Raw genomic sequence first — 57,671 nt, 5'->3', positions numbered from 1 at the left:
TTATGACCTTCCCTTTCTTCCCTGCTTGGAATTACGGTTTGCGCCCTTCATCGGCTCTTCACCTGCCGCAAATTCAGAAGAAAATTCAGCTTCAGCCTGATTTTTCTTTGGCGTTTTAGAAGCCTTTTCTGCCCCGTCAAAACTTACCTTTCTTTTCATTGCACACCCTCCTTTTATTTATGACTTACTATTAGATTGAGTTAAGAATCGGGGATATTATTCACACAAATTTTAAATGGTATGTAAACGTCAACAAATGAACATAACTAATGTAATTTTCATGACTAACTGTAGACAAACTATTGTTCTCCGTAAAGAAGGATAGATTTTTTCTTTTAGGCCATTCTAAACGTAACAAGTTAAATAATCATAAAAATGAGCCGAATTCATTCAAACACGGTCGTTTTATTTACTAACGTGTGTGGAGGTACCCTATGAAAAAAAGAAAAAAAGTCCAAAAAGAATCCCCTTTTATTCATGAAACGATGCCTCATCAAATGAATGCACCAAGTTTTGAGGGGACAGGCATTAAAATGCAGCCACCTTTTGAAAATTCTTATGGTGTGATTATTGGAGATAGCAAGTACAGATCGGAAAATTCGCCGCTTGAGAATTGGTCAGTGGAAACCGATCCTGAAATAATGGCTGGCGACGAATGGATCCATCCAACAAATGATATCGGCTGGAATACCCAAGAAAACAGAGAGCTGTTAGAAAACCAAAGAGCCCCTTTTGGTTATCCAAGCATGCATCCAACAAAGGATGTAAGCAGAGATGTGGATTAACTGATGTCATACTATGATTAATCCAAGTCTAAATAAAAAATCGCCCGCAAAGGGGCGTTTTTTTTTATCCAATAATAATTCTTTCTTTCGGATAATTATAATTTACTCGTTTTTCTTTACCACCAATCATAAATAGAAACGATATGATCCCTACTCTACCAATAAACATCAATACAATGATAACCCATTTGCCAAAGCTTGATAACTCTGAAGTAATCCCCATTGACAATCCAGTCGTTCCAAAAGCTGAACAAACCTCAAAGATGATTTCTAATAATGTAAAGTTCTCCGTCAAGCTTAAAATCATCACAGCACTAAAACAAATAAAGATTCCCATCATGGATACAGCTAATGATTTATGGATATCTTCATCATGAATCTCCCTTTTAAAAATCTTGATCGAATTCGTTCCTTTTGCAAAATGATATAAGAACAACAGATTGAGGGCAAAGGTAGTTGTTCTTATTCCTCCACCCACAGAACTTGGGGACGCTCCTATAAACATGAGCGCGCTTAACAGCAGAAGGGTCGGAGAAGTAAATTCATCGACATTCATGGTTGCCAAACCGCCGCTTCGCGTAGAAACAGATTGAAACAGTGCGTAAAAGAAACTTTGATGCCATTCTTTATCTGAAAAAAAATGTTGTCTTTCTAAGATCAAGATGGCTATAGTACCCCCAACGATTAGAAATAAGAAAGTAAGGGTCGTTAGCTTCGTAAACAAGGAAAAACGAAAATGGTTCATTTTTGCCTTATCAAAAATAAACCTTTTAACTTCAATGAGTACTGGGAACCCTATAGCCCCAAGTATAATTAAAATCATATGAATGAATTGGATAAAGTAATCATTTGCATACGGCTTTAAAGATGCTCCAGTAATATCAAAGCCTCCGTTGGTCGTTGCACTTACAGAGCTAAACAACCCATGAAGGAAAGCCTCTTGCCAAGTTGGAAAGTATTTTAAAAAATAAGTTCCTAAAATGATGGCTCCTGATAACTCAATAACAAAAATAATGATTAAGATTTGACGTAGTAAATCCACTAACCCTGAAAAGGTCGGCTGATTTTGATCCATCATAATAAGCCTGCGCTCTTTAAAACCAATTTTTTTCCCAAAGATCAGCCACAAAAAAGTTCCTAGCGTCATGATGCCTATGCCGCCAAGTTGAAGGACAAACATCAAAATAAAAATTCCAGGGATACTGAAAGTTTGTGAAACATCTATAACGGTTAAGCCCGTCACACTTACAGCACTTACTGCAATAAAAAGCGCATCCAACCAGGGTAATTCAACACCTGGCTTTAAAGCTACTGGCATTTTTAATAAAATTGTAGACAGTGTGACAGCCAGGAAATAATAAATCACGATAATCCTTGCAGGGGTTAACGTATTCATGATTTCCTTCCATTGATTCATCATAACAAAAATTCCTTTCCATTCTCTAACAGTAAATCTACCTTATTTTAAAGAATAGAGATCAGTTTGTCCATGTCTGTCCCGGGCTTTATAATAAATATTGATAGAAAATACATATTTAGGAGGCAGCCTATGCTTCTACCCGATTTAGCCAACAAAATTGTATCTGAAGTCAGAAAACTTTTAGATGAGGATATAATCGTTGTAGATAATAGTGGGATGATAATGGCAAGTACTGATCCCTCAAGAATTGGACATTTCCATGAAGGAGCTTATATCGTTTCTCAACAAAAAGAAAAACTTGTGATAGCCAGTGAAGACGAAAAAACAATGGAAGGAGTAAAAGCAGGTATAAACCTTCCAATATTCTTTAACCAAGATGTTGTAGGTGTGATTGGCATAACTGGAGCACCTGAAAAGGTTTCCCCATATGGTGAGCTACTAAAGAAAATGACAGAGCTATTAATTCAAGAAAGTTATTTATCGGAGCGCGTAGAATGGCAATACCGTGCCATAGAAACTTTTGTGTTTGATTGGATTCAACAAAGAGAATGGAATAAAACCTTTCTTGACCGATCTAGTTTGCTTGGGATCGATTTAACGATTGGGCGTCAGGCAGCCCTTGCCCATATTGAAGATAACAGAAATTTGGATCGTCATATTTGGCAAACGATCTTAAGCTGGAATGAAGATTTTATGGATGACTTAATCGTTCGTTGGGGAAATGATCGCATTTTATTTTTAATGGGAACAAAAAAATCAGAGAGTAAAAGACGTCTGCGAGCTCGCCTTGACTCCTTTAAAAAAATGATGAGCAGTAAATTTAATATGACCGTTTCCATCGGCATTGGTCAAAAGGTCCCTCCACACCTTTTAAAAAAATCATACGATCAGGCAGAAAGAGCTTTAAAAGTTGCAAGGAGAAATAAAGGCATTTCATTTGATGATGAATTAACACTAGAAATGCTATTCGATGACATCCGTACAGAGACAAAAAAGGAATTTATCGATAGAACCATTACGGAGCTTATGAAAGACCAAGAGCTCATTCAAACAATACGAGCCTTGTTTCAGCACAATTTATCGCTAAAAAAAACAGCGGATCGCCTCCACATTCATATCAACACACTCCACTACCGCTTAAAAAAAATCGAAGAAATAAGTGGTTTAAACCCTAGGGGCATTAACGATTTAGTAACCTTATACTTAGCGCTTATTTTTTTAGATGAACATACAAATAAATAGGAGAAATACTAGTTTTTTTTGGATAAAGCTATATAGATAGTTTTATCTATTTTTTTTATAATTTATGAAAAGGATTTTTGAAAGCGTTTTAAATAAATCCTATATGATTTGAATGGGGGATCAAAATGTTAGCTACAGAAGTAAAACAAAAGCTAATATCTATAGTTGGAGAAGAAAATTTCAGCGATTCTCAAGTGGAACGCTTAGCTTACTCTTACGATGCAACACCGAATTTCCAGTCAATGCCTGACGCTGTCGTAAGCCCAAGAAACACAAAAGAAGTTTCGGAAATTCTAAAGGTTTGTAATGAAAATAAGGTTCCGATTGTACCAAGAGGCTCCGGAACGAATCTCTGTGCGGGCACATGCCCAACTGAAGGTGGCATCGTTTTAATTTTTAAACATATGAACAAGATACTCGAAATAGATGAAGAAAACTTAACTGTAACCGTACAGCCAGGTGTTGTCACACTAGACATGATCTCAGCTGTCGAAGCAAAAGGCCTATTTTATCCTCCGGATCCAAGTTCCATGAAAATCTCAACCATTGGAGGAAACCTAAATGAAAATTCCGGTGGTCTTCGCGGATTGAAATATGGAGTTACAAGAGATTATGTGATGGCTTTAGAAGTTGTTCTGCCTAATGGGGATATCATCAGTACAGGTGGAAAGCTTGCAAAGGATGTTGCCGGCTATGATTTAACACGTTTATTCGTAGGATCTGAAGGCACGTTAGGCGTGATTACGGAAGCTACATTAAAGCTTATTCCAATGCCGGAAACGAAAAAAACCATGCTTGCCCTTTATCAGGATTTAGATGCAGCTGCACGTTCTGTATCTAAAATCATTGCGAACAAAATTATCCCGACTACTCTTGAATTTCTAGATCAGCCTACGCTCGAAGTGGTTGAAGCACATGCGCAAATCGGCCTTCCAACTGATGTAAAAGCTGTACTTTTGATCGAGCAAGACGGAACTCCAGATGCTGTGGATAGAGATATAGCTTTAATGGCTGAAATCTGTAAAGAACAGAATGCTGTGTCTGTACAAGTTGCTCAGTCAGAAGCGGAAGCAGATGCACTTCGTACTGCACGCCGCTCAGCACTTTCAGCATTAGCCCGCTTAAAACCAACCACGATTTTGGAGGATGCTACAGTTCCTCGATCTGAGATTGCTAAGATGGTTTCTGCGATTAATGAAATAGCCGAAAAATATCAGGTAAAAATATGTACATTTGGTCATGCCGGTGACGGGAATCTACACCCGACTTGCCCAACGGACTCCCGCGATCATGACGAAATGGAACGTGTTGAAGCGGCTTTTGCGGAAATTTTTGAAAAAGCGATTGAACTTGGAGGAACAATTACGGGCGAGCACGGGGTTGGAATCATGAAAGCCCCATACTTAGAATGGAAGCTTGGTAAAGAAGGCATCGCTGCCATGAAAGCAATCAAGCAAGCATTTGATCCAAACAACATCATGAATCCTGGAAAAGTCTTTGCAAAAGATACAAGAAAACGCGTGGTGATGACAAAATGACAGCAACAGTGCAAGAACGAAAAGTCATTCAGCAGCAGTTTCAGGAGCGCATGAATGAAGACGAGCTTCTGAATTGTATGCGCTGCGGGTTTTGTTTACCTTCCTGCCCAACGTATATTGAATCTGGATTAAAAGAATCCCACTCTCCTCGTGGTCGGATTGCCCTAATGAAAGCTGTAGTAGATGGATTAATTGAGCCGGATGAAGATGTAGAGCGTTCTCTTAGTCTTTGTCTCGGCTGCCGCGCCTGTGAGCCTGTATGTCCTTCCGGAGTAAAATACGGACATTTACTGGAAGAAGCACGGGATATTATAAATCAAAATAAAAAGTTTTCTGCTCCAGTAAAAGCAATTCGTAAAATAGTATTTGATGGACTTTTCCCTCATCAGGACAGGATGAGAACAGTGACAGGTTTACTTGGATTTTATCAGCGCTCTGGACTTCAGAAGGTCGTTCGCAAGGTCGGTTTTATGAAGCTGTTCCCTGAAAGTTTGGCAACGATGGAAAAAGTCCTCCCGAAAGTTCCGACAATGAAGGAAATGAAAAATCGTCCAGAATATCTTGCCCCGGAAGCACCAAAAACAAAACGGGTGGCGTTTTTTAGCGGCTGTCTCATGGATACCATGTTCCTTGAGACGAATAATGCTACAACAAAATTGCTTCAAATTGCTGGCTGTGAGATTGTCATTCCAAAATCACAGGCATGCTGTGGCGCATTACACGGACATAGTGGTGAAAAAGAAAGTGCGAAAGAATTGGCAAAGCGAAACATTCAAGCCTTTGAAGATTTAGAAGTGGATTATATCATAACAAATGCAGGCGGCTGCGGAGCTTTCTTGATTGAGTATGATCATCTTTTAAAAGATGATCCCCAGTGGCGTGACCGTGCAAAGACATTTGTGGGCAAGCTAAAAGATATTTCACAAATCTTGGTTGAATTAGAATTCCATAAGAAGCAAGCACTTAAGCTGCCTTATCAAATCGTTACGTATCAAGACTCCTGTCACTTGCGCAATGTCATGAAAACATCTTCTGCTCCGCGGATTTTATTGCAATCTATTGAAGGTGTAGATTTTAGGGAAATGAAGGATGCTGACAGATGCTGTGGATCTGCAGGGATTTACAATATCGTTGAATCGGAAATGTCCATGCAAATATTGGATTATAAAATGAAACAAACAAAAGCAACTCATGCTGACACAGTCGTAACGGCAAATCCCGGCTGCTTATTACAAATGAAGCTAGGAATTGAAAGAGAAGGCATGAGTGACAAGGTCCGAGCTGTTCATATTGTTGATTTACTGTTGGAAGCTGTTCAAAAATAAATGCGAAAGGGGTTTTAGCGTAAAGCTTGAACCCTTTTTACGTTTGAACTGACAGCTTTTTTTTTCGATCACTCCCAATGTACCAAAAACTGAAATCACACATATTTTTTCTTTCAAAAACAGGTGTTATTACCATAAACTTAGTATCTCTTATCCATTATAATTTTATCTAACACCCACATACTAAACTTACAGGGAAATAATCTTAATAATATGTACAGAGAATTCACCTGTAAACTTTATAAAGGAGAGATACTACAATGGCTAGAAGCAGTAATAAATTGCTTGTTCCTGGGATTGAACAAGCTTTAGAACAATATAAATATGAAATCGCTCAGGAATTTGGTGTTTCTCTAGGTTCTGACACAGCTTCGCGTTCAAATGGATCAGTTGGCGGAGAAATTACAAAACGTCTTGTTCAGCAAGCACAATCTCAACTTAAAGGACAACAATAATTGAATAAAATGGAAATGGGGCAGAATTATTATTTCTGCCCCTTATTGTTTTTCTTCATAAAACCCAATCCTTTGGTAAAAACTGAATGAGCTCTATTATTTAATCATCTTCTTTTACTTCTTGCTTACCTTTTTTAATCTGCTGATTCTTGCGTTTTTCCCATTTTAAGCTTGGGCCCTTGAGATCGAGATGTCCTTTCCCAAAAGACTGATATTCTAGAGCATCATTCTTTTTACTAGAGCCATAAACATCGTATTTTCTTTCATTTTGCTTTCTATGATCTAAGTTATGATAATTTTTTTGTTGTTTATGTTTTTCTCGTTGTTCTCGTTGATTTTGTTTTTTCTTTTGTCCATACTGTTGTCTTTTTTCTTCTTTTTTCTCTTTTCCTTCAAAAGAAGAAAACGGACGATTCTTTTCTCTATATTCAGAATATTTATCTAATCGAGGTGTGTAATAGGGTCTCTTATTATTTCCTTTTTGTTCTTCTTTCGATTGTACCCTAACTCTAGGTTGAACCTGCTTTTCTTTTGGATCGGAATCATCTTCGGATTTCGCACTATTCCCCTTTTGGAACGATTTTTCTCTTTCAACGATACCAGTTGTTAAATCTTCAATGGTTCGATTTTTTATCGGGTTTTCATTTTGGATTGAGTCTACCTCAGTGCGATCATTTTTAGGAGAAGGTTGTATGGTCTTTTCTTTTTTATCAACCGGTATAACTTGCCTATTACTTTCTTGCTGTGTAGGATTTTGCTTAACCTTCTTCTCCGTTAGTATTTGCTTTTTATATTTTCCGACTGATATACCGTGCTCTTTTGCTTCTTTTCTTTCTTCTTCAGTCGTTTCTAGCACCATTAGTGTCTTATTAGCTTCTAAACGTGTATTGTTTTTTACTTGCTGTTCGAGTTGATCCGTTGTTTTTTTCTTGTGTTCTTTCTTCAGTACAGTGGTTGAAACGATTATTTCCTTAGTCTTTTTCATATACCCTTGCTGTTTAATTTCGGTCATAATGTTCCGATACACTGTATCAAAACTTTTATTTTTCCAATGGGAAATTCCTTTAATGACTTCCTTTCCCTCTTTATTCAACCCGTGCAACTCAACTACTTTCAAGTCATCATCCATACCTAACTCGATGCTTGGGTTCACATCGATTGTCATGTATGCATAAACATCATTCTGAAATAATCCAGGTAAAAACGTAAACATTAATAGCATAATAGCAGCAATACATGCAACTGCGGCCTTCTTGGTTGTCATAGTAAAAAAGGAATTATTATACGCCGGTGCTAAAGGTATTTCTTCACCAATTGAATAGTTTTTCTTTTCTCTTTTTGTTTTTAGAAATTCACCTTCAGGGGTTAGTAGCGTGACAAATTCATTGTCAATTTCTAAAATAATGCCTTTTTTCATTCATCTAACACCCCTTTTATATAATCCTTCAAATATGTATAAGGGCCACTTATGATAATAGCAATAGCTATAATATATTTTCTGTTTCTCTCTATTGTTTTTCTGCTTACGGAAACTTTTTCCTCTAGTGTTTTGATCGGAAGTCTCTTTTTTTCATATAATATTTTCATTAAATCTGGATCTTGAGCTAGTGTGTTAGCTATCAAAATGGCGCTTTTTCGAGCATCTGAATGCTTCGGTGATAGCTCGACTAAGTCCGAAAATTTAACGTCGAATTCTTTAAGCTCCTCTTGATATAAAAGAATTTCTTCTCTTCTTTTTTGAGCGTCTATCTCTTTATGGTATTCCTGCAAGGATTTTTCAGACTCCAGAAAGGACTGTGTTTGATCTTCATCGTCATCATTCTGTAAATCCATTAGGATTACCTGCTTTCGAGACTGGCTTCTTAAATAATCGATTACCCTTCTTCTAATGAGTGTTTCCGCAAAGGCTAACAAGGAACTTCCCTTTTCCGTACTATATTTATCGATCGCTTCATTAAATGCAATAAGGCCAATACTAAACTCATCATCCGAATCATTGATATATCTTTTACATACAGATGACACAGTTTTTGCTATAAACGGTTTAAAAGATACGATGAGCTCTTCTCTTAACTGGACATCACCAGATTGAATTTTTGTGATGGAATCCTCAAGCGACCTCTTCTTTTTAAAAATCCCAAAAAGCAAACTTAGCATTAGCCTCACCTACCAAACATGTTGCAATACTATCATTTTAAAGGTAGGCTCTTGAAAAGACAGTAGCAAAAGTACTATCTTTCCAAGAGGCTAACGTCTGAAAGGACTTATTTGTCCTCTTTTTTTTCTAATTCCACCTTTTTATCCATTACTTTTTCCTTAGCGCGTTCAGCTTTCTCAGGCTTATGAGGTGCTTTCATTTCTGGCTTTTTCGGAGCATGTGGCATGTGAACTTTTTCTACTCTCTTTAATTCTCGTTGTTCTTTTTTTGCAAATTTCTCCTGGTGTTTTGCCTTGTGTTGCTCTATTTTCGAAATTTTGTCTTGGTGTTTTGCCTTGTGTTGATTTTCTCGTTGTTCTTTTTTGGCTAATTTTTCTTCATGTTTTGTTTTATGTTTATTTTCTCTCTCTTCTTTTTTCGTTTCTTTTTCTACTTCTTTATGTTCGTGCTTAGGTGAAATTGGTTTCGTCACTTGAACTGGTACATTTTGTTGGTCAGTCTTTTGCGTTTCCTCTGTTTGAGCACTATTTTCTGTAACCGCGTTTTCATTTTGATTAGTTGTCTCTGTTACTTTTCCTTCAGTAGATTCAATCGCTTGATCTGTTTTTGTTTTTTCTGTACTAATCTTTTCGGCTTTCTTAGCCACTTTCTTTTCTAATTTCTCTAGCTGCTTGGCAATTTTTTCGTAGGTTTTCTCAATGTTTCTTTCAAGTGCTGCTTTTGCAACTGGATTCTTTACTTTTTCCAATGCAGCAGTTAGAGCAATAATATTGTATCTCATCGATTTTTCTATTTCGTCTAATGTAGTTTTGTCTGTTTCCAATTCATCAGTTGTTCCATTCGTTGCTCCTTCAGCAGCTCCGTCCAGTTTTACTTCTTCAGTTGTTGCGTTCGTTGTTCCTTCAGCAGCTCCATCCGGTTTCACTTCTTCAGTTGTTGAATTCGTTGTTCCTTCAGCAGCTCCATCCGGTTTCACTTCTTCAGTGGCTCCCACTTTCGAATCCTCTGACGTTTTTCCTGCTGAATTTTCATCGTCTACTAAATCCCCAACAACTTCCATATCCTTCATTGCTTTCTTAATTGCTTCTATAGCAAGATCCTCTTTTCCTTCTGCAAGAAGAGCCTCAGCTTCAGCCATTCGTTCTGTTGCAAATTTAGAAAGAAGTTCTGCCTCCTTCACATCGTCAAATGTTAAGGACAATTTGATTTTCTCAAGCACCATTTTAGTAAAATAGAAGAAATCTCCTGGCAACAAGGAAGGTTTCAAGGCTTCAACTGCTTCTACATTTTCTTCTTTGTCTTCTTTTGAGATGTCCGTGCTTTTTTCAGATGTTACTTGATTTGTTTGATCATATGTAAGATTCTGAAGGTCTACCGTTTCAACTTTTTCCTTTGTATTTTCCTCCGCTCTTGCGATGAAAGGTGTGGAAAAAGTAAACGTTCCTGCTAGCATGACAGCTAAAGAACTTTTTGCTAATACGTTAAGATTTTTTACATTTTTTGCTACTTCTGATTTCATTGACACTCACCTCTAAAATTGTTTAGAAAGATCTTTCAACAAAGCGTACGTTTCGAGCTCCTATTTTAGAGGGGTAGATTTTTGTCGAAATCATTAACGATTCTTTTTACCTAACAAAACTTATGCAGATTTAGATTCCTTTTTCTCAGTATGCATCATCTTTGAAAACGACAATAGGAATGTAATTACTAATAATAAGGATAATCCTCCAAACAATAGCACCATATTTTTAAAGCCAATTGTATCAAGGAAGAAGCCTGCACTGACAAGTATGATTTGGAAAAGCACTCGATCCATCATTCCTCGGAAAGAGAAGAATCTTCCGTGGTATTCTTTTTCAATCATGGTTTGAAACATAGTAGCCGCAACTGGGAAAAAAGCACCTGCAGCTATGCCGAAAAGACCAAAAGAAAGAATCGACGGGATTTTCATATCTCCAAAGAAAAGAGAAACATGGGAAACGGCAATAGCAAAAGAACAAGCTAATAAAATTTTTACAGGATTTTTTTGAAAGGAAACCCTCTTGATTATAAAAGCCCCAATCATAAAGGAAATTCCTTCCGTTGTATACAGCCAGCCTTTGATAGTTGGATCACCCTGAAGTTCACTGATCTTTAAAACCATTAGGTTGAAGCTGCCGATAAACATCGTAGGAATAAGCATCAGGATTAATCCCATCCATACTGGTGTTGCTGATTTGATAATGGGCCATACTTCTTTGAAACCTGCATTCTTTTTCTTGCTCTTTTCCTTAGTTTTGGTCGTGTCGATTTCCTCATCAATTGTAAGCATCAAAGTACAAACAAATAGGACGATATAAGTAATCATCGTTAAAAAATAAATCATAAAAAGAGAAAGATATAAGAGCAAAATGCCTGCCAGAGCCGTTCCAATAATCCTTGCAATCGTACCAACATTCATGTGCACACCATTCAAGGTAATTAGTTCATGATCCTTTGCAATCAGAGGTATGGAAGCTTGTAAGGCAGGAAAATAAAAAGCTGCCGATAAACCTATGGCCACCATATAAACGGACATCCAAATAACGTCTTGCGTCCAGATTGCGATAAACATAGCGAAAACAGATAAGATGCGTAAAAGGCCTGAATAAATCATGACCTTCTTTTTCGGTGTTTGATCAATGATTCTTCCGGCCATGGGACCAACTAATACTCCAACGAACATTCCAACAAATAAAATAAGCGATTTATGAAAATCGGAAGGTACGAGTTTTTGCAAAAATTCTAAATTCCCAATAATTCCAAACCATAATCCCAAATTGGCAATAAATTCTCCTGTCATAAGAATCCATACATTTTTATTACGTAGCATGAAGTCACAGCCTTTACTAATATTTCGTAATACTAAATATATTACTCCACCTTGTAAAAGCTGTCTACTGCCGTCAGAATTTTATAAAAAATATTGCGAATGGGCATTTTTCAAGGAATTCTAATGATCCATTAGACCTTCTTCTTGGGACTTTTCATCTTTTGCTTTTGAAAATAAAAAGCCTGCTATTACGATGGCAATCAAGACTGCCCAAAAGACCATTTTCCATGTTTTAGATTCAGGAAATTGTTCATCCAATACTGCAATAGAAGGATGTGCAAGAGTAAACACAGCCAATTTTACCCCAACCCAACCGACAATATAAAATGCTGCTGTTTCAAGTGATGGCTTTTTATGCAACAGCTTCACAAATAGATTGGCAGCAAAACGCATGATGACAAGTCCAATGATCCCGCCAAGGAACATAACCATAAATTGTCCTCCATCAATACCACCAATCATAAACCACCCAGTCTTTGGCAACGTAATGGCCAATGCTACGGCAGCAAGCATAGAATCGACAGCAAAAGCAATATCCGCCAATTCGACTTTTAATACAGTCATCCAGAAGCCTGAACCAGCATGAACTTTTGGTTCGTACAATTCTTCTTTATGTGTATATTTTTTATACAGGTGATGAGATGAAATAAATAAAAGATAAGCAGCCCCTACTGCCTGAACTTGCCATACACCAACCAAGAAGGATATTAAAAACAAGCTTATAAAACGGAAAACAAAGGCACCTAATAAACCGTAAAATAAAGCCTTTTTCTGCTGTTCCTTCGGCAAGTGCTTGACCATAACCGCCAGGACAACAGCGTTATCTGCCGCTAAAATTCCCTCTAAACCAACAAGGACAAGAAGTACCCAGCCGTATTCTAATAGAATTGATACATCCATTGTTTTCGACCTCCATTTATATTTTAGTGTTCTTCTTTTTTCACCCCAAGCTACAGTCAAAAATTTGGAACATTTTTAGTCTATTTTGGCAAATAAAAAAGACCCTTGCGCTAAAGGCAAAGGTCTTGCTGAGCATAGTTCATATGCCAACAAAGCCGATGGGGAAAATCCCATGACATGACGACTTTGTTTTAGGGCGAACCCTAACGCTACTCCCCTTTGAATCAAGAACGTTATATTTTTCATTCCTATTATATGAATTCCATTTGTCATTCAACACTTATTTTTTAAAAGATCAGCTCTCTTGATTGGATTTTTTGATAAGCTCTCGATAATGCTTCAAAAACTTGACCCAGTTCACACCTTTATGGGAATAATACTCCTTCAATAAGGCTACAAAATCTCTGTATTTGCCTTTATAAGGGTACCACTGAATTTCTGTTTTCTTTCTCCCATCATCGACTACGATTGCTTTTTCGTGACAGAACATTCGCAAGCCTTGTTCACCATGATATCTCCCGATTCCGCTTTGCTTTGTCCCACCAAACGGAAGATGATGATTGGCGACAGATATTAGGACATCATTGATGACGACAGCACCTGAAACTAATTGAGAAGCGATGCTATAGGCTTTATCAAGATCGCTTGACCATACGCTTGCATTCAACCCATATTCGCTGTCATTTGCTAGTTCAATCGCTTCTTCGACTGTATTAAATGGGATGATTGGCAAAACAGGGCCAAATGTTTCTTCTTGAATGACTCTCATATCTCTTGTAACACCTGAAAGAACCATTAACGGAAGAAACATACTATCTTCCTTCCATTCATGAGGCGGTACTCCAGTTTCCAACTTAGCCCCTTGCTTTAAAGCATCTTCTATATGGGCTCTAACTATTTCTTTTTGTGTAGAGAATGTCATAGATCCCACATCATCGTTTAGGCCATAACCTTGCTTTAACTTCGCTACTTCTTCCTTCAAAAGAGAAAGAAGGGGTTCGTACACTTCTTTTTCCACATATAATCTTTCCACGCTCATACAAACTTGACCGCTATTTGTAAACGCACCCCAAACTGCAGCTTTGGCAGCCCGTTTCAAATTGGCGTCTTTTAGAACAATCATCGGGTCCTTACCGCCTAGCTCAAGCGTAATGGGGATCAGATGCTTTGCAGCCACTTGACCTATGATTTTTCCTGTTTGAACCGAGCCAGTGAAAAAAATATAATCCGGTTTTTGCTCAGTCAGTGCGGCACCAAGCTCCTTTCCTCCATGAGCGAATTGAATCACTCCTTCAGGAAAATTGGCTTTCTTAAAAAGCTCCTCCATCACAACCCCAACATATGGCGTAACCTCCGAGGGCTTAGCAATCACTGTATTTCCGCCAATTAATGCACTTAAAATCGGAACCATTGAAAGCTGAAACGGATAATTCCAAGGAGAAATCACGAGCACCGTACCACGGGGCATATATTCCACATATGATTTTTTACCAATGAATAATAGCGGGGTCGAAACTTTTTGTCTTCCTAATGTTTTGGTTGCTGTATTTTCTAAATGCTTTAGAAAATCAAGCGTCGGCATCAAATCAGCCACTAATGCTTCTGTTTTTACCTTCCCGGTGTCTACAGAAATTTTTTCAGCAAGCTCCTCCAGTTCTTCTAGCATTACCCTTTTTAATACTGTAAAATAGCTCAATCTTTCTTCAACCTTTAATTTCGACCAATCCCTAAATGCTTTCTTCGCTCTTTCATACATAAAAGGAATTTCATAAACAGACGTTTCAGGAATGCTTGCTATATGCTTACTGGTTTTGGGGAAATGTACGACACATTTTTCTTCCTGCATGATTATCTCACCCCTTATCGAATTTCTACATGAAATCTTTTGATTTGCTTATTTTTCAAATAAAAAGAAACCATAGATGAGATACTCTTCTTTAAGTCAGGACAATGAATTCCCGCTTTTGAGAGGTCTTGAACTGCAAGACTGCAATCAAAATCCCCTCTCCACGTAAAATAGTCCAGTGCCTCAGTCTCAACACCAAGCTTTTTTCTTAAAGGAACAATCGTAAGAAAGGTCCTACATAAGCCTAAAGGGATTCTTCCCTTTGGCTTCTTCTTGTACAATTCTCGAACAAACATCTCATAAATTTCTTCAGCAGTGTAAGGATTAGGATCTGTCAGATGATAGGTTTTCCCTTCTGCTCCCTCATATAATGCCAGAAATGCAGTCGCTTGTATAATAAAATCAACCGGTACAAGATTGATTTTGGCATACCCTTTCCCTATATAAGGATAAAAAGGAAGAAAAGCAAGCCGATCAAGAAAATTCAAGATAAAATAAGGTCCGTCAAATTTTATTGTTTCTCCTGTCTTTGAATGACCTCTTACAATCCCAGGACGGATAATCGTAATGGGAACCTCTTTTTTCAGGCTATCCACCAATACTTCCGCCTCAAATTTCGTTTCCTCATAATAATTTTTAAAGCTTACAGGTCGAATTAACTCTGTTTCAAGTAGTTTCCCTTCTCTTTTTCCGGCAACATAAGCGGTACTAAAATACGTATAACGCTTCAAATTAGGCAAGGTTTTTACCCAATCGTTCACATTTTTGGTTCCCTTAACATTAACTTCATACGCTATTTTTTGCGGTACCGCTAAATCGTAAATGGCAGCAAGATGAAAGACGTGAGTAATTTCTTGCTTTATTTTTTCCTGTTCCTTTTGGATCCCCAATTCTTCTTGCGTAATATCCCCTTCCAAAATAACAAAATGGTCCTTTGTAATATTCGATTCCTTACAAATTCTTTCCATTTCTTCGTTTGCAGAATCAAGCTGAGGTGGGAGTACAAGCATATAGGCTTTCTTAAAATTTCCCCCGCTTCTAATTAGTTCTCTTATGAGCTGGTTGCAAATAAAACCTGGAAAGCCGGTAAAAAAATAAACATGATTCATTTTTATTTTCCTTTCGGTGGAATAATTGATATTACATGACTATTCTTGAAAATCAAAAAAAATCCTCCTTTCACGGAGGATTTAGAGTGTAGACAAAGTATATTTCATGCACTTTCAGACTGATTGAAAACGCTTGTCAGTCGAGGAACGAACCCGTGCGAGGAGCGGAGTTACCATAGACGGTAAAGAGCACCGGAGGAGGGTTCGTGACGAAGAATGCGAGCGTTTGTCAACAGTCTGAATCCTCCATTCACGGAGGATTATTAAAAAAATACTAGTAATTCCACTCTTCTCTAAACTGCTTAACCCATTTTAAGACGTCTGGTATATCCCATTTTTCCAAGTAAAGCAGCATACCTTCAATGATTACTTCCTTTTCCTTGCCTTCGTTTGCAATCTGCTCTTCAATTGTCTTAATCGCAGTTGTAAGGAAATCTTTTTTATCATTTGGAAGCCTAATTTTAGTAGATATATGATGAAGTTCTTTTATCAATTGTGCTATTCGATCTTCCTTAGAACGGAGTTTAAATTCGCCCATCGTAATGAATTGATGAAAATCGTTGGTTGAAAGATAATGTTCTTTTTTACTCAAACAACCTTGAACGATATCATCCAATCTGCTGAGTAAAAATTGTGCCAACCGGTATAGATCTTGCTCTTTCACGTCAATCATCATTAAGAAAATGTATTCTTTGATTATGCCTGAAAAAATAACAGCACAGTCAAATGAATAAGGAATAACACCCTCTCCGTATAGTGAAACGATTTTTTCTTCAAAAAACTTCAGAGATTTCCCTCTCATTTCCAGCATATATGTGCCCATCTCTTTATTTTTATTAATCGTATGGTCCATCATATGCTTTTGGATAAAATCTCGGTATTTGAAAAAATTATTTAATTGTAAATAAATTTGTCTTTCAAATTTCTCTCTTTTAGTAAGAGTCGGATCATGCTCAACTTCTATAATGGCTTCTCTATATGATTCAAAACTATGTTTGAAAATGGAGAGGAACAATTCATCCTTGGATTGAAAATACGTGTAAAGTGAGCCTTTTGCAATTTGACACTCGGTAGCAATATCCTGCATAGAAGTCGAATGATATCCCTTTTCTGAAAATAACTTCAATGCAGTTTCTAGGATTAACTTTTTTTTATCATTCATTGATCTCACATCCTGATACAGTAGAGAAACTATATTTCATTATTTGTCCTGCTTTTCATCCTTTACTAACTCTACAAGATCTTCGGGAACGGTGTCTTTCCTTCTTTCAGTAGCGTTATTGCCGAAAATCTGGTCATTTTCCTCTAGCAAGCTCTGTGTAGCAAACATTTTGTTCATTCGTCTTGTGCTTTTATCGAAATAGCTGTATACAATCGGAATAATGAAAAGTGTTAAGAACGTACTACTAATCAAGCCTCCGATTACAGTTATTCCCATCGGCTGATTAATCTCTGTACCTTCTCCTATTCCTAGGGCAAGAGGGACTAATCCCAAAATCGTTGTTAACGCGGTCATAAGAATTGGTCTTGCACGATCAAGGACCGAGTTGACAATGGCATCATACGTACTTTTTCCTTGTTCCTTTCGTTGATTGATGTAATCAACAATGACGATCGCATTGTTTACCACAATACCAGCCAAAACAATCAGACCTATTATAGCTGTTAACCCAATAGGTGTTCTTGTAGCAGTTAATGCTATGGATACTCCAATCACCATTAACGGTACACTAAACATGATAACAAATGGATATTTCAATGATTCAAATTGAGCTGCCATTACCAAGTAAATAAATACAATGGCCAAAACGAATGCAAGAATCATATCATCCATTGACGTTTCTAATAGCTCTCGATCTCCACCAAATACGATGTCTGTTTCTTCTGGAAGATTTAATTTTTTGATTTCTTGATCGACTCTTTCAGAAATTTTTCCAAGATTGGTCGAAGCCTTATATTTTAATGTGAATTGAACTGCATCTTGTTGATTTATTCTTTGAATTCTTACTGGGCTTTCTCCCATTTTAAAGACTGCAACATCCTTAAGTGCTACGTAACCTCCACCTGGTTTTTTAAGGGATAGGTTTTTAAGCTTATCGATGTTTTGAGTAATGTCTTTATCATACTCAACAAAAATAGAATATACATTAGAATTTTTATCAACAATTTGAGAAGCCGTTACTCCCCTAGTAGCATCGTTTGTCAGCATCGCAATTTGGGCTGGCGCTAAACCGGCTTGCAATGCCTTGTTACGATCTACTTCAATTTGGATTTCCTCTACTGTTTCATTTAAATCTGTTGTTAATTCTGAAACACCTTCTAAATCCTTTAAGGAATGATAGATTTTATCTACAGATTTTTTTAACCGTTCTTTATCTGTATCTCTTACGTTAAAGGTTAATGTATTAGGTGCTGAACCAGTTGTAGACTGTAAATTAAAAGATAGTTCAGCCGTTTTATTGGCTTTATGTGCAGCACGCACAACGTCTTTCTTCACGTCATCTACAAATTCAAAAACGGATCTTTTTCTGTTTTCAAGGTCCTTTAGCTTCACATATACTTCAGCCGTGTTGGCATTTGTCGTTCCACGGAACGAATCCTCCTGTGTTGTACCTATTAAACCTACATAAACATCCACATCTTCTTCATCTTCAAATTCTTTTTCAATGGCAGCTACAACCTTCTCTGTTTCTGAAAGGGCTGCACCATTTTCAAGTTTCACTCGAATAGTGAAATACCCTTCATCTGCGCTTGGCAAAAATTGTGTACCAACAGTCGTTAGTCCGAAGCCACCTGCTACTAGAAGAACTAAAGTAAGGAGTAAAACAGCTACTCTGTTTTTCAGAGACCATTTTACTGCTTTTTCGAGCGTAACCATAGGAGCAGATTTTCTCCTTTTTTCTTCTAGGTTTACTTTAGGAGCTTTCAGCCATCTGCTTGCCAACATCGGGACAACTGTTAAGGCCACATATAAAGACGCAATCAAACTAAAAGAAATCGTTAATGCAAACTCTGTAAACAGGTCCCCAATAATACCTGAGATAAAGACTACAGGTATAAATACTGCAACCGTTGTTAGAGTAGAGGCTGTAATGGCCCCTCCCACTTCTTTCGCACCGTCTGCAGCAGCCTGCTTAGAGTCTTTCCCCATTGATAGATGGCGATAAATATTTTCAATGACTACAATAGAGTTGTCTACTAGCATTCCAATTCCTAATGCCAGTCCACCCAAGGTCATAATGTTCAAAGTGAAATCTGAGAAGAACATTAAAACAAATGTGACGATTACCGAATACGGAATGGCAATTCCAATGATGATTGGACTTAAAAAATTTCGAAGGAATAAAAATAACACGACCATAGCGAGAGCTCCCCCAATGATGAGGGAATTAGAAATGTTCCCAATGGCCAGCTGTATGAAATCCCCTTGGTCAAATAATACGTCCGACTTTATGTGTTTATATTTTTCTTTACTTAAAAGCTCGTCCAATTTTTCCTGAAACGCTTTCGAAACTGTTGCTGTGTTTGAATCAGATTGCTGAAGAACGCTTAACAAAACAGAAGGTGTTTGATTGGTTCGTGTAATCGAATCTTCACTCTTCCTAGTAAGCGTTACCTTGGCAACATCTCCAATCGTGACTTTTTTTCCGGTTTTCGGATTAACCGTTACAGTTAGATTTTTTATCGTTTCAACAGAATCAATTTTACTGATTATTCGAGTTGTAAGCTGCTTCCCATCCGTAAGAACAGAATCTCCCGGCATAGCTACATGATTCGATTGAATAACTTGAACAATATCCGATTGACTAAGAAAATTAGCTTTTAATTTCTCTTGATTTAGTTCAACCTTTATTTCTTCCACTATTGTTCCTGAAAGATTTACGCTTGCAACGCCATTAACCTTTGTCAGCTCAAGTTTTAATTCTTCCGCAAGCTCTCTGAGCCTATATGGATCGGTATCTGAGCGGAGCGATACTTGAATAATTGGAAATTGAGATGGATCAAACTTTAAGAATCTTGGTTTTTCTGCATCCTCTGGAAGAGGTGTCTGATCGATTCTTTGTAGGACATCATTTTGAATTTCATCGATTTTAGTTGTCCATGTAAATTGAAGAATGGTTAAATTGGCACCTTCCTGCGATGTCGAAGTCATCGTTTTTAATCCTGGAAGTGTGGCCAAGCTTGCCTCAAGTGGTTTTGCTATTTTTTCAGAAACCTCTATTGGACTTGCACCTTTGTAAGAAGTAACGACAACCCCAACCGGAGGATTAATCTCCGGAATCAGCTTTAATGGAATATTTAGTAAGGAAACCGCTCCCAAAATTAAAACCAAAAGCATGGTTACTAATGTAAAAACAGGTCTCCTTATCGAAAACGAACTGATTTTCATTAAAAAATAACTCCCTCCTAAATCCAGGCAAATAATATCCGACCGACTAGTCAATATCCTTTGCATTTTTTTCTAACTCCTACTATATCGAATGAAAAAACTATTTTCAATAAAGGTGCTAGATCAAAATTGACAATTCATTGGATAGTCAGTGACTTATCAGTCAATAAATGTATAGCTTTTGGTAACAAGTATTAGGTTGTTTTTCGATCGATTCATATTTAAAGCGAAATTTCAATTGATTTAAGCAAAATAACATTTAATTTAAGCGAAAGCTCACTTGATTTAAGCAAAATAACATTTAATTTAAGCGAAAGCTCACTTGATTTAAGCAAAATAACATTTAATTTAAGCGAAAGCTCACTTGATTTAAGCAAAATAACATTTGATTTAAGCGAAAAGGGTGATTGCACCCTTCACATCCATCTTCAACAGAAATACCAACCATTCTTATTTTCCTATAAAGTGAACTTCTATCAGTAGGGATCTCACTGCCCGTTATTGCGGATTAAAAAAGCCCACGAATTAATCGTGAGCTATTTTAACCTTCTCAGCTGAAATTCCTATATTCGTAAATCCGCTAATTAACGTTAAAACCGGGCAGAGCAAGCAAAAGAACGCAAAAGGTACATATTCAATCGTTGAGACTCCCAGTACCTGAGTTAAAAACACGCCAGAAACTCCCCATGGGATTAGTGGGTTTACAACAGTTCCTGCATCTTCAAGTGCCCTGGATAAAGTTTTTGCCGACAAGCCCAGCTTCTTATAATGTTCTTGAAACGTATTCCCTGGTAATAAAATGGATAAGTATTGTTCTCCAACGAGTACATTTATACCGATCGCAGTTAATACTGTTGAAACCAACAATTTTGCTGTGCTTGTCAGCATTCCTTCAATAGCACGAAGTAGGGCTGGGATGATTCCTAATAAAAACAATAAACCTCCCATTCCAAGCGCCAAAAGGACAAGGGAAACTGAAAACATCATACTATCTATGCCTCCCCTAGATAGGATGGCATTTAACTGTTCGACCTTACTGTCCATAACAAATCCTGAGAATAAGATTTTCCCCATGTCTGCAAATGTCATGCTTGAATCCACCATAAATGTCACGCCAACCGCACTCAAAATGCTAGCAGACAATGTTGTGATGGCCGGTACTTTTTTTACAGCCAATATGATGATAAGAAGAAATGGAATAAGAGCTGTCCAGCTAATATTTGTTTCATTATGAAGAGCCTGCAAGAAAAGATTCATTTCTTCCATGCTGCCCTTACTTTCCTTTGGAGATAGAACCCAAAATAAACCAGCTGATAGAATAAATCCCGGAACAGTCGTCCAAAGCATATTTTGTGTATGTTCAAATAAATTGACTCCAACCGTCCCAGAAGCAAGGTTCGTTGTATCAGATAATGGAGACATTTTATCTCCTAAGAAAGAACCGGAAACAATTGCGCCTGCCATTATGGCCATAGATGCATCCATCGCTGCAGCCATTCCAAGGAAAGCCACACCGATCGTTGCTGAAGTCGTAAAAGCGCTACCTATACAAACTCCAATAATCGAACATACAATAAACGCCGCCAAATATAACGGAGTCCCACTAAATAATTCAAAACCATAAAACATCAAGGTTGGAATAGTTCCGCTCGCCATCCAGCTACTGATCAGCATTCCTATGAAAAAGAAAATAAAAACGGCTCCTAAACCAGATGTAGCTCCTTTTATTAACCCACTCTCTACCTCGTTAAAGCTTAATCCTTTAAGTCTTCCGTAAATAATTAAAAGAATAATCGCTGCCAGGATTGGAAGATGCGGAACCATTTCAAAATGAATAATTCCAATCGAGATGACTGCTAAAATTACGGCAAGTACAGCTGCCGCTTCCAAAGCTGAAATCTTTAATTTTGCTAAATCTAGCTGCATTCTTTTTTCCTACCTTTCCTATTTGAACATGAAGTCTTGGAGAACACAAAAAAAGCTTCTCTCCACATAGGGACGAAGAAGCTTCGCGGTACCACCCTATTTGACGATCTAACGAATCGCCCACTCTTAAAAATCTGTTCGTTCTAAGGCAGATGTAATTCACATAGGCTGCTGCCCGAGCTCACACCATCCGCTCGGTCTCTTCTTGCTGCACACATCCTTGCTACTTTTTCTGCGAACAGAAAACCTATCTTATTTCGCACTTAAACGCTTTTAAGCGTTAAAGTATATTAGTATAATACAAGATTCATTTTACCAAGTCAACATAAACATCAATTATTTTATTAATTCTTCTCCTGTTAAAATTTTATGATTGTAAGTAAAGAAATTATAAATCTTATTTTTTTCAATCCCGTAGCCTCCTCTTTTACTTAGGCTGTTTTCGAAAACTTTGTTGCTTTTTAACAAGTAGTGAGGATTGGTTGATTTCCGCTCCAGGATGCTCGCTTTCCGCGGGGCGGGCGGTGAGCCTCCTCGGCGCGCAGCGCCTGTGGGGTCTCACCTGTCCCGCTGCTCCCGCAGGAGTCTCGCACCTTACGCTCCAATCAACCAACTTTTTTATCAACGGTTATCATTCCCAGAACCTATGTAAAAACAACAATCTTTTAGAAAAGAGCCTTTTCTTAAAATCAATTCTTTAATAACTTCGCTTTATGTAGGAATTTTCCTTCACCTGTGCAACATGCTCCACTAGCGAGATTATTAAAATAAACCCCCTCAATAATAAAAAACCACTAGGTGGATTACCCTAGCGGTTAAAAATACTATTTTGCATCCATTGGATTGTAAAGCTTTATGTCAGGATTTTTTTCTTGGAACCATCTTAAAGCAAAATCGTTTTCGAATAAAAATACATATTGATCATAGCGATCCTTTACAAGGATACTTCGGGAGCTTGACAGTTTTTCGTCAACCTTTTCATCCTCAACCCACCGCGCAATTTTGGATCCAATTCTCTCCATTATTACTTCGGTATTGTATTCATTTCTCATGCGATGCTCAAACACTTCAAATTGAAGCTGACCAACAGCACCCAATAAATATTCCTCCATCGTTACGGTTTTGAACAGCTGAATGGCACCTTCCTGCACGAGCTGGTGAATACCTTTATGAAAATGCTTTTGCTTTAATACGTTTTTCGCAGAAACTTTCACGAAAAGCTCTGGGGTAAATTGTGGCAAACGCTCGAATTGGAACAATTCCTTGGAGGTCGTTAATGTGTCTCCAATTTGATAGTTTCCTGTATCATAAAGTCCAATAATATCGCCGCTTACCGCTTCATTCACCGTATTTCTGTCATCTGCCATGAACTGTGTGGAAGATGAAAGGTTGATGCTTTTTCCTGTACGGCTTAAATATACGCTCATTCCCCGTTCGAATTTTCCAGAACAAATACGCAAAAATGCGATGCGGTCGCGATGCTTTGGATTCATATTGGCTTGAATTTTAAAGATAAAGCCTGAAAAATCTTCGCTTACCGGATCAATTTCTCCTATTGAAGATTGACGTGGCTGTGGAGATGGTGCAAATTTTAAATAAGCATCTAGAAATGTCTGCACACCAAAAGTGGTTAACGCACTACCAAAAAACACTGGAGTGAGAAGGCCCTTAGCGATTTTCTCTTCTGAAAATTCATTTCCGGCTTCACTTAATAACATGATTTCTTCAAGAGTTTGCTCATATAAAGGAGAATCCTTCAACGGATGGTCCACATCAAGCTCTCCATCACTATTCAAAGGCAAGAAACGATTTTCATCATTTTCTTTAAATTGCTCAATCCTATTATTAAATCGGTCATAGATTCCAAGGAAATCCTTCCCCATCCCAATCGGCCAGTTCATCGGATAAGACTCGATTCCTAAAACTTCTTCCAGCTCAGCCAAAAGGTCAAGTGGAGCTTTCCCTTGACGGTCCATTTTATTAATAAAGGTAAAAATCGGGATTCCTCTCATACGACAAACCTTAAATAGCTTGATGGTTTGATCCTCAATCCCTTTTGCAGAGTCGATAATCATGACAGCACTGTCTACTGCCATAAGTGTTCGGTACGTATCTTCACTAAAATCCTGGTGACCAGGTGTATCCAAAATGTTGACTCGGAATCCGTTATAATCGAATTGCATCACAGAGGAAGTAACGGAAATTCCTCTTTGTTTCTCTATTTCCATCCAGTCAGAAGTTGCGTATTTACCAGTCTTACGAGCTTTAACTGTCCCCGCGTCCCGAATGGCGCCTCCGAATAGGAGTAATTTTTCAGTCAATGTCGTTTTCCCTGCGTCAGGGTGGGAGATAATTGCAAATGTTTTTCTTGATTCAACTTCATTCTTTAAAGAAGACTTCATGGTAAACATCCTTTTTCGTAATATCGTTACTTTAGCTCCTAAAAACTATATCACAATTGCTTAAAAAATGGCTACTGAATCTAGTTTGTAGTGTGTCTTTCTTTTTTTCTTACTTTATAATGAAGATTAAAGGGGGAGAAACATGATTACTTTTGAAAAAGTAACGGAAGAAACATTATATATCGCTGAAGAAATCATGAATTCCAACAAGGAGTTCAATAAGCTAGAAACCGGGAGAGAAACTCGAACAAGAGAGGAAATAAAAAAGGAATTAATGGCAGTCGAAACAGATACCTACTTCATTAAACTCGATGACACCTACATCGGAATTATAGACTATTTAAAGAACAATCCAAAAGACGGCTTCCCTTGGCTGGGTCTTTTTATGATTCACTCTGACTATCAGGGCTATGGGTTTGGTACGCAAGCCTATCTTTTATTTGAAGAGCTACTAAAAGAAAAAAAGGTTCTTTCTCTACGATTAGGTGTTCTTAAACAAAATGACAAAGGTAAACGATTTTGGAAAAACCTTGGATTTCAATTCTACGAGGAAAAACCATACAAACAAAATATCGTTGAGTGCATGCAAAAAGACTTAATGTAAAAGGATTCCTAGAAACCTTTTACCTAGTGCAAGTCCGATAAAGAAAACTTGCCGATTGGCGATCCTGCAAAGGCGAAGACAGAGGCGTAGTTGCACTTATGCAGATGGGGCTGCCTAATAAGTCGATTTTCCGGCTTTTGGATGCCCCTTTTAATGTTCAAGAATATTGATATATCAACATTCTTGATTTTCAATTTTTCATGAAGTTGCACTTTTCGGACAGCCCTATCTGCCAAGCAACATCATGCTGTGTTAAGCATCATATGTCATCCATCGTGAAATGATACTCATGGAAGCTATTAAAAGGATAAAAGCTGGCTAGGCGCTGTAACTAGACAAAATTCTACGAACAGCCTTACAGGAAAATGTTAGCACTTTCTTTTACATCCATACCAACAATTGTTCCTTGTAATCCTGCTAAAAAGAGTTATATTTATGTCTGTGCATTTTTTGCTTCGTACATAAAAAAACTTTTTGTGAATTTTTTCACATATATATTGCAAGTCGTCCTCTTCGGAAGTAATGTATACATGTCCAATCTTATTAACGACATAATAAAGAAAACATATGACATAAAGAGGAGGGTCATTATATGGAAGAACAAGGTCTTCAGTATCTGGTGAAATTAGCAAAAAAGAAAAAATTTCTATTAGATCATTATCCTTTTCATTATTTGATTCGTGCGATGCTAGCATCGATCTATGCCGGCTTCGTCATCGTGTCATGTTTTAAAATCGGTGGATACTTTTTTGAAGCAGGTTCACCGGCAGCCTATTTAGCCGGTTCCATTTATTTCGGTGTTGCTCTTGTTCTCATTATTTATGGCGGAGCAGAGCTCTTTACAGGCAATACAATGTATTTTACAATTGCGGCTATGAGAAAAGAAGTAACAGTGATCGATACTTTAAAAAACTGGGCTGCTTGTTATGCAGGCAATCTTCTTGGAGCTATCGTATTTGCATTTTTGTTTGCGGCTACAGGATTATTTGCTCATCTACCAAATGATCATTACATTCAATATGTATCAGAATATAAAATGAATGCAACTACGCTTCAACTTTTTGTAAAAGGAATCTTTTGTAACTGGCTTGTATGTTTGGCTGTGTTTTTACCAACACAATTCAAAAATGAAGGGGCTAAGCTCTTTGTGATCATGGCGACTGTGTTCTTATTCTTTTCATCAGGCTTTGAGCATAGTATCGCAAACTTTGTTCTCTTCGGCATAGCTTTAACAGCTCCTCACCCAGATACAGTTTCAATTGCTGGAGCCTTTCATAACCTTATTCCTGTTACACTTGGGAATATTGTTGGTGGATCCGTATTCGTCGGAATGCTATACCAATATTTAAGTGTGTCCAATCAAGCATATGAAGAAGCGGACAAAAAAATGGACAAAAAAGAGACTTCTGAACTCCATCCAATGGTTCAAGAAAAAAATCATACCTTTTTAAATAAACCACTAACGATAATAAAAAATTTCCGTCTATCTAAACCTAAGATTTAATAAATCTGCAAACGAAAGAGTTTTCTAATTACTCTTTTGTTTGCAGATTTTCATCTTTTTCCCAAATATACATCCCAACTTATCTTTTGACACACTTTTACACTCTATACCATAGGTATTAAGCTTTTTTGATTAAGTGTATAATTTTTCATTATCTTGTAAAATATAGGAAATGTATTTTTTTTATCATTCTACTTGTTATTTATCATGATGTAGGCTATAATCAATTTAAATTACTTACATAACAAAGGTTAATAAAAATTCACATATTATCAAACACCAAAGGATAATATGTTAGTATTGGATCCTCTGATGCTTGATAATATGTGAATTTTATTCTGTTTAAGAATAATAGCGCATATTAATTTTTGTTTAACTTTTAGGAGGATTTTTAGTATGACAGTATCAGGTAAAGTAAAATGGTTTAACAGCGAGAAAGGGTTCGGTTTCATCGAAGTTCCTGGCGGAAACGATGTTTTCGTACACTTTTCTGCAATCCAAGGCGAAGGCTACAAAACTCTTGACGAAGGCCAAGAAGTTGAATTCGAAATCGAAGAAGGCAGCCGCGGACCTCAAGCTAAAAACGTTGTAAAATTATAATTTTACAAACTAACCATACAAATGATTAAGGTGTTACTTTTCACAGTAACACCTTTTTTTGTTTGCTCAGACTTTTGCTTTTATATAAACATTTCGTTCCGGTCTTTCTGACCACCTTTTAACAATTTTCGATGGACAAGCAATCCAAGCACAGTCATCAAGATTAGAGAGCTCAATGCCAATCGGCTAGCCAAGTTTCCATAGTCGGCAAATATCCAGGTGATGGTCCCATATATAAATGGTCCAATGATTGCTGAAACCTTTCCAGAAAAAGCAAACAAGCCGAAAAACTGTCCTCGTTTTTCCTCTGGTGTAAGTTCAACTATTAGGGTTCTTGATGTAACCCACATCGATCCTAACGCAATCCCAAACATACTTCCAGATATCCAGAACATTGCTGGATGAATCGAGAGAACGGCAATCGCTAGTGCCACGAGAAGTAAATACCCTACATACTTCACTGCCAATTTGGCACCTTTGGCTTTTGTTACGTATCCAAATAAAAACGATCCAATGATACTTGAAACGGTCGAAACAAGATACAGCAGAATGAATTCTCCAGATGAAAAACCGACAATTGCTTTCGCATAAATGGCCATCATCGCAATAGTAGTCGCAATCGCGTCATTCAAAAAGAAATAAGCAATCATAAATAGAAACACTTCACGATAATTTTTCATTTCTTGAAAGGTTTGGAAAACCTCGCGGTAGCCTGACAAAAAAGATGTCTTTTCCTTTACTTCCACTTTTGGTTCTTTCACAAAAAACAGCAGTGGTAAGGAAAAAATGAAAAACATAATGGCAGTCGGAACAAAAGACGCTTGAGAACCATGGTCACCAATGAAAGGATAAATGCACAAACCTGCAAGTGTTCCAATATATCCAACTGCTACCCCAAATCCTGAAATCAAAGGCAATTCTTCTTTTTTTCCAAGATCAGAAATCATGCTGTCATAAAATACAAGACTGGAGTGGTAGAAGAATTTTGCTATCACAAAAAAACAGATGACAAGCGCTAAATATACAGGTATTCCAAGAATTTGACCATCCATTTTTGATGCAGCAAAGACTCCCATTAGAATAGTACAGACAACTGTAATCAACGTAAAAATACCAATATACCTTTTTTTCCTACCCGTTCTGTCAATTAGCACTCCAAATAACGGCGAGAATAGGACTAGAAAAAAGCTGGCAATTGCATTTGCATACGAAATGAACGTACTGGCAATCTGATCTAATACTTCGTTTTCGCCAATAACTTCCTGCAAATAAAAAGGGAAAAAAATCGTATTGATGTTAGAGGAAAAAATCGTATTGGCAAAATCATAAAACGCCCATGATACTACCGGCAATGAAAAATAAAGAGCCCAAGCATTCTTCTTTTGTAAAGGATTTGTATTCGTTTTTACTTCCATGTACCTTCGTCCCTTCCTTATTTAGACGTACATGATTAACTAATTCCTTACAAATGGTATATTCCCTTTTTATTAACAAAAAATTTAGAAAAGTAAAGTGTGAAACTAACAATTACTACTTCATTCCAAAAGCTATACTTTCGTAAACTTTGACAAAAAGGGCTGTTCCATTCCTCATTAGTTTCAAAGTGCAATATATTTGAAATCTTTTCCTACACGAGCGAGAAAGTTTCAAATAAAAACAAGCGGTCCTAACATTTTTGAGAATGAATCAGCCCTTTCTTATTTAATTTATATGCGGGGGCCTTATAAGCATTTCATCTTTTATTTGGCTTGGTAAAGCTTGCATCGTTTCAATCATAACATCAAGCTTCGTTTCGATTCGATGAAGCAAATACAATGTCACGACAATAGGAAAGCCCACCTCGCTAATAAACGGTAAAAGCTGCTCCATTTTTGCACCTCCTAAATGAAATATAACAGGCAGCCGATTGTTAAAACCTAGAATGAATCGGCTGCCAAGAATCTTACACTTCGTACTCATCTACATTTCGTTCGACAACACGGACACATTTTTTCGAATAAGGCTTACCTGATTGGGTTGAAAAGGCTTGTTGGGCAATAATGATATCCATCACCCCCTTAACTGCATCAAGGTCTACAGGTTCTTTCGGATCATCCACAGATACAGTGATGTTTTTACCAATGTCCGAAACAAAAATCATTTCTAAAGTTTTAGGCATGCTCGTAACCTCCTTTCATTTGAAAAATTAGGAATGGATCGCTAGTTTTTACAATTCATCAATCTTTCTCATTTCTTGGCACTCCACAGATAAAATTGGGTATGCCTGCAGGCTTGCAATCGCTACAGCCGTTGCATAAAGCTGCTCACTAGTAGCTGAGATATTCATATTTGAATAGCTCTTGCGTTTTAAAATCGGCTCTCCTTTTTCATCCAGACCGGCATCAAAAGTAAGCCTAAGCACCTTGGACAATAATGTTTCAGTTGCCATATTGCTCACCTCCTTTCACTCTTCTTATATGAAAAAAAGTAGAAAAAGGGGGATATGTATGAAATTTTTCTATAAAATTCAATTGCATCAGGGGGATTGGATTCATCATGGCATAAAAAAAAGACTCCTAAAAATAGGAGCCTGAAATTTTTGGGGATGATTAGAAAAGACAAAAAATCATGTATCCCCCTTTATAATTAAGCTAAAAGCATTGAAATGAAGAAATATTTCTCGTATCTAAACCAAAATAAACCCACCTGTTATATCTCCTTCTCCAGCGGTAGCCTGCTACTGAATTTCTACCTATAAAAGTCGGATAAAACCAAAAGCTTCTGCCATTATTCAACCAAATAAATGTGAAGCGGTACAAACAGTTTCTCAATGAACCCGGATCTACAGCCAATCCCTGCGGACCACCTAGTAGTGTAGTTTGTTGTGGTGTAAAAGCTGGTGGTGGACCTGAAGGAGGTCCAGTCTGACCACCTTGCTGCCCACCAAATGGAGGTCCTGTCTGACCACCTTGCTGCCCACCAAATGGAGGTCCTGTCTGACTACCTTGCTGGCCACCAAATGAAGGTAATCCAGGTTGCATGCTAGGACCTCCCCCAAATGAAGGTTGACCAGATGGCATGCCAGGAACCCCTCCTACTTGTGGGGGGCCAGATGGCATACCAGGAAATCCTCCAATTGGTGGGGTTCCTGTGCCTTCTCCAAATATAGGATGGAACTGTGGAAATTGCTGTCTTTCATCTTCCATATATGACACCTCACATCAAATGTTCTCTTTTATGTGTATGTAGCCTACCTAATTTTGGTGAATTCTTCATACCAAGATCTACACGTAAAAGATTGTGAAATGTTCAACATATTGTCTTACTTCTTTATAAATTTATAGCATTTGTCATTTTATAATAGTTTTATAGAAAATAGATGACTATTTTACATAACAAGGAGATTACTTATGAATGCAGCAGTTTTTCAAAATACAATGGGAAGAAGCAAAAATCCATTTACTTCTATTGAAACAGGTCCACGACTTATTTTTTGGGAATTGACTGAGGGATGTAATTTAAAATGTATCCATTGCCGTGCTACTGCTCAGCCTGAACGGTCACCTGATGAATTGACCACAGAAAAAGCTTTTCAAGTAATTGATCAAATTGCTGATTTCGCTAAGCCAATTTTAATTCTTACCGGCGGAGAGCCACTATACAGACCCGACTTTTTTGAAATTGCTCATTATGCGAATGATCGTGGAATAACATTGGCTATGGCTTCAAACGGAACCTTGATTACAGAAGAAATAGCAAGAAAAATTAAGGATTCAGGTATTAAAAGAGTAGCCATCAGCTTCGACGGTCCAGACTCGTCCATCCACGATCAATTTAGAGGGTTGGAAGGTTCTTTTGAACAAGCTCTTAGTGGTGCTCGCCATGTGAAAAACCAAGGCTTAGAGCTTCAATTCAATACAACCATTACTACTCATAACGTCGACCATATTGAAAAGATGATAGAGCTTTCAAAACGAATGAATGTGGACGCCCTTCATTTATTTATGCTCGTACCTGTTGGGTGCGGTGTACAGATAGCTGAAAGCAACATGCTCAGTGCAGAACGATACGAAGAGGTGTTAGAATGGTTTTATGATCGCTCGAGAGAAGTTGATTTTGAAATTAGAGCAACTTGTGCCCCTCATTTCTATCGGATCATGAGACAAAAAGCAAAAGAGCGCGGAGAAAGAGTAACGGTCCAAACTCACGGAATGGCAGCCGTAACAAAGGGTTGCCTAGCTGGAACAGGAGTTTGTTTCATATCACATAAAGGAAATGTTCAACCGTGTGGCTATCTTCCTCTCAAAGCGGGAAATGTTATGGAGCAGTCATTAGAAACGATTTGGAAGGAATCAGAATTATTTCAAAAGCTTCGAAACCCAGAATTGCTGGATGGCAAGTGCGGTGTTTGTGAATTTGTGAACGTATGCTCCGGCTGCCGAGCCCGTGCATTTCATGACAAAGGCAGCTTTCTTGCTGAAGAGCCGTATTGTGTCTACAAACCAAAAGCGAAATTCTCTTAAAAGAAGCATTTCACGATCCCACAATTCTACTTGGAATCCATGTTTCATTACCTCAAAAAGGATGTGCTACCTTAATAATATGTACGTTAAAAATTCTGTTTATGAATTTGTTTTGAGTCCAAACGATCTTATTTAGGTTACAATAATCATCAAAATATTGTATTATAATGAGAAAAGCGGAAAAAAAGCGCATGAGAGAGTGAATGAGAATAAAAGGAGCACCTGTAATGAATCGACTTACTTATGTCTTTCTTCTTTTATTAGGAGCAAGTAGCTATGGAATCCATGCTTGTATTGTTAAACTAGCTTTTAAACAAAACTACTCTGTACCAGATGTGACTGGGAGTCAATATTTATTCGGACTTATTATTCTACTATTGCTTCTACCCTTTTTTAAAAAAGTTACATTGTCTCTCAAACACATCCTTCTACTAATGCTGGTCGGAATGTCTCTTAGCTTAACTGGAATCTTTTATGGTTTAAGTCTTGAACGAAATTCAGCAACTATTGCCGTTGTATTGCTGTTTCAATTCTCGTGGCTTGGCATCCTATTTGAAGCAGTTTATGAAAAAAGAAGCCCTTCTCGGAAAAAAATGCTGGCCGTTCTTTTTTTAATTAGTGGAACAATTTTTGCGGGAAAGCTTGTACCATGGGAAGCCTCTAGTTACTCTGCATCAGGATTTTTTTATGGAATTCTGTCTGCATTTTGCTTTGCAATCTTTCTGTTTGCTGGCGGAAAAGTGGCGACTCACGTACCAAGCATACAGCGAAGCATCATCATGTGTTTTGGAGGCTTGCTTCTGATTTTCGTAGTATTTTCTCCAGATTTTATGACAAATGGCACATTAATAGGTGGCGGATTATGGAAATATGCCCTATTAGCAGGAATTTTTGGCGTGGCTATGCCAATCGGATGTTTTGCCATCGCTGCTCCTAAGGTAGAAGCTGGACTTGTTACGATTATTGGCTCAGCAGAGCTTCCTGCAAGCATCATCGCGGCTATGATTTTGCTGCAGGAAAAAGTAACTTCTTTTCAATTTATAGGAATGTTACTTATTCTTATTGGAATTGCTATTCCTCAAATCCAAACACGAAATTCTAAATTAGAAAGCTATAAAAGTGTATAAAAAAGCGGTTCAAAAGCATCAGGCATCTTTCTGCACGTTTGCAAAATAGCCTGGCTTTTGAACCGCCTTTTTTCACTTCAAATTCCTGAAAACATTATAACAGAAAAAAAGTACTCCCAAAACCGTCAGTGTGGCACCTATTGCTGTACCTAGCACCCAAGCATCGTTTTTTGTTGTAATAAGGGCAAATAAGGATCCCATCATGATAGGTAAACCAAATGAATGTAACCAAAAGTGTCCGATTCCTAACTTATTTCGAGATAAATCCGGAAAAATATGATAAATAATTCCTGCTAGAGTTAAGGCAGTCCACCCTAATAGGTTAATATGCGCGTGAACCGGGGCTAAATCATGAGAATGAGATATAGACATGTAATAACCAAGCAACACACCAATTGCAAAGTAAATGACAGACATTTTTATTAATTTAATCCCCATCTTCTCACCTCCCTTCTTTATAATGTACGAAGAAAGGGATTATAACAGAACAAATAATAACGTATTAACAGTATTATTCCTTGCTTTTACAATTTCCCAGGAAATTCGACATGTATTAAAACCCTTATTTTGGTAAAACTTGTTTGTAGAGGTGAAACCAATGCGAGGGATTATGTTTACGAATGGAAGTTTAGAAATTGAAGGCTTGACTGGGAAAGAAAGCATTAAAAAGCAACTAGAAGTGATCCAGCAATATTTTAAGGAAAAACATATAGAAGTAACCACGCTGAATACTAATCAAATTTATAAGCATTATACAATACTACATGCCCTGTTGTTTGATTTGGAAAAAAATAAAGCTCATCTTGACTGCTTTGTTACCTATTCAAACTGCGCTACAGAGCGATTTAAATCATTGTACCCTGAAAAATGGGAGCAGCTCGTGAACCATTTCACTCACATTATAGAGTTAGATAGTTGGATAAGAGGATCAAAAATGTAATGGTCTTTTTATTCTATTTAATGCTCCTCTAGTGAACTGTGTTACATAAAAAAAAGATAATCAAGATACTAACAAACTATTCAACTCGAAAAACATTTCTGAATATTGATATTTAGATTGCGTAGGCTTTGAATGAACACACCATGATTTAAACACACATAGGTCAAACATAAGTTATTTAATTTTAGTGAATTTCTGTTCAAAAGGAGTATAATCATGCTGCATCATATTGAACAAATCTCGAAAACTCAAAATCTTTCAGTTGAAGTGGTTGCACCATTTGATCCGTTTTAATTGGTTCCCAAATTCGTTAAATTTTGAAAAGAATGTTCTTTTTTTGAAACAAACCAAAAATTGTTTCGTCTAACTTTATGAAAAGCAAGAAACCCAAAATCTTTTTTCCGGAAAAAAAGATGATTGAATCCTTATAGGGAGTGTAGAACATGAAACCTTTTAATACATTGGTTTTATCGGTATTATTAGCATTTGCCCTTTCAGGGTGTGGGACAAATGCAGAAAAAAGCTCAGAACCCGTAAATGGCGCAAAAGTAAGCAAAGAAACTTCCAATACCAGTGAAAAAGCCAAAGAAGAAAAAACTCAACCAAGTTCTGAAGAAAATAATGAAAACAATAGCCAAGAAATCGAAAAAAGTGAAACAAACCAGGCAACCCCACCTTCCCAAAAAGATTTAGAAGTACTTGTCGAGGGAGTAAAGGAAATGCGACCTGCCACTTTAAAAGAGAGTAACCTTGGTTATTACCTGTATGTTCTGAAAAATTTCAGCTTGGAATCTGAGGAACCAAATAAGGATGTATTGATGTCCCAATTTGATGGCTCTTTCTTTGCTAGAATTGAGAAGCTTGGAGAAGATGCAAATTTTGATGAAATAAAGAAAAACATCATGAAAACTTATGAAGGAAATATTATGGCCGAAGACCCTAAAAATCTTTTTCAAAAAGAATTCCACAACGCCTCCTTTTTTCTAATTGCTGAATCAATCGATAAAAAAGATGGTGTAAAAACAACCGTCATGTATGTTGGCAAAGAAGTGGATGGGCAGCCTTATTTATTTACGGTCTTCCTACCACTTAAGGAAGCTGCAGAGGGGATAGGTCCTAACCTTTGGGCAATGCTCGCATCCCTGCAAAATAAATAATTGTGAAAAAGTGAAACTTCCAATCTAAAAAGATGGTCTTTAGTGATCATCTTTTTTTTAATTTCTTGATTCAGATGTGATATGCTACTTTTATGAGGTGATAATTTTGATTACATGTGAAAAATGTCATAAACAGTTTGATGAAGAATTAATCGTTCAAACAGATGAGTTTAAAGAAGAAGGAGAAATTAAAAACTATTGCTCGACTTGTTTTGTAGAAGGCGCTAAAAACGGTTTTGGACATTATGATATTGGAACATGCGAAGTGTGTAATAGCCCGCTTGTCCTTCAATATGATGAAGAGGAAACCGTTGAATTAGTGAAATTTGACGGAACCGTACACTATATTTGCAGCAAAGTACGTGACGCATTAGAGAAAGATGCAAGCGAAGAGGAAATGCAAAAGCTAGAAGAAGAGGAGCATGAATACTTGATTGTTTATGCGATTGAACCTGAAGAGGACTATTTTTCTGATGATGAATAATATTAAATAAGATGTATTAATACATACGACTTATGAATTCCTGCTATGTTCATGACTGGAGTCGTTTGCACTTACATTTTTTATGCTCCAGAAGGCTTCCAATTGAGCTATGAAACCTCGGTTATGATTGGCGGTTTCTTGACCCTGCTTGTTGGTGCTTGGTATGTATCCAGGCTGCTTCCAAACAGTCCAAAAGTCTTTTCAAAGGATCTATCTTAACAAGGAAAGCGTCAAAAAGTTATATCTTTTCTTCAATGAACAAACCGCATCTCGACTTTGAAAAGTCCGGATGCGGTTTGTTTCGCTTTATAAAATCTCTTTTTGACAGTGGCACTCTATTTCATTCTCTTGGCTAGCCCATGCCACATGTAATAAACTTCTTCACTATATTTGACTGCGTCCTGCTGAAGCCAACCCATTATATCTCTAGTTTTTCGGTCTTTTTCCTCGAGAGGAACGATTCCTTTGCCCATTTCGAGCATGATCAGTATGAATTGGCAGTCACTTTCGCTCCATTGCTGAAAGAGATGCTTATATTTCTCTCGAATCATTTGTAAGCTATTCTCTTTAAGGTCATTTGAAACCCATATTTCAAAGCCTTCAATGACAAGCGTTTTTCCAATTTGAATCAAATGGGACCAATCCTCGAGATTTTCCCCATTGTAAGCAGAGAGCCAAACTGCTCCTTCCCACATTTCTCTCACAAATCGTCTTTTTCCGCTGTAGGCACCACCGATAACGAGCTGCATGTCCACTCCTCCCCTGCTTTAACCAAAGTTAATTCATACCCTTTACCAAAAGGTATGTTCAATTCCCAGTAAGATACTGTATGTACAAGATCTGAAATCAGCTGACGTATCACTCCACCATGCGTTACAATTGCAATAGAATTAGCTTTACTCTTTATACAATCATCCCAAAATTCACGCACTCTTTTTTTAAAATCTTGTCCGTTTTCACCATTTGGCGGGCTCATTTTTTCCCAGTTATCGATCCACTGCCTGTATGTAGGATTTCCCTTTAAATCGTCGTACGTTTTTCCTTCCCAGCTGCCAAAATTCAATTCCCGCAGCCGCTGATCTATAATGGTCTTCCTTTCACTTAACAAGAAAGCAGCTGTTTGTTGGCAACGTATTAAATCACTCGAATATACAATATCGGGAGGGTTGGTAAGAAAGAATTTTTTAAGAGATTGATAGCTTTCCATTTCCTGATTTATAATTGGCTCATCACTGTGCCCCAAATACCTTTTGTCTTGATTCCAGCTGGTCATTCCATGCCTAACAAAAACAACACGTAAACAACGAATAGATTCCATAATTCAGCTCCTTCAATAGAAGCACCCACCGTGTCTCCATTTATTCCTTGAAATTGCTTTGTTGCCCATTTGCCAAAAAGCCATGAGAACACGAATTGCAAAAGCACGATCAAAAGAACAGTTTGTTCCATCCATAAGAACGGAAAAATCCAACCAAAGCTAATCCATAAATCTTTTTTATCAAGTTTACTTTTCCAAAAATAAGCCATTCCTTTCTTTTGAAAAGGCTGAAAAAAATAAAGCTGCATTAGTGCTTGAAACCGTGCAAGGATCGGGATGAGTAAAAGATAGAGCCAAAGCCCTTCTTCAACAATACGCAATAATTCAAATAGAACGATACATTTCCATGCAAGTAAAAAGAATAAGGCAATGACAGCAAAGCTGCCTACTCTTGAATCTTTCATAATTTCTTGTTTTTTCTCTACGTTTCCATTTGAACCTACTGCATCAGTAACATCCATGAAGCCATCAACATGCAACCCTCCTGTTAAAAACAGCCAAAGCGACAGAATCCCTAATGCAACAATATATAGCGGGAAAATATCTGAAAACAGTAGAAAAAATACTGACAATACAACACCTATGGTGCAGCCTGCAAACGGATAAAAGCGAAGTGCCCATTTTAATGAATGGTCATTGACTTCACATTGTACAGGTAAAGGAATTCTTGTCAAAAACTGCAAAGCTAACACAGCTCCATAAAAAAGGTTTTTCATGCTGAATCTCCTTAAATCGTATTGATTACATCATGATGATAAACTCCATTTCTTTTCCAATAAAATAGGAAACCACCCATCACTTCAACTACCGTGCTGGAATGAAGAATCGAATAAGAATGAACTTTTTCAAGCTCACGAATATATCTTTCGACCAAAGCATTCTTAATCGGAACACCTTCATTCACATCATTGGAAACAAGATATAGAGACATCTCTTTTTCTTTTACCCATTCAAATACCTGCCGAAGCTCTAGTTGTATTTTTTCTGATGAATGTTCAGCAAATAGTAGATTACTTACCCAAACCGTTAAACAATCAATTAGTACAACCGCTTTACAAGGAATGTCACGGATAGCTTTGGAAAGATTGAAAGGCTCCTCAATGGTGACCCAGTGAGAGGCTCTATTTTGTTGATGCATTCGTATTCTTTCATTCATTTCTGTTCCAGTTTGATAAGTAGAGGTAGCAATATAAAAAAGACCGCTTGCATTTCTTACAGAAAACTCATTCAAGGCCCATTCTTCAGCCAATGAACTCTTGCCGGACCGTGCTCCTCCTGAAACGAAAGTAATCATCTCTCTTGCCTCCATTTTTTTAGGTGCTGTACAAGACATTCGTTTTCCAATCTTGTTCTTACAGCTAGTCTAACACAACGTCCTTCTAAACTATGAAAATGATATGTATGTCGAGCTACAATTCCTTTTTGGGCAAGAAATAGGATAAGAGGCTCATGGTCTTCTAGAAAAGGATCTTTTAACAAATAAAAGTTCCAAGGATTGGGGATACAAAATACAGTGCTTTCAATAAATAGTAACTGCTCACAAGAACAAATAAAGGCAACAAGAAAGCTAAAATACTCCCTTTTAGCACTTTCAAGCTGCCTTTATTCCAATTGTTATTCTCCCAAATAATAGAACAGGGTGTGGAAGCCATTTTGGATCGCCCATTACTAAATCAAAAAGGATGGATAATAAAATAACATAAAACTCTGGCTTATCTAAGAACAGCACTTGCATCACGTTCTCTCTTTAATGCTTGTTCTATCTTCCTCACTAAATGAGAAAAAATTTGTTCTTTTTCAATCTCCGACAAACACTTTATTTGTTCAGCTTCTGCGTTCTTATTTCGAAGGGCGCCTATCGCAATTAAGGATTGGTCAGATTGATCAAAATGCCATTTGGCTTTAACACCTGCCACCATTGTTAAAAGTGTAATTAAATCAGCATCCGTCAAAAGTGCATCTGTTAATAAACCGATGTGATACTCTTTTTGATTTGGAGTTTTAGATAAAATAACGGCATATGAACAGCAATCTTTACCATTTTCAATCGGAATATTTCCTTCATGAAATGAACAGAGCAAGGAAGGATGATTCTCTTTATGACTAGGAAAGACTAAAGCTCCCTCTGAATTTGCATGGCTACGATCTTCATTTCCTGAAAAAATCCATTCTTCACTCCAACCAAGTCCTTTACCGTTTATCCCTGCAGATATCGTTCTAAAAGGCTGTTTCATTAGTACATGAAGCTGATTTTTTTGTTCCTCTATCACGATGTTCGATGAAAAGGTTGAATCTGCCTCTTGCAAAAAGGTAGGAGAAAGTGAAATTTGTGTTTTGGCCACCTCAGGATGGGGATGAAAATTCAAATTCACTCCATACACTTTGCTAAATTCCAAACCATCGTCTACGTTAAGTCTAGAATATACCCTTTCTAATTTTCCGTTCTGAAGTAAACCTAGTTGGTCGGCATATAAGGAAGCTAAATTCAAATCATGTAAAATGGCAACAATCGTTAAATGGGTTGTTTTTTGCAATTCTTTTAATAAATCCAGAAGCTCAATCGTGTGCCGGACATCTAGATGATTAGTCGGTTCATCTAAAAAAAGCAGCTCTGGCTCTTGAGCTAATGCCTTGGCAAGAAGAACACGCTGTTTTTCTCCTCCGCTTAATAGTCGAAAAGGCTTGTTTCGAAAATGTAAGACTGATGTTTTTTTCATCGCCTCTTCCACTACAACAAGATCTTCCTGACTAGTATCTTTGAAAAACATGGAACGTTGATATGGATATCGTCCAAGCATCACGATTTCTTCCACTGAGAAATCCAAACCGACTTCATTTTCTTGGGTCATGACAGCCGTTTTTCGAGCGAGCTCCTTTGAAGAATAATCTTGTATAGGCCTACCATCTAAGGTAATCTTCCCTTTATGAACAGGCAATGTTCCCATTAAAAGACGGATCATCGTTGTTTTCCCGCTGCCATTTGGTCCAAGCAAAGCAAAAAAACTTCCTTTCTCAACGGTAAAAGAAAGTTGATGCACGACTGCATTCTTGTAATCATATCCGCCTGTTAGCCCTTCAACTCTTAACATCATTTTTTCTCCTTTGCCTGATCAGTCTAAATACTTGTAAATAGACTGGTACAAAATCCTTCTTTTCTAAAGCTCCCCTCTTTTTTTCAATCGGTTTTTGATCAGCAGGGCAGCAAAAATGGGTGAACCTATTAAGGCTGTTACTACACCGATTGGCAGCTCCTTTGGAGATATGATGGTTCTAGCCAGTAAATCAGCAAGCACCAAATAGCCTCCCCCAATAAGCATGGAAAATGGCAGCACAACCCGATGATTGGCTCCGGTTAATAAACGGACCAAGTGAGGGATTACCAATCCTACAAAACCGATTGGACCGGAGACTGCAACCGCTCCACCCGTAAGAATAGCTGCCCCCACCAAGATGAGCGCTTTTTTCTTTTTTACATCCATTCCAGAAAATCGAGCAGATTGTTCTCCTAATGCCATCGTATTCAGCTCTCTGTAATGAAGCAAAATGATGAGGGTCCCAAGCACAAAGAATGGGATCATCAGTTTTACATGGCCCCAGCCTCTCATAGATACACTGCCCATAATCCAATAAAGAATTTGACTAATATCTTCTTTAGGAGTGAGAGCAATAATGAGCGAAACAAATGCACTAATAAAAGAAGAAAGGATGATTCCTGCTAAAATAATCGTTTCATTCGTTAGTCTACCGCTTGCAAATTGCGTAAGGGAAAGAACAATCAATAAGGTGAACATACCCGTAGTAATTGCAACCACAGGCAGTGTAAAATCTCCTAAAAAAGGGATTTGCAGCCCTAAAAAAATAATAATGACGGCACCAAGAGAAGCTCCTGATGAAACGCCGATCGTGTAAGGGTCAGCGAGTGGATTTTGAAGTAAGCCTTGAAATGCAGCACCTGCTAATGACAATGCTGCCCCAACGAAAAAGGCAAGCATTACTCTCGAAAACCGAATTTCCCAAATGATCATTTCGGTACTAGCTTCTCCTTGAAACAGAGATAAACCCGTAACCTTACCTATGATGATCTTGATAATATCAGGGACGGTTACAGAAACCGCCCCGACAAAAACTCCAACAATAAGTGAAACAAAGACAAAAATAAGTGAGAATAATCCTAACAGTTTATTTCGATTATTTGAAAATGTCCGGATAAATGAATTTTCCAAGCTCTTCCACCCCATCTACTAAACGAGGGCCTGGACGTGTTACCATGTCACTGTTTACATCAAACACTTGACCATTTTTGACTGCTTCTACTTCCTTCCAGCCCGCACGATTTAATACTTGCTCTTTCGGATGATCTACATAGTAGCCATACGTTGTGATAATTACCTCTGGATTACGCTTGACGATTTCTTCTTCGTCCATCTTCACCCAGCCTTGTTGGTCGGCAGCAACATTTTCGGCACCAATCATATCTAGCATTTCCTGCATGAAGGTTCCTTTTCCTGTTGTGAAAATATCTGGCTGAGGAGAAACCTCCACCCAAACTCGTTTCCTTTCTGTAACATTCTGAGCTTTCTTCTTTATATCTTCTACTTTCTTTTTCATGCCAGCAATAATCTCTTCTGCTTTTTCAGTTGTACCCGTTGCTTTTGCAAGCATATCGATCGTTTCATACACTTGATCGAAGGAGGATTTGGAGCCTACAATCACCACTTTAATGCCAGCTGATTCGAATTGCTTAATGGTATCGGAAGCATTTGTTGCATGATATTCATCTAAGAAGGCTACATCCGGTTGAAGAGCCAAGATTTTTTCAACATTTAGGTCCTGAGCTCCTACCTTTTCTTTTTGAAGCGCTTGTTTCGGATAGTTATCATAATCTGATACACCAACGATTTCTTTGTCTAATCCTAGAGCAAAAAGAATTTCCGTTGAGCTTGGTAGTAAAGAAACCACTTTTTCAGGCTTTTTCTCAATGGTAATTTCTTTTCCTGTATCATCTTTAATGGTAACCGGAAACGATGATGTCTTTTCTTCTGCAGCTTGTTGAGATTCTTTCTTTTCTTCCTTTACTTCTTGATTAGTTTGTCCACAGCCTGTTAAAACACCAAGCATGAATAAAAATAAAATTGATGCAATATTTACATATTTACGAAAGCCTTTCATTTGTATTCCTCCATCTTTCATTAAATTGTTCCTTTTGAAACACTTGCACCTTCAAATGTTGCCATTTCCTTCAACATCTTAGCCGCTGCTTGGACAAGCGGATAAGCAAGCACCGCACCGCTTCCCTCTCCAAGTCTCATGTTTAATGTCAATAACGGCTTTTTCTCTAGCAAATCAAGCGTAATCTTATGGCCAGGTTCTACAGACTGATGGCCTGCTAACATATACTCCTTTACATGCTCTGATAATCTTGTCGCTAATAGCGCGGCTGATGTACAAATAAATCCATCGAGCAAAATCGGAATTTGCTTAGATGCTGCATAAAGCATAGCACCACACATTGCACCAATCTCAAAGCCTCCGACCTTTGAGAGTAAATCGATCGGGTCTTGTGGATCTGGGTTTAATAAGTCTATAGCTTTTTCTATTACTTCTGCTTTAAATGTAACTTTTTCAGAAGGGATTCCTGTACCTGTTCCTACTACTGTACGCGCAGGAACCCCCGCTAAGGAGGCTACGATGGCGCTAGCTGATGTGGTGTTGGCGATTCCCATTTCACCCACAATTAACAACCTTGCACCTCGTTCAATCGTATGTTTTGCTCTTTCCATTCCAATCTTTATTGAAAGAAGAGCTTCATCTCGTGTCATCGCGGGCTCTTTGGCAAAATTCTTTGTTCCATAGCCGACCTTTTGTACATGGACACTTGCTAGATCCATGTTAGATGCGACTCCGACATCTACGATTTCCAGCAATCCTTTGACATGATTCGTAAAGACATTGACAGCCGCTCCGCCACTGGCAAAATTCGCAACCATTTGGGCTGTCACTTCCTGAGGATAAGCGGACACTCCTTCTGCTGCGATTCCGTGATCGGCTGCAAACACAATAACCCCCGGCGGAAATACATCTGGAAACTGTGTTCCTGTCATTTTACAAAGCTCCATGGCTACTCTCTCAATCTCGCCAAGGCTTCCAACCGGTTTAGTTAAGTTGTTGATGTGTCCAATTGCCTCTTGACCCATTTGAACATCGACAGGTCTTATACTCTCGATGACCTTCCAAACATCCATTTTTTTAATATCCTCCTTAGACCGAGAATTCTTTCATTTTTTCTAATATGAGATCCATTTTTATCGAGCGTCTAACATGTTCAGCCAATCTGTCAAACTCTCTTTCTTTCAGATCTCTGAATCGGAGCGAGCGCTCGATCGGTTCTAGCCCTTTTTTCTTTCTGATCTTATTGAGATACGCTCCCCGAAATTCATCATTGTGGAACACATCATGCAGATAGGTTCCAAATAGAGTTCCTTCTTGGTTCGTACAGCCTTCCATTTCTCCTGAAAGGATGGAAAAAGGCTGGTGGTTCCTATTTAATTGCGTGCGACCCATATGTATTTCGTAACCGGATAGCAGAAGATTCTCGAATCCCTTCATCCTGCAAAACCCTTTAACTCGAACTGTTTTTTTCATTTCTGTCATTTCTGTAACCATCGGAAATAGGCCAAAGCCTTCCATAATCGTGTAGGGAGATTCAATTTGACTCGGATCCATTATTTTTTCTCCAAGCATTTGAAACCCGCCGCAAATTCCTGCCAAACAAGTTCCATTATGATAGGCTGTCTTGATTTTCTCAAAAAGCCCTGATTCACGCAGGAATAACAAATCCTCGGCCGTGTTTTTCGTACCAGGTAAAATGATAAAATCAGGATTCCCAAGCTCAGATGCCTTTCTTACAAACCTCACTCTGCAATCTGGTTCGAGGCGAAGCGGATCCACATCTGTAAAATTGGATATGCGCGGATACGCAATTACTGCTATATCAATTGCTGCTTGGTCTTTGTGATCATTACCATATTTTTGTAAAACAAGTGAATCCTCTCCGTCAATTTCAAGTCCTTCTAAATACGGGATCACACCGAGAACTGAGACACCGGTGTACTCTTCAAACCAATCTAAACCTGGCTGTAACAGGGAAATGTCCCCTCTGAATTTATTAATGATGACGCCGATCACGCGACTTCGATCATGTGGGCCTAAAAGCTGGAGAGTTCCGACAAGACTCGCAAAAACCCCACCTTTATCGATATCCCCGACAAGAATAACTGGGGCATTCGCAATACTTGCAACCCGCATATTTACCAGCTCTTTGTCAGTCAAATTGATTTCAGCCGGAGATCCTGCTCCTTCTATAACGATTACTTCATATTCTTCCTTCAATTTTTGAAGGGAATCGTGAATGGCTTGGACACCAAGCTGAAAAAACTCCTCTCGATACTGGGTAGCTTTCATCGTAGCATACGGCTTGCCGTGAAAAACAACCTGAGCTTCCATATCTCTTGATGGCTTAATGAGAATCGGGTTCATATCAGTGGTCGCAGTGGTTTTGGCAGCTTCTGCCTGAACACCCTGCGCCCTCCCAATTTCCTTTCCATCTAACGTAATATACGAATTCAATGCCATGTTTTGCGACTTGAAAGGTGCCGTTTTGTATCCATCCTGTGCAAAGATTCGGCATAGTGCAGTAGTGATCACACTTTTCCCAGCATCGGAATGTGTCCCTTGAATCATAATTGTGAGTGGCCTATTTTTCATACATCTGCCTCTTAATATTCAATGCCGTAAATGGCATCTACGCCTTCATCATAGTAATGCTTCTCTACTTGCACGACAGAAACCAAATCGGCCATTTCCTTGATTTCGTCTTTCGCATCCCTCCCAGTCAATACAACATGCATGTGAGAAGGGCGATTTTTCAAGGTATCCATAACCTCTTTGAGCGGAAGTACATCATCAATTGGAAAGCTAGTAATGCTTAGGGCATTATTGATTTCATCTAAAATGATCAAGTCATATTTCGGGTCTTGCAGCTTTTCCTTCGCTAATTCCCATGCTTTCTTTAATGCTGCTCGATGTTCTTCCGGCGTCTTTGTCCAAGTAAAACCAATCCCGAGTTGATGCATTTCAGCTCCTAGCTTCTCAAGAGCTATTTGTTCGCCATATGTACGCTCAGGTGATTTAATAAATTGAAGAATCAGCACTTTCATATCCCGGCCAAGAGCTCGAACTGCCAATCCAACAGCAGCTGTTGTTTTTCCTTTTCCATCGCCGGTATATACAAGGATTCTGCCTTTTGTTTCTTTCATTTGTTCAACTCCTTTCGTTTTCTAAGCTACCTCCTTTTAGGAGCTCATGATTTCAAAAATGAAAAGTCTTCATTTATGTTTATGTTGCTTGATTCTTCGGACTGAATAAATGGCCTAAAGTCTTCGTTGAAATTGACATATGTATGTATGTTCGAACCATAAAAAAGACCTTAACTGAGAACAGTCAAGGTCTTTTGTGTACTTTAGATAGTAAAACACAATGGTTTCTTGACTTATTCTTCCCTCCGAAAAACAAGCATCTTACGCTTTAAAAGCAGGTCTCCTGGCTTCGCACTTCATCTCTGTTTGACCCTTCCCAACACTTCGGTCAGTGGTACTTTCAAACAAATCTGTGCTTACAGTAGCGGGGGCTGCACCGGATTTTCACCGGTTTCCCTATTATCCTTCAAAAAGGCACTTTTAAAGACTATTCATTTTTGTTCATTGTACTCCAGATTGAGTCGTTTGTCATTAGCTTTTTCTATGTCTAAATCATTTTATGTGAACATTCTTACTATTTTTGATAATAAAGAGGAACTTCCATCAGTGGGGGTTTTCTTTTCCACCACTTAGACTTCATCAATCCCTTTCAAGCTTAAAGTAGGGGTTTTACTGCCAGTAAATGCCGGATCAATCATGCGATCACATAACTCGATTCACCATTTTGGACTAAGGTTTTTTTACACATGTTGGTCTTGTCCTAATGTATACGCGAATAACAATGATCATTGCCATTCTTCTAAAGAAAACACATGATAGTGAGGAGAGGTTGATCTCCGTTTCAGGATGCTCGCTTTCCGCGGGGCGGGCGGTGAGCCTCCTCGGCAGTCAGCTCCTGTGGGGTCTCACCTGTCCCGCTGCTCCCGCAGGAGTCTCGCACCTTACGCTCCAATCAACCAATTTTTTTATCAACGGTTTTCATTCCCATAACCTATTTAAAAACAACAATCTTTTAGAAAAGAGCCTTAAATAAAAAAGGTTACTTGCCTTGAAGGCATGTAACCTTTTCTATTCTTCATACAAATGACAAGCGACAAAATGGTCTTTATCTACTTCCTTCATTTCTGGCTCTACTTCTGCACATTTCGCGGTAGCGAATGGACATCTTGTACGGAAACGACAGCCGCTTGGCAAATCTAACGGACTTGGAAGCTCACCAGTGATCGGTTCATAGACAGCTTCTTTCGCTCTTGCAGGATCCGGAATCGGAATGGCTGATAGAAGAGCCTTCGTATATGGATGCAGTGGATTTTTATACAATTCTCTACTTGGAGAGATCTCCACGATTTTTCCTAGATACATCACACCGATTCGATCAGAAATGTGGCGAACCATAGATAAGTCGTGCGCTACAAAAAGATACGTTAATCCCATCTCATCTTGTAAGTCTTCTAGAAGATTGATAACCTGAGCCTGAATCGAAACGTCTAATGCTGAAATGGCTTCATCAGCAAGGACGAATTCAGGTTGGACAGAAAGGGCGCGGGCTATGCCGATGCGCTGACGCTGACCACCGCTAAATTCGTGCGGAAATTTCTCTAAAGCGTCTTTCTTGAGACCGACCTTTTCAAGAATCTCCTCAATCCTCTCCTGCTTTTCACGTTTTGATAGCTTCATATGAATGTCGAGAGGCTCACTGATGATTTCTTCAACATTCATATAGGGGTTCAAGGAAGAATAAGGATCTTGGAAAATCATTTGCATCTTTTTCCGATAGACCTGCATCTCTTTTGAGCCTAACTTTGTAATATCGACTCCTTCAAATCTCACTTCTCCAGCTGTCGGTTCGTATAATCTTGTTACGGTTCTTCCAAGCGTTGATTTACCGCAGCCAGACTCTCCTACAAGTCCGAAGGTTTCACCTTTTTTGATCGAAAAGCTAACATCATCCACCGCTTTTACGATCTGCTCATTTCGAGAAAATACAGAGGATTTAACAGTAAAATATTTTTTTAAATTTTTAACCTCAATTAAGGTTTCACCCATTACTCTCACCTACTTTCTCTGCAATCCAGCACATAGAACGTTGTGTTGGTGAAAAATGTTTATAATTAGGCATTTCTGAATAGCATTTTTCGAAAGTATATGGGCATCTCCCGGCAAACGGACATCCCTTCGGCAGGTCTGACAAAGAAGGGGCACTCCCTTTAATAGGCTTCAAGCGCTGCTTTTCTTCATCATCCAAACGAGGAATGGACTCTAGCAATGCTTTTGTGTAAGGATGCTTGGGACGATAAAAAATTTCCTCAGCTGTACCTTCCTCCATAATCATTCCCGCATACATGACGATGATGCGGCTGCAAAGGCTAGCCACCACTCCTAAATCGTGTGTGATCAACGTGATGGACATATTGTTATCCTGCTTTAATTTTTTCAAAAGCTGTAAAATTTGCGCCTGAATCGTCACATCCAATGCTGTCGTCGGTTCATCTGCAATTAACAGCTGTGGCTTGCAGCAGAGGGCCATGGCGATTAACACCCTTTGTCTCATCCCGCCGCTAAATTCATGAGGATACTGATCTAGTCTTTTTTCAGGTGAAGGAATCCCAACAGAACGAAGAGCCTCGATCGCTTCCTTTTTTGCTTCTGCTTTATTCATCCCTCGAATTCTTACAAGCAAATCGATTAAATGATCTCCAATTGTTTTTAAAGGATTGAGAGCTGTCATCGGATCCTGGAAAATCATGGCGATTTCCTTACCCCTAATCTTTCGCAATTCTTTTTCCGAAAGTTTTTCGATATGCTTTCCATTTAATACAATTTCACCTGATTCCACTTTTGCATTGGAAGGCAGAATACCGAGGATGGATTTCATCATGACGCTTTTTCCGCTTCCTGACTCCCCAACAATTCCTAAGATTTCTCCTTTATTTACGGAAAAACTTACGCCGCGCACTGCATCTTTTTTTGTCTTTCCGTCATAAAATGCGGTACGTAAATCTTGAATTTTCAATAGTTCAGTAGAATTCACGATTTCACCTCCTATTTGCTCCTTGTTTTCGGTTCTACCGCAACTCTTAATACGTCCCCTAGCTTATTAAATGAAAAGACGGTTAATACAATGAACAAACCAGGTAGAATCGCCATATAAGGCGCGTTCCCTAAATTACTTTGGGCATTTTGCAGCATGCTCCCCCATGAAGATACAGGCTGTTGAACACCTAATCCTAAAAAGCTCAATGCCGATTCCATCATGATGGCGTTCGCAATGCTTACGGTTGAAGCCACGACAATTGTAGGGAAAACAGCGGGAATAATGTGTTTTCCGATAATCTTGAAGAAAGATTGACCGGATGCTTTTGCATAAAGGACATATTCCCTTTCTTTAATCGAAAGTGTCTCAGCACGGACAAGTCTTGCCGTGCTCATCCAAGTAAACAAGCCAATCACAAGAATGATCGCTTTTAAACCTGGAGTTAAATAAATACTCACTACAGTTACAAGAATCATCCAAGGTATGGAAGAGATAATATCAACCATTCTCATTAGAACATTATCCAACCGGCCGCCGAAATATCCGCTGATGGTTCCAACTAAAACTCCAATGCTCGTTGAAATAACCATCGCCAAAATTCCTACAGTAAGTGAAACTCGACCTCCATACAGCGCTCTTGTAAAATAATCACGCCCAAGCTCATCGGTCCCAAACAGATGCTCACCGCTTGGAGGCTGTAGAACGTTCTCAATATCCACTTCGTCAGGAGTATAAGGAGACAAGAAGGCAAAAACGGATGATAAAATAATCAAGACTAAAAAAATGACGGAAATCAGTGCAGTCTTGTTGCTCATTAATTCCTGTTTAATTCCTTGAATTCTACGATTCTTTTTCTTTGCCATTCTATCACCTCATTTCCTTAATTCTTGGATCTATGATGACATACAAAATATCAGAAAGCAGGTTTCCTATAATTACAAGAGAAGAGGACAATAGCATAATCGCCATAACGACAGGATAATCAAAGCCTTGTATCGCCTTGACGAAATACGGACCAATGCCTGGCCATCCGAAAACTGTTTCAGTAACGAAAGCTCCTGTCACTAAAATGGGAAGGCTCATCCCCACGATTGTCACAATGGGAAGTAGTACATTGCGAAGAACATGCTTGTATAAAATCATAAAACCTGATTCTCCATATGCTTTTTGAACCATTACATAATCCTCTGAAAGCTGCCCGATTGTAGATGAGCGTACGAATCTCGTCAATTCAGGTAAAAAGGCAAAAGTCAAAACCGTACATGGCAGAATCAAATGCATAACGAGATCTTGAATCGATTCTTCTTGTCCAATTGTATTCATTCCAAGAATCGGGAGTAAGTTTAAGCGATAACCAAAAATAAAAATCAAAATCATCGCAAACCAAAAGCTAGGAATGGAAATCCCAATCGAACAAAATCCATCAATCCATTTATCTGCCCATTTCCCTTTTTTTGCACCTGCAACTAGACCAAGTACAATCGCCAAAAATAGAGCTACTATATAAGCCGGTAGAACAAGTGCAATCGTATTTGGGATTCTCGTCATTAAATCCTCGGCGATACTTTGATGGGTTACAATGGAATACCCTAAATTCCCTTGCAAAATTCCTTTGATCCAGTAAAAATACTGAACATAGGCCGGCTTGTCCAAACCGTATTTTTCTTTAATGAGTTGTACAGTCTCTTCTGTCATATTTGGTGTGGTCATCGCATCGACCGCATCATACGGAGCAAGCTGGATGAGCATAAAGCAAATAACAGAAATAAGGAATAATAGCGGAATGGCTTGTAGTAATCTCTTTACAATATAGTGCAGCATCCTTTTCCCCCCTCAATTCATTTTTTTAGTACATAGATTTTATCGCAAATTTCAGGAAGCAGTTGAAAAATCAAGCCTATAAACCCATATCGTACAAACATAGCATCTGTAAAGTTTACGGAAAAAACCTTGCCCAAATCATGATATGGGCAAGGTTTTTCTAAAATTTTTACGAAAAATTATTTAAAAGAAAGCTTAGACAGATCTTCAAACGTGTAAACAGGAACTAATCCTGCTTCTTCAATGCCTGTAAGATTTGAATCAACAGCTAAAATACGTTTATTTTCTGTGATTGGGTAGAATACTGCGTCATCGATAATCGTTTTTTGTAGCTCCTCATAGATTTGCTGTCTCTTCGCTTCGTCTGTTTCCACACGACCTTTGTTGAACAGCTCATCTACTTTTGGATTACTGTAATGCATGTAGTTTGAAGGAGAGCCAGTTACGAACAAGGAGTTAAATGTATCTGGGTCAATTCCCATGATATATCCGTTTAAGTACATATCAAAGTCACTGTGCTCTGTTTCAAGCTTTTGGAATAGAGCTGTTGAATCCATTCCCACAAGCTCTAAATGAATGCCAACCGCTTTTAAGTTTTGCTGTATAACAGCTGCTTGCTTTTGTTGGAAAGTATTGTTCGCAGTATACGCCAATTTCAAGTTCAGTTTTTTGCCGCCTAACAGTTCCTTCGCTTTTTCTACATTATAATCATGCTTTTCAACATTGTCAGTGTAGTATGTTGCTTTTCTTGGTAAGAAGGAATACGCAGGCTCAGCATATTCATCAGATATATAGCTTGCTTTGATAATTTCATCACGATTTAGTGCATAAAGAATAGCTTTACGTACATTTTTATCCTGAACGGTTTTTGAACCCATGTTGAATGCCATGTAGCCGACACGACCTTCGTCATATGGCAGCACAGTAACATTCTTGTCATTTTCAAATTTCTTTACATCAAATGGTGAAATAGCCAATGCGTCGATTTCACCTTTTTGAAGCGCGATTGTAGCAGTATTAGGATCTGCAATAATACGGAATACAACCTTATCAATGCTTGGTGCACCTAAGAAGTAATCTTCGTTTTTCTCAAACGTTAAGCTTTCTCCAGCTTTGTATTCCTTAAATTTATAAGGGCCAGTTCCGATTGGATGTGCGTTTTTCGGGCTGTTTGCGATGTTCTTTTCACCCTCATAAATATGCTTAGGCATAATGAAAATGTTACCTAATGCTTCCATTGCGCTCATACTTACGCTTGGAAGTGTGAACTTAACTGTATAATCGTCAACCTTTTCAACCTTAACTGGCTTACCGTCGAAAATTAATTGTCCACGTGCCCAGCCGCCATTTTCTTCTTTTAGCATTTGCTCATATGTGAAAACAACGTCATCAGCTGTAAATGGTTTGCCATCATGCCATTTTACATCTTTTCTTAGCTTAGCTGTGTAAGTTAAAAAGTCAGCTGACGGCTCCATGCTTTCAGCAAGAAAATATTTAATATCATCCGCACTATTGTACATATATAAAGGTGAATAGATTGCTTTAATTGTCATCAATCCAAAACGATCACCTGTCGTAATAACATTAATGGCATTTCCAGGATCCCCTTCAATCCCATATACGAATGTATCTTGTTTTGTATTGCTAGTTTTTTCACTTTCTTTACCTTCTTCCTTCGTACCATTGGAAGTACATGCAGAAAGAACGACCATTAAGCTAAAAACTAGCGCTGTGAGAAAGATCCAATTCTTTCTTTTCATCTTTTTTTCCCCCTGTATATGTAATTATTCTTACAAAAAAAATTAATCCCTACTTATCATATAAGGATTAACGTTTTTCATTGTAAAGGAATTATATTGAAAAAGCAATATGCTTGTCTCGCTTTTCAGCATTTTATTTTATAACAATTTTTAAAACATTTCAATTATTTTTGTTCTTCTCTTGACAGAGTTGTTCATTGACTTTTATTGTTTGTAAACATTTTTTAAGCTAGGATAAAGCTTTGTGAATTACTCATATAGGTCACTATAAATCATAAAGTTTTCAGCGTTTGGTATATAATTTTTTGTTTCCTGCCTTTGGAAATAACAATCTACAAAATCCTCATATCTTCTATTGTCTGTTTAATCACTTTCTGTGATTAGCATTTTATCACCTTGTTGCAAGTAGCACTTGGCACATTTTTCCTATCTCACTGATTACGGCTCTACCAGCCTTTTTGTCTCTTAATTGGTCAACCAGTACGGCTACATATAATGTCTTTCCTTTGTATTTCAAAATCGCACAGTCGTGTTCCACGCCTGGGAGCTCACCTGTTTTGTTAGCGATCCAAATCTCTTTATGATCAATTAAGACAGGCAGCTTGTCAAGCAATTGTTGATGATGAAGAATACCCAGGATTTTCTCTCTACTATCAGGTGTTAAAAAACTGGCATCTTCTATTTTCCGCAAGCATGCCACGATATCAGCTGCTGTTGTCAAATTATCCTTTCCTTGCTGCAACGAAATAAAATCCATCATTTTTCTATTTATGACGGTATGCTTCAGATCAAGCGATGAAATACATGAATTGATGGAATCCATTCCAATAATATCAATTAACCGATTTGTAGCGGTATTATCAGAGACGATAATCATCAAGGTCATTAAGTCTAGTAAAGAGTACGAATTTTGACCATGTAATGCTTGGATCACGCCCGCTCCGCCAACTTTTTCTTCATCTTTCAATTCATAAACACGGTCTAGCTGCAGTTTTCCCGCCTCTACTTGGCGGAAGCCTTCTAGTAAAATAGGAATTTTTATTAAACTAGCAGAAGAATAAACATTATTGCCTTTGATATCGATCGCTTCACCATTAAGCTCGATTCTCACGCTCACTCTTCCATCACATTGTGAAACTAAGCGCAGGATCTCTTCTTTTAAAAACTCCATAGTTTGTCCTTTCTATTTCGTTGCAGCGATTTGGGAATGATTACTCTCACCCATTACTTTCTTATTATAGAGATGACAGGCAACATAATGATTCTCGTCAATTTCCTGCCACTGCGGCTTCATCGTTGCACAAGCTGGCATCGCATGCGCACAGCGAGTACGGAATACGCAACCGCTCGGAGGATTGATTGGACTTGGAAGGTCCCCTTGTAAAATAATTCGCTCCCTCTTATCTTCCACATCAGGATCAGGAATGGGAATAGCAGACAATAGAGCTTGTGTGTATGGATGAAGCGGATTTTTATAAAGCTGGTTACTGGTTGTTAGCTCAACAAGGTTTCCTAAATACATTACACCGATTCGATCGCTGATTTGTTTGACCATGGATAAGTCATGAGCGATGAAAAGATAAGTGAGTCCTTTTTCTTTTTGAAGCCTTCTTAATAGATTCACGACTTGAGCTTGAACGGAAACATCAAGCGCAGAAATTGGCTCGTCAGCAATGATGAACTCAGGATCTAAAGCCAATGCTCTTGCGATCCCAATCCTTTGGCGTTGGCCGCCGCTGAATTCGTGCGGATAGCGGTTCGCATGATCACGATTCAAACCTACATCCTCAAGCAGTTCATATACTCTTTCCATTTGCTTCTTTTTATCCTTATACAGTCCATGAACTTCCATCGGCTCTGAGATAATTTCCCCGACTGTTGAGCGAGGATTTAAAGAAGCGTAAGGGTCCTGAAAGATCATTTGCATTTTTTTATGAAAGGCAAAGCGCTCTTTATTGTTCATCTTATGAATATTTTTTCCGTTGTAAAGGACCTCGCCGTCAGTAGCGTCATACAGCCCAATAATCGTTCGGCCGATTGTAGATTTACCGCAGCCGGATTCTCCTACCACACCAAAGGTTTCTCCTTTAAAAATTTGAAAGGAAACATCGTCGACTGCTTTTAATACTCCCGCTTTTCCCATGTTGAAGTATTTTTTTAAAGATTTCACTTCTAGCAATGCTTGTGTATCCATGATTATTCCTCCGTATTCTGCCAGTAGCGTCTTGCTGCACATAGTTCTTTTTCATAAACGGTCTCTTTTAACTCAATGATTTCAACTGTTTTTCCAGTTTTAGGTGAATGAAGCATTTTCCCGTTCCCATAATAGATGCCAACGTGATGAATAGCCCCTTTCCCTTCCTCATACGCAAAAAACAATAAATCTCCAGGCAGAAGTTGATTCAAATCCACTTCTTCGCCTTTTGCAGCTTGGTCGTGAGCATCGCGTGGGATGATGTAGCCATTTGCTTTGCACATAGAATAGCTGAATCCTGAGCAATCGTATCCGTAGCTGCTCATACCACCCCAAAGATATGGCAAATCAAGAAACTGCTCACCTGCAGCCACAATATCCTGACCGTTCCCTTTAGGAATAGCTTGGAGTGATGAAAACACTGTGACCTCTTCTTTTCTAAGCAGAGCTTGACCCATAGGTGTTTCTACTTTAAGATAGCCGTTTTCTTCTGAAACATATGGCAAGCGAGTTTGATAGCTTAATTCCAAAATAGCGATTTGTTCTTCTGAATACAGCGTGGCTTTTTTTGCTGTCACTACGGCAATCGGTTTGTTTGCCAATGAAAATGAATCATTCTTGATTAATTGCTGAGTCGGTATCCAGCCTGGATAGCCTCTTTTATCCTTTGAAGAAGGCTGATCTACCGCGAAAATATGACTCCATCCTTCCTTTTCCTCTAAAATTAGCACCTCTTCGCCGTATAAGCATTGAGTTTGAACTAGATTTTTTTCACAAAGAGCTAGTAATTCTTCATACGTTTGATTTTGTAGCCAGGATGATACATCTGCCGGATTTTCAATTGCTTTTGCATCTAGATCACGGGCTGAATCAAACAAAGTCCACACTGTTGCAACCGGAACGTTTACCCATCTTATTTCCATGATTTATACCTCGTTTCCTAGATTTACGTTCTGAATTCCTAGTCCGCTATCTTTCGGTAAAGTTATTTTTCTTCCAGCATATTGGATGCCACCCTCAATGACATCTTTAGCAAGCATAAGAGGTGCATCAAAATCGTACCGAGTAATATTTTTTTTGCTTGCAGCAAAGTGAGCTGCAGCTGTAATGCCAAGTCTCGTTTCAATCATGCTCCCTACCATACACTCCACACCATATGTTTCTGCTAATCTATTGATGATCTCAGCTTGATAGATTCCACCAGCTTTCATAAGCTTAATGTTGATAAGATCGGCACTGCGTGTTTGAAGCACTTCTAGAGCTTGTTTTGGAGAAAAAACACTTTCGTCTGCCATGATGAGTGTGTCAACCGCATCTGTCACCTGCTTTAATCCTTCGATGTCATGAGCTTTAACAGGCTGTTCGACGAGCTCGATATCAAGACCAAGGTCCTCCATGCGTCGGATGATTTTGATAGCGTCTTTCGGTTTCCAGCCTTGGTTAGCATCTAGACGGATTTTAATATGTGAGCCCACTCTACGACGAATTTCTTTCATTCGTTCCAAATCCGTTTCTACATCATCTTTTCCTACTTTTATTTTTAAAACATTAAAGCCTTTTTGAACGTATTGAACGGCATCTTCTCCCATTTCCTCTGGGTTATTTACGCTTACAGTGAAGTCTGTTTCTATTTCGTCGTGGTAACCCCCAAGGAACTGATAGAGTGGAAGACCAGCATTTTGGGCAATACAATCATACAAAGCCATATCTACAGCAGCCTTTGCACTCGAATTCCCGACAAGAACGGTTTGCAATCCCTGAAACACTGCTTCGTAGTTTAATAGATTTTTATGTAAAAGGTACGGTTTAAGTACAATCTGAATAGCAGCCTCAATGCTGTTCATACTGTCCCCAGTAATAACAAGGGTTGGCGGTGCTTCTCCCCAGCCTATGATTCCATTATCGCAAGTTATTTTTACAACGATTGCTTCAGCTGTTTCCACTGTGCGAAGTGCCGTTTTAAATGGCTTCGTCAATGGGACTGCCAATTTAAAGGTTTCAATAGAATGAATTTTCATGTCAATCATCCTTTTTGTAGGTTAAACAAAGCCTTTGGTGAAAACTTATTAGAAGAAACTTTATGTACAAGAACGTCAAAGTATGTGTGTTTGTTCTGGAACATACCGGTATTTATTCAGCTCAATTATTCTATTCTCTCCTTTTCTATTATCCTATTTCATTTCTAAAAAGGGATGTTCAATGTGAACACCCCTTTTACGTTTTTACATTATTTCTTATCTGCCCACTTTAATTCCAAGTATCCAACTGGGTGACGAACGATTCCCGTTACATCAGGATTTTGCAGCTGGACATGATTGTAGAAATGAACGCTGAAGATAGGAGCTTCTTCGAATAATAGTTTTTCAGCTTCATACATGAGCTCAAAGCGTTTTGTTTCATCTGCTTCGTTTTTAGCATCTTTAATGAGCTGATCATACTTTGCATTGCTCCAGCCTGTACGGTTCATTGCATGACCCGTTTGGAAGTTTTCAAGGAAGTTGATTGGGTCAGCATAATCAGCCAAGAATGAGCTACGAGATAATTGGAACTTAAGCGCTTTTTGCTCTTCAGAAAATACGTTCCATTCCATGTTTGCAAGCTTCACATCAACACCGAGGTTTTCTTTGAACATTTGTTGAAGTGTTTCGGCAATCTTTTGGTGAACCGGGCTTGTGCTGTATGTTAACGTGATTTCCGGAAGCTTGTCATACCCTTCCTCTTCCATACCTTTTTTCAAGAGTGCTTTTGCTTCTTCCACATTAGTCTTTAAAAGATCTCCGTTTGTTTCACGGAAGTCTTTTCCAGATGGATCAGTGAAACCGTAAGAAACGAATCCATAGGCTGGCTTCTCTTTGTTTTTCGTTACGAAATCAACGATTTGCTGTTGATCGACAGCCAATGCGAAAGCTTTACGAATGTTCTTGTTTTGGAACGGTTCCTTCGTAACATTGAAACGGTAGAAATAGGTTCCCGCTTGATCTTCAACCTTAGCTTTTCCTTCTTTAAATAACTGTTCACTCAACTCAGCTGGAACGTCAGAAGTGTCAAGCTCACCTGTTTGGAACATTTGGTATTCCGTATTAGGATCGTCAATCATTGCCCAGTGAATTTTATCAAGCTTCACATTTTCTGCATCCCAATAGTTCTTATTTTTTTCCATAACAAAGTGACTATCATGCTCCCATTCAGACAAATTGAATGGGCCGTTTCCTACAAAGCTTTCTGCTTCGGCAAACCACTCGGGATTTTCCTTTGCTATTTTCTCATTGATTGGGAAAAATGCAGGGTTTGCAATGACGCTTAGGAAGTACGCTTGAGGACTAGTTAAAGTAACCTCTAATGTTTTAGCGTCAACTGCTTTAACTTTTACATCATCAGCAGTACCCTTTCCCGTGTTAAATGCTTCTCCACCTTCAATTAAGTATCCTAAGAAAGCTGCTGGTGAACCAGTCGCAGGGTCTAAAAGACGTTTCCAAGCAAATACGAAATCATTTGCTGTTACATCATCCCCGTTTGACCATTTGGCATTTTCGCGGATATGGAATGTATACACTTTTCCATCTTCTGAAACATCCCATCTCTCAGCAGTAGCAGCTTCAGGCTCGTGATTTTCGCCTAAACGCGTTAAACCTTCCATCAAGTTGTTTAAAGCATTCCAAGAAACAGAATCAAAACCGATTGGCGGATCAAAAGAAGTTGGTTCTTGACCGTTGTTCAAGTACAATATCTTCTCTTTGTTACCTTCTGCTGCTTGCTCTTTCCCATCGTCTTTTGGCTCCGTTCCAGCATCCTTGTCTGCTGTACAAGCAGCTAGAACAAAGATCATCAAAGCAGTCATCAACATTGACAAAAACTTTTTCATACTTTTCCCCCTTTTTTATTTGTCGTATTGTCAAAACTTTTATAGTAAATAGGTTAGTAAATCCTATATTAGAGGGCTTTTTGAGCAAAAAAATTGCCACCCCCTGAAATTTAGGTAATAGTGAGGTTACCACACCGACACTAAATCCCTAAATAAAGGAAG

54 protein-coding genes and 1 riboswitch (1 of these 55 running past the window's edge) are annotated in these 57,671 nt (G+C 38.3%); of the genes, 13 read left to right on the top strand and 41 right to left on the bottom strand.

The window, feature by feature from the left end; all coding sequences use genetic code 11:
• Nucleotide 1, bottom strand: partial view of a hypothetical protein gene (locus GD441_RS09670; protein ID WP_153126126.1) — a 1-nt sliver only. The gene continues 158 nt to the left of window position 1, outside the view; just 1 of its 159 coding nucleotides falls inside the window; its start codon straddles the left edge of the window (only 1 of its three bases is visible, at nt 1); the stop codon falls past the left edge of the window.
• Nucleotides 1-159 carry a hypothetical protein gene (locus GD441_RS16995; RefSeq protein WP_191992140.1) on the bottom strand — a complete coding sequence of 53 codons (159 nt, stop codon included), beginning with the start codon at nt 157-159 and terminating at the stop codon, nt 1-3. The genes GD441_RS09670 and GD441_RS16995 overlap by 1 nt, the downstream gene beginning before the upstream one ends.
• A gap of 275 nt (nt 160-434) precedes the next feature.
• Here GD441_RS16995 and GD441_RS09665 point away from each other — a divergent pair, with 275 nt between their 5' ends.
• Nucleotides 435-785 carry a DUF3905 domain-containing protein gene (locus tag GD441_RS09665; RefSeq protein WP_153126124.1) on the top strand — a complete coding sequence of 117 codons (351 nt, stop codon included), beginning with the start codon at nt 435-437 and terminating at the stop codon, nt 783-785.
• Nucleotides 786-849: 64 nt separating this feature from the next.
• Here the strand turns inward: GD441_RS09665 and GD441_RS09660 are convergent, their stop codons facing one another.
• Entirely contained in the window at nt 850-2,205 is a 1,356-nt protein-coding gene (locus GD441_RS09660; RefSeq protein WP_153126122.1) for a TrkH family potassium uptake protein, read from the bottom strand.
• A gap of 129 nt (nt 2,206-2,334) precedes the next feature.
• Here GD441_RS09660 and GD441_RS09655 point away from each other — a divergent pair, with 129 nt between their 5' ends.
• The 4 genes from GD441_RS09655 (at nt 2,335) to GD441_RS09640 (ending at nt 6,765) form a co-directional block, all read left to right on the top strand.
• The gene (locus GD441_RS09655; RefSeq protein WP_153126120.1) at nt 2,335-3,447 is read left to right on the top strand and encodes a CdaR family transcriptional regulator; all 1,113 of its coding nucleotides are present in this window, start codon (nt 2,335-2,337) and stop codon (nt 3,445-3,447) included.
• Between the two features lie 125 nt (nt 3,448-3,572).
• Complete coding sequence (gene glcD / locus GD441_RS09650; RefSeq protein WP_153126118.1) at nt 3,573-4,985, top strand: glycolate oxidase subunit GlcD; 1,413 nt, start codon at nt 3,573-3,575, stop codon at nt 4,983-4,985.
• Nucleotides 4,982-6,310 (top strand): (Fe-S)-binding protein, encoded by a 1,329-nt coding sequence (locus GD441_RS09645; RefSeq protein ID WP_153126115.1) that lies wholly within the window; start codon nt 4,982-4,984, stop codon nt 6,308-6,310. The genes glcD and GD441_RS09645 overlap by 4 nt, the downstream gene beginning before the upstream one ends.
• 260 nt (nt 6,311-6,570) lie before the next feature.
• On the top strand, nt 6,571-6,765 hold the full coding sequence (locus GD441_RS09640) for an alpha/beta-type small acid-soluble spore protein (protein WP_153126113.1): 195 nt from the start codon (nt 6,571-6,573) through the stop codon (nt 6,763-6,765).
• 100 nt (nt 6,766-6,865) lie between these two features.
• Here the strand turns inward: GD441_RS09640 and GD441_RS09635 are convergent, their stop codons facing one another.
• From GD441_RS09635 to GD441_RS09585, 11 genes are all read right to left on the bottom strand, one after another.
• On the bottom strand, nt 6,866-8,182 hold the full coding sequence (locus GD441_RS09635; protein WP_153126111.1) for an anti-sigma factor domain-containing protein: 1,317 nt from the start codon (nt 8,180-8,182) through the stop codon (nt 6,866-6,868).
• Nucleotides 8,179-8,931 carry an RNA polymerase sigma factor SigI gene (sigI, locus tag GD441_RS09630; RefSeq protein ID WP_225434191.1) on the bottom strand — a complete coding sequence of 251 codons (753 nt, stop codon included), beginning with the start codon at nt 8,929-8,931 and terminating at the stop codon, nt 8,179-8,181. Before sigI ends, GD441_RS09635 begins: the two co-directional genes overlap by 4 nt.
• Nucleotides 8,932-9,029: 98 nt before the next feature.
• A complete protein-coding gene (locus GD441_RS09625) occupies nt 9,030-10,442 on the bottom strand; it encodes a DUF5667 domain-containing protein (RefSeq protein ID WP_153126108.1) in 1,413 nt (470 codons plus the stop codon).
• A gap of 120 nt (nt 10,443-10,562) precedes the next feature.
• The gene (locus GD441_RS09620; protein WP_153126106.1) at nt 10,563-11,774 is read right to left on the bottom strand and encodes an MFS transporter; all 1,212 of its coding nucleotides are present in this window, start codon (nt 11,772-11,774) and stop codon (nt 10,563-10,565) included.
• Nucleotides 11,775-11,894: 120 nt separating this feature from the next.
• On the bottom strand, nt 11,895-12,674 hold the full coding sequence (locus GD441_RS09615; protein WP_153126104.1) for a TerC family protein: 780 nt from the start codon (nt 12,672-12,674) through the stop codon (nt 11,895-11,897).
• 295 nt (nt 12,675-12,969) lie between these two features.
• Nucleotides 12,970-14,520: an aldehyde dehydrogenase family protein gene (locus GD441_RS09610; RefSeq protein WP_153126103.1), complete on the bottom strand. Its 1,551-nt coding sequence runs from the start codon at nt 14,518-14,520 to the stop codon at nt 12,970-12,972.
• Nucleotides 14,521-14,534: 14 nt separating this feature from the next.
• The gene (locus tag GD441_RS09605) at nt 14,535-15,629 is read right to left on the bottom strand and encodes an SDR family oxidoreductase (RefSeq protein WP_153126101.1); all 1,095 of its coding nucleotides are present in this window, start codon (nt 15,627-15,629) and stop codon (nt 14,535-14,537) included.
• Between the two features lie 274 nt (nt 15,630-15,903).
• Nucleotides 15,904-16,791, bottom strand: a complete 888-nt coding sequence (locus GD441_RS09600) for a TetR/AcrR family transcriptional regulator (RefSeq protein ID WP_153126100.1) — start codon at nt 16,789-16,791, stop codon at nt 15,904-15,906.
• 39 nt (nt 16,792-16,830) lie between these two features.
• On the bottom strand, nt 16,831-20,019 hold the full coding sequence (locus GD441_RS09595; protein WP_153126098.1) for an efflux RND transporter permease subunit: 3,189 nt from the start codon (nt 20,017-20,019) through the stop codon (nt 16,831-16,833).
• Nucleotides 20,020-20,544: 525 nt separating this feature from the next.
• Nucleotides 20,545-21,945, bottom strand: a complete 1,401-nt coding sequence (nhaC, locus tag GD441_RS09590) for a Na+/H+ antiporter NhaC (RefSeq protein WP_153126096.1) — start codon at nt 21,943-21,945, stop codon at nt 20,545-20,547.
• 824 nt (nt 21,946-22,769) lie between these two features.
• Nucleotides 22,770-24,347, bottom strand: coding sequence for a peptide chain release factor 3 (locus GD441_RS09585; RefSeq protein ID WP_153126094.1), 1,578 nt, complete (start codon nt 24,345-24,347; stop codon nt 22,770-22,772).
• A gap of 142 nt (nt 24,348-24,489) precedes the next feature.
• Here GD441_RS09585 and GD441_RS09580 point away from each other — a divergent pair, with 142 nt between their 5' ends.
• From GD441_RS09580 to GD441_RS09570, 3 genes are all read left to right on the top strand, one after another.
• Complete coding sequence (locus GD441_RS09580; RefSeq protein WP_153126092.1) at nt 24,490-24,951, top strand: GNAT family N-acetyltransferase; 462 nt, start codon at nt 24,490-24,492, stop codon at nt 24,949-24,951.
• Nucleotides 24,952-25,543: 592 nt separating this feature from the next.
• On the top strand, nt 25,544-26,455 hold the full coding sequence (locus GD441_RS09575) for a formate/nitrite transporter family protein (protein WP_153126090.1): 912 nt from the start codon (nt 25,544-25,546) through the stop codon (nt 26,453-26,455).
• A 396-nt stretch (nt 26,456-26,851) separates the two neighbouring features.
• Entirely contained in the window at nt 26,852-27,055 is a 204-nt protein-coding gene (locus GD441_RS09570; RefSeq protein WP_153126088.1) for a cold-shock protein, read from the top strand.
• Between the two features lie 80 nt (nt 27,056-27,135).
• Here the strand turns inward: GD441_RS09570 and GD441_RS09565 are convergent, their stop codons facing one another.
• The 5 genes from GD441_RS09565 to GD441_RS09545 all read right to left on the bottom strand — a co-directional run bounded on the left by GD441_RS09565 (nt 27,136) and on the right by GD441_RS09545 (nt 30,240).
• Entirely contained in the window at nt 27,136-28,470 is a 1,335-nt protein-coding gene (locus GD441_RS09565; protein WP_153126086.1) for an MFS transporter, read from the bottom strand.
• Nucleotides 28,471-28,756: 286 nt separating this feature from the next.
• The gene (locus GD441_RS09560; RefSeq protein ID WP_153126084.1) at nt 28,757-28,924 is read right to left on the bottom strand and encodes a YvrJ family protein; all 168 of its coding nucleotides are present in this window, start codon (nt 28,922-28,924) and stop codon (nt 28,757-28,759) included.
• Between the two features lie 73 nt (nt 28,925-28,997).
• Nucleotides 28,998-29,213: a DUF2922 domain-containing protein gene (locus GD441_RS09555; RefSeq protein ID WP_153126082.1), complete on the bottom strand. Its 216-nt coding sequence runs from the start codon at nt 29,211-29,213 to the stop codon at nt 28,998-29,000.
• A 48-nt stretch (nt 29,214-29,261) separates the two neighbouring features.
• Nucleotides 29,262-29,483 carry a DUF1659 domain-containing protein gene (locus GD441_RS09550; RefSeq protein ID WP_153126080.1) on the bottom strand — a complete coding sequence of 74 codons (222 nt, stop codon included), beginning with the start codon at nt 29,481-29,483 and terminating at the stop codon, nt 29,262-29,264.
• A gap of 202 nt (nt 29,484-29,685) precedes the next feature.
• Complete coding sequence (locus GD441_RS09545; RefSeq protein WP_225434190.1) at nt 29,686-30,240, bottom strand: transporter; 555 nt, start codon at nt 30,238-30,240, stop codon at nt 29,686-29,688.
• A gap of 204 nt (nt 30,241-30,444) precedes the next feature.
• Here GD441_RS09545 and GD441_RS09540 point away from each other — a divergent pair, with 204 nt between their 5' ends.
• Both GD441_RS09540 and GD441_RS09535 read left to right on the top strand, forming a co-directional pair.
• Entirely contained in the window at nt 30,445-31,557 is a 1,113-nt protein-coding gene (locus GD441_RS09540; protein ID WP_225434189.1) for a radical SAM/SPASM domain-containing protein, read from the top strand.
• Nucleotides 31,558-31,784: 227 nt separating this feature from the next.
• On the top strand, nt 31,785-32,684 hold the full coding sequence (locus GD441_RS09535; protein WP_153126078.1) for an EamA family transporter: 900 nt from the start codon (nt 31,785-31,787) through the stop codon (nt 32,682-32,684).
• 72 nt (nt 32,685-32,756) lie between these two features.
• On the opposite strand, the gene GD441_RS09530 is transcribed toward GD441_RS09535, so the two are convergent.
• Nucleotides 32,757-33,122 (bottom strand): cytochrome-c oxidase, encoded by a 366-nt coding sequence (locus GD441_RS09530; protein ID WP_153126076.1) that lies wholly within the window; start codon nt 33,120-33,122, stop codon nt 32,757-32,759.
• Nucleotides 33,123-33,282: 160 nt separating this feature from the next.
• Between GD441_RS09530 and GD441_RS09525 the strand changes: the two genes are divergently transcribed.
• The 3 genes from GD441_RS09525 to GD441_RS09515 all read left to right on the top strand — a co-directional run bounded on the left by GD441_RS09525 (nt 33,283) and on the right by GD441_RS09515 (nt 35,265).
• Entirely contained in the window at nt 33,283-33,624 is a 342-nt protein-coding gene (locus GD441_RS09525; protein WP_153126074.1) for a hypothetical protein, read from the top strand.
• 443 nt (nt 33,625-34,067) lie between these two features.
• Nucleotides 34,068-34,781: a hypothetical protein gene (locus GD441_RS09520; protein ID WP_153126072.1), complete on the top strand. Its 714-nt coding sequence runs from the start codon at nt 34,068-34,070 to the stop codon at nt 34,779-34,781.
• A 106-nt stretch (nt 34,782-34,887) separates the two neighbouring features.
• Nucleotides 34,888-35,265, top strand: a complete 378-nt coding sequence (locus tag GD441_RS09515) for a hypothetical protein (protein WP_153126070.1) — start codon at nt 34,888-34,890, stop codon at nt 35,263-35,265.
• A gap of 335 nt (nt 35,266-35,600) precedes the next feature.
• Here GD441_RS09515 and GD441_RS09510 read toward each other — a convergent pair whose 3' ends face one another.
• The 21 genes from GD441_RS09510 to GD441_RS09410 all read right to left on the bottom strand — a co-directional run bounded on the left by GD441_RS09510 (nt 35,601) and on the right by GD441_RS09410 (nt 57,509).
• Complete coding sequence (locus tag GD441_RS09510) at nt 35,601-36,014, bottom strand: bifunctional adenosylcobinamide kinase/adenosylcobinamide-phosphate guanylyltransferase (protein ID WP_153126069.1); 414 nt, start codon at nt 36,012-36,014, stop codon at nt 35,601-35,603.
• Nucleotides 35,966-36,583 carry a histidine phosphatase family protein gene (locus GD441_RS09505; protein WP_153126067.1) on the bottom strand — a complete coding sequence of 206 codons (618 nt, stop codon included), beginning with the start codon at nt 36,581-36,583 and terminating at the stop codon, nt 35,966-35,968. The genes GD441_RS09510 and GD441_RS09505 overlap by 49 nt, the downstream gene beginning before the upstream one ends.
• The gene (cobS, locus tag GD441_RS09500; RefSeq protein WP_153126065.1) at nt 36,535-37,299 is read right to left on the bottom strand and encodes an adenosylcobinamide-GDP ribazoletransferase; all 765 of its coding nucleotides are present in this window, start codon (nt 37,297-37,299) and stop codon (nt 36,535-36,537) included. The genes GD441_RS09505 and cobS overlap by 49 nt, the downstream gene beginning before the upstream one ends.
• A gap of 11 nt (nt 37,300-37,310) precedes the next feature.
• On the bottom strand, nt 37,311-37,877 hold the full coding sequence (locus GD441_RS09495) for a bifunctional adenosylcobinamide kinase/adenosylcobinamide-phosphate guanylyltransferase (protein ID WP_191992139.1): 567 nt from the start codon (nt 37,875-37,877) through the stop codon (nt 37,311-37,313).
• Between the two features lie 297 nt (nt 37,878-38,174).
• The gene (locus tag GD441_RS09490; protein WP_153126060.1) at nt 38,175-38,318 is read right to left on the bottom strand and encodes a hypothetical protein; all 144 of its coding nucleotides are present in this window, start codon (nt 38,316-38,318) and stop codon (nt 38,175-38,177) included.
• Entirely contained in the window at nt 38,296-39,672 is a 1,377-nt protein-coding gene (locus tag GD441_RS09485) for an ABC transporter ATP-binding protein (protein WP_191992138.1), read from the bottom strand. The genes GD441_RS09490 and GD441_RS09485 overlap by 23 nt, the downstream gene beginning before the upstream one ends.
• Nucleotides 39,673-39,738: 66 nt before the next feature.
• Nucleotides 39,739-40,806, bottom strand: a complete 1,068-nt coding sequence (locus GD441_RS09480; protein ID WP_225434188.1) for a FecCD family ABC transporter permease — start codon at nt 40,804-40,806, stop codon at nt 39,739-39,741.
• The gene (locus GD441_RS09475; protein WP_153126054.1) at nt 40,772-41,752 is read right to left on the bottom strand and encodes an ABC transporter substrate-binding protein; all 981 of its coding nucleotides are present in this window, start codon (nt 41,750-41,752) and stop codon (nt 40,772-40,774) included. The genes GD441_RS09480 and GD441_RS09475 overlap by 35 nt, the downstream gene beginning before the upstream one ends.
• Nucleotides 41,753-41,772: 20 nt before the next feature.
• Entirely contained in the window at nt 41,773-42,825 is a 1,053-nt protein-coding gene (gene cobT / locus GD441_RS09470; protein WP_153126051.1) for a nicotinate-nucleotide--dimethylbenzimidazole phosphoribosyltransferase, read from the bottom strand.
• 16 nt (nt 42,826-42,841) lie between these two features.
• Nucleotides 42,842-44,347 carry a cobyric acid synthase gene (locus GD441_RS09465; RefSeq protein ID WP_225434187.1) on the bottom strand — a complete coding sequence of 502 codons (1,506 nt, stop codon included), beginning with the start codon at nt 44,345-44,347 and terminating at the stop codon, nt 42,842-42,844.
• Nucleotides 44,348-44,358: 11 nt separating this feature from the next.
• Complete coding sequence (locus tag GD441_RS09460) at nt 44,359-44,898, bottom strand: cob(I)yrinic acid a,c-diamide adenosyltransferase (RefSeq protein WP_153126049.1); 540 nt, start codon at nt 44,896-44,898, stop codon at nt 44,359-44,361.
• A 256-nt stretch (nt 44,899-45,154) separates the two neighbouring features.
• Nucleotides 45,155-45,335, bottom strand: a riboswitch (cobalamin riboswitch).
• 571 nt (nt 45,336-45,906) lie between these two features.
• Nucleotides 45,907-46,884: an ABC transporter ATP-binding protein gene (locus GD441_RS09455; protein WP_153126048.1), complete on the bottom strand. Its 978-nt coding sequence runs from the start codon at nt 46,882-46,884 to the stop codon at nt 45,907-45,909.
• Nucleotides 46,877-47,869 carry an ABC transporter ATP-binding protein gene (locus GD441_RS09450; protein ID WP_153126046.1) on the bottom strand — a complete coding sequence of 331 codons (993 nt, stop codon included), beginning with the start codon at nt 47,867-47,869 and terminating at the stop codon, nt 46,877-46,879. Before GD441_RS09450 ends, GD441_RS09455 begins: the two co-directional genes overlap by 8 nt.
• Before the next feature lie 11 nt (nt 47,870-47,880).
• Nucleotides 47,881-48,735: an ABC transporter permease gene (locus GD441_RS09445; protein WP_153126044.1), complete on the bottom strand. Its 855-nt coding sequence runs from the start codon at nt 48,733-48,735 to the stop codon at nt 47,881-47,883.
• Nucleotides 48,736-48,739: 4 nt separating this feature from the next.
• Nucleotides 48,740-49,693 (bottom strand): ABC transporter permease, encoded by a 954-nt coding sequence (locus tag GD441_RS09440; RefSeq protein ID WP_153126042.1) that lies wholly within the window; start codon nt 49,691-49,693, stop codon nt 48,740-48,742.
• A 179-nt stretch (nt 49,694-49,872) separates the two neighbouring features.
• Nucleotides 49,873-51,453 (bottom strand): ABC transporter substrate-binding protein, encoded by a 1,581-nt coding sequence (locus GD441_RS09435; protein WP_225434186.1) that lies wholly within the window; start codon nt 51,451-51,453, stop codon nt 49,873-49,875.
• A gap of 391 nt (nt 51,454-51,844) precedes the next feature.
• Nucleotides 51,845-52,624, bottom strand: coding sequence for a serine hydrolase (locus GD441_RS09430; protein ID WP_153126040.1), 780 nt, complete (start codon nt 52,622-52,624; stop codon nt 51,845-51,847).
• Nucleotides 52,625-52,636: 12 nt separating this feature from the next.
• A complete protein-coding gene (locus GD441_RS09425; RefSeq protein WP_153126038.1) occupies nt 52,637-53,647 on the bottom strand; it encodes an ABC transporter ATP-binding protein in 1,011 nt (336 codons plus the stop codon).
• A 2-nt stretch (nt 53,648-53,649) separates the two neighbouring features.
• The gene (locus GD441_RS09420) at nt 53,650-54,570 is read right to left on the bottom strand and encodes a C40 family peptidase (RefSeq protein ID WP_153126036.1); all 921 of its coding nucleotides are present in this window, start codon (nt 54,568-54,570) and stop codon (nt 53,650-53,652) included.
• A gap of 3 nt (nt 54,571-54,573) precedes the next feature.
• Complete coding sequence (locus GD441_RS09415) at nt 54,574-55,665, bottom strand: mandelate racemase/muconate lactonizing enzyme family protein (protein WP_153126032.1); 1,092 nt, start codon at nt 55,663-55,665, stop codon at nt 54,574-54,576.
• Between the two features lie 209 nt (nt 55,666-55,874).
• Nucleotides 55,875-57,509: a peptide ABC transporter substrate-binding protein gene (locus GD441_RS09410; RefSeq protein WP_153126030.1), complete on the bottom strand. Its 1,635-nt coding sequence runs from the start codon at nt 57,507-57,509 to the stop codon at nt 55,875-55,877.
• Between the last annotated feature and the right edge of the window lie 162 nt (nt 57,510-57,671).

This window comes from Peribacillus tepidiphilus (genome assembly GCF_009466385.1).
Lineage (GTDB): Bacteria > Bacillota > Bacilli > Bacillales > DSM-1321 > Bacillus_BN > Bacillus_BN tepidiphilus.
The sequence above is the reverse complement of the archived record's forward strand: the minus strand, read 5'-3'. Positions and strand labels throughout refer to the sequence as shown.

Excerpts from the sequence above, each read along its gene's own strand:
- GD441_RS09410 (WP_153126030.1), bottom strand. The coding sequence starts at position 57,509 with ATGAAAAAGTTTTTGTCAATGTTGATGACTGCTTTGATGATCTTTGTT.
- GD441_RS09415 (WP_153126032.1), bottom strand. The coding sequence starts at position 55,665 with ATGAAAATTCATTCTATTGAAACCTTTAAATTGGCAGTCCCATTGACG.
- GD441_RS09615 (WP_153126104.1), bottom strand. The coding sequence starts at position 12,674 with ATGGATGTATCAATTCTATTAGAATACGGCTGGGTACTTCTTGTCCTT.
- GD441_RS09520 (WP_153126072.1), top strand. The coding sequence starts at position 34,068 with ATGAAACCTTTTAATACATTGGTTTTATCGGTATTATTAGCATTTGCC.
- GD441_RS09430 (WP_153126040.1), bottom strand. The coding sequence starts at position 52,624 with ATGGAGTTTTTAAAAGAAGAGATCCTGCGCTTAGTTTCACAATGTGAT.
- GD441_RS09605 (WP_153126101.1), bottom strand. The coding sequence starts at position 15,629 with ATGAATCATGTTTATTTTTTTACCGGCTTTCCAGGTTTTATTTGCAAC.
- GD441_RS09570 (WP_153126088.1), top strand. The coding sequence starts at position 26,852 with ATGACAGTATCAGGTAAAGTAAAATGGTTTAACAGCGAGAAAGGGTTC.
- GD441_RS09595 (WP_153126098.1), bottom strand. The coding sequence starts at position 20,019 with ATGAAAATCAGTTCGTTTTCGATAAGGAGACCTGTTTTTACATTAGTA.
- GD441_RS09435 (WP_225434186.1), bottom strand. The coding sequence starts at position 51,453 with ATGAAAAGAAAGAATTGGATCTTTCTCACAGCGCTAGTTTTTAGCTTA.
- GD441_RS09640 (WP_153126113.1), top strand. The coding sequence starts at position 6,571 with ATGGCTAGAAGCAGTAATAAATTGCTTGTTCCTGGGATTGAACAAGCT.
- GD441_RS09575 (WP_153126090.1), top strand. The coding sequence starts at position 25,544 with ATGGAAGAACAAGGTCTTCAGTATCTGGTGAAATTAGCAAAAAAGAAA.
- GD441_RS09545 (WP_225434190.1), bottom strand. The coding sequence starts at position 30,240 with ATGGAAGATGAAAGACAGCAATTTCCACAGTTCCATCCTATATTTGGA.
- GD441_RS09660 (WP_153126122.1), bottom strand. The coding sequence starts at position 2,205 with ATGATGAATCAATGGAAGGAAATCATGAATACGTTAACCCCTGCAAGG.
- GD441_RS09530 (WP_153126076.1), bottom strand. The coding sequence starts at position 33,122 with ATGGGGATTAAATTAATAAAAATGTCTGTCATTTACTTTGCAATTGGT.
- GD441_RS09535 (WP_153126078.1), top strand. The coding sequence starts at position 31,785 with ATGAATCGACTTACTTATGTCTTTCTTCTTTTATTAGGAGCAAGTAGC.
- GD441_RS09455 (WP_153126048.1), bottom strand. The coding sequence starts at position 46,884 with ATGGGTGAAACCTTAATTGAGGTTAAAAATTTAAAAAAATATTTTACT.
- GD441_RS09665 (WP_153126124.1), top strand. The coding sequence starts at position 435 with ATGAAAAAAAGAAAAAAAGTCCAAAAAGAATCCCCTTTTATTCATGAA.
- GD441_RS16995 (WP_191992140.1), bottom strand. The coding sequence starts at position 159 with ATGAAAAGAAAGGTAAGTTTTGACGGGGCAGAAAAGGCTTCTAAAACG.
- GD441_RS09560 (WP_153126084.1), bottom strand. The coding sequence starts at position 28,924 with ATGGAGCAGCTTTTACCGTTTATTAGCGAGGTGGGCTTTCCTATTGTC.
- GD441_RS09565 (WP_153126086.1), bottom strand. The coding sequence starts at position 28,470 with ATGGAAGTAAAAACGAATACAAATCCTTTACAAAAGAAGAATGCTTGG.
- GD441_RS09420 (WP_153126036.1), bottom strand. The coding sequence starts at position 54,570 with ATGGAAATAAGATGGGTAAACGTTCCGGTTGCAACAGTGTGGACTTTG.
- GD441_RS09475 (WP_153126054.1), bottom strand. The coding sequence starts at position 41,752 with ATGAAAGGCTTTCGTAAATATGTAAATATTGCATCAATTTTATTTTTA.
- GD441_RS09555 (WP_153126082.1), bottom strand. The coding sequence starts at position 29,213 with ATGCCTAAAACTTTAGAAATGATTTTTGTTTCGGACATTGGTAAAAAC.
- GD441_RS09610 (WP_153126103.1), bottom strand. The coding sequence starts at position 14,520 with ATGCAGGAAGAAAAATGTGTCGTACATTTCCCCAAAACCAGTAAGCAT.
- GD441_RS09625 (WP_153126108.1), bottom strand. The coding sequence starts at position 10,442 with ATGAAATCAGAAGTAGCAAAAAATGTAAAAAATCTTAACGTATTAGCA.
- GD441_RS09585 (WP_153126094.1), bottom strand. The coding sequence starts at position 24,347 with ATGAAGTCTTCTTTAAAGAATGAAGTTGAATCAAGAAAAACATTTGCA.
- GD441_RS09505 (WP_153126067.1), bottom strand. The coding sequence starts at position 36,583 with ATGGAATCTATTCGTTGTTTACGTGTTGTTTTTGTTAGGCATGGAATG.
- GD441_RS09445 (WP_153126044.1), bottom strand. The coding sequence starts at position 48,735 with ATGGCAAAGAAAAAGAATCGTAGAATTCAAGGAATTAAACAGGAATTA.
- cobS (WP_153126065.1), bottom strand. The coding sequence starts at position 37,299 with ATGAAAAACCTTTTTTATGGAGCTGTGTTAGCTTTGCAGTTTTTGACA.
- GD441_RS09635 (WP_153126111.1), bottom strand. The coding sequence starts at position 8,182 with ATGAAAAAAGGCATTATTTTAGAAATTGACAATGAATTTGTCACGCTA.
- GD441_RS09600 (WP_153126100.1), bottom strand. The coding sequence starts at position 16,791 with ATGAATGATAAAAAAAAGTTAATCCTAGAAACTGCATTGAAGTTATTT.
- GD441_RS09440 (WP_153126042.1), bottom strand. The coding sequence starts at position 49,693 with ATGCTGCACTATATTGTAAAGAGATTACTACAAGCCATTCCGCTATTA.
- GD441_RS09655 (WP_153126120.1), top strand. The coding sequence starts at position 2,335 with ATGCTTCTACCCGATTTAGCCAACAAAATTGTATCTGAAGTCAGAAAA.
- GD441_RS09425 (WP_153126038.1), bottom strand. The coding sequence starts at position 53,647 with ATGGATACACAAGCATTGCTAGAAGTGAAATCTTTAAAAAAATACTTC.
- GD441_RS09645 (WP_153126115.1), top strand. The coding sequence starts at position 4,982 with ATGACAGCAACAGTGCAAGAACGAAAAGTCATTCAGCAGCAGTTTCAG.
- GD441_RS09495 (WP_191992139.1), bottom strand. The coding sequence starts at position 37,877 with ATGATTACTTTCGTTTCAGGAGGAGCACGGTCCGGCAAGAGTTCATTG.
- GD441_RS09550 (WP_153126080.1), bottom strand. The coding sequence starts at position 29,483 with ATGGCAACTGAAACATTATTGTCCAAGGTGCTTAGGCTTACTTTTGAT.
- glcD (WP_153126118.1), top strand. The coding sequence starts at position 3,573 with ATGTTAGCTACAGAAGTAAAACAAAAGCTAATATCTATAGTTGGAGAA.
- GD441_RS09620 (WP_153126106.1), bottom strand. The coding sequence starts at position 11,774 with ATGCTACGTAATAAAAATGTATGGATTCTTATGACAGGAGAATTTATT.
- GD441_RS09465 (WP_225434187.1), bottom strand. The coding sequence starts at position 44,347 with ATGAAAAATAGGCCACTCACAATTATGATTCAAGGGACACATTCCGAT.
- GD441_RS09510 (WP_153126069.1), bottom strand. The coding sequence starts at position 36,014 with ATGCAGCTCGTTATCGGTGGTGCCTACAGCGGAAAAAGACGATTTGTG.
- GD441_RS09525 (WP_153126074.1), top strand. The coding sequence starts at position 33,283 with ATGCGAGGGATTATGTTTACGAATGGAAGTTTAGAAATTGAAGGCTTG.
- cobT (WP_153126051.1), bottom strand. The coding sequence starts at position 42,825 with ATGGATGTTTGGAAGGTCATCGAGAGTATAAGACCTGTCGATGTTCAA.
- GD441_RS09460 (WP_153126049.1), bottom strand. The coding sequence starts at position 44,898 with ATGAAAGAAACAAAAGGCAGAATCCTTGTATATACCGGCGATGGAAAA.
- GD441_RS09540 (WP_225434189.1), top strand. The coding sequence starts at position 30,445 with ATGAATGCAGCAGTTTTTCAAAATACAATGGGAAGAAGCAAAAATCCA.
- GD441_RS09485 (WP_191992138.1), bottom strand. The coding sequence starts at position 39,672 with ATGTTAAGAGTTGAAGGGCTAACAGGCGGATATGATTACAAGAATGCA.
- GD441_RS09490 (WP_153126060.1), bottom strand. The coding sequence starts at position 38,318 with ATGCAAGTGCTGTTCTTAGATAAGCCAGAGTTTTATGTTATTTTATTA.
- nhaC (WP_153126096.1), bottom strand. The coding sequence starts at position 21,945 with ATGCAGCTAGATTTAGCAAAATTAAAGATTTCAGCTTTGGAAGCGGCA.
- GD441_RS09580 (WP_153126092.1), top strand. The coding sequence starts at position 24,490 with ATGATTACTTTTGAAAAAGTAACGGAAGAAACATTATATATCGCTGAA.